Raw genomic sequence first — 44,141 nt, 5'->3', positions numbered from 1 at the left:
CCCGCCCTCCTTGAGCAGCACCCCGAGGTTGTTCATCGCGTCGGTGTCCCCGGCCTCGACCCCCTTCCGCCAGGCCTGCTCGGCGACGTCGTTCCGGTCGGCGGTGTAGGCGGTGATGCCGATGGTGACGTTGTCCTCATGCTCGGCCCAGTCGATGGCCGCCTGCCAGGCGGCCTCGGGGAGCGGTTCCTCGGCGGTGAGGTAGTCGAAAGCCCTCCAGCACCGGCCTGCGTGGTCGGTGGGGACCAGGAGTCCGGCGACTCCGCTGCGCACCTCGGTGGCCCATTCCCAGGCCGCATCGGCGCCCTCGGGGGCGGGCGGGGGCGCGGGCAGGTAGTGCTCGGCGGCCTGCTCGATCCGCTCCCTCGGCTGAGGGGCCGACAGTCCGGTGTCGGCCAGGTCCACCGCCGCGGCCACCAGCGCGAACCCGCGCGGGTGGCCGGCGTCCGGGGCGTGGCGCCAGGCCCGCTGCAGATCGGGGCCTGCGGCCAGGTACTCGGCCACCCCGAACGCCTCCTGGTCGGCCGCCTCTGCCAGGCGCTCGTCCCCGGCCGCGGCGGCGCGCTCCCGCTCCCCGGGCTTCCATATGCGCTCGAGCTCCAGAGCCGGGGCCTTGAGGACCTGGTAGCCCACGGCCTTGGCCCCGTCGGCAGTGGTGGCTGCGGGTTTGTACTTCTCCAGCTCGCCGAGGCGGATGGTGGCGGCCACGATCGCCCCGGCCGCCCCCAGCTCGTCGAGCAGCGGCAACTCCAGGCCGGCATAGGGAAGGCGGCGGTCCACGTCGTCCAGCCACACCACCCACCCGTCCGGCGCGGCTCCGGCGCGCTCGGCCAGCCAGGCGGGCAGGGGCCGCAGGTCGGCGTCCTCGGGCGGGGCCAGGAGCATCCGGTCGGGCAGGGTGCGCGCCACGGCTGCGGCCAGAGCACGGGTCTTCCCGGCGGTCGGGGGGCCGGCCACCAGCACCATGCCCCCGCGGGGAGCGGCGACCGCGGCCTGCAAGCGCCGGTCGAGGTCGGCGTCGGCGTCGCGGGGAACATACGGCGGCTGGTGGTCCCCCTGGGCGTCGGGGCGGGCGGCGTGCGCACCCAGCCGCGAGGGGTCGGCCTCCCGCGCGGCCACCGCCGTCTGCACCCACCCGGGCACAGGATCCACGCGCGGCCCGCCGACGGCCTGGTGGATGTTCACGTCGCCGTCGACCCGGCCGACCTGCACCGCGTTATCGGTATCGCTGGCGCGGTTCTCTACCCGTGGTCCCGCCGGCGGTCGGGGTGGGGGAGGAGCGTTCCGGCGCGGCCAAGCCATACCGAGGGCTGCGGCGGCCAGCACGAAGGATCCCGCCCCGGCGGCCCAGGACACCTCCTCCAGCCCGGGCAGCATGACCCCGGTTGCCACCAGCCCCGCGCATGCCAGCCCTGCGGCCACGGCGACCCACATCCACACACGCATGGGGCGATTCTTCCGGCCCGGCCGCCGCTACGCGACGCCCGGCCGCGACCGGCCCCAGCCGCCGGCCCCTCCCGTGGAGCCTCGAAGAGGCATCATCTCTGGGATGACAGGCGGGCGGGGGCACCCCCGCCGCGGCGGTGGTGCCGGGTGTGGGCGACCTGCCGCTTGACCCCCAGCGCCCGGCCCAGGTCGGTGTAGGAGGCTCCGGCCGCGCGGGCGGCGTCCATCGCGGCCCGCTCGCGCTCCTCCATCGCCCGGCGCAGCTCGCCGAGCAGCGCCACGGCCGCCAGGGCGGTGGGCCCGTCGGGCGCCTGTTCGGCCAGGGCGCGCTCGGCGGCGTCGGCCGCGTCCATGGTCGCCAGGCGCTCGCGCCAGGCCTGCGCGGCCTGCCAGCCCAGGTGCGGGGCGTAGCGGTCGGTCAGGTGCTCGATGGGGGTCATGGCCAGCGGGTCGCCGGCGTCGGCCGCGGTGCCGGCGTAGGGGCGCAGCAGCGCCGCCAGGCCGCCGGCCTCGCGCAGGTGCCGCGCGAGCGCGCCCGGCTCGCCGGCGGCGTGCAGCGGGGCCGAGGCGTCCAGGGCGTCGGCCAGGGCGCCGGTGCGCTCGTCGGGGGCGGTGGCCGGGTCGGGCGGCGCGGCCGCGGGGTCGGACCGCTCGTGCCCGGCGCGGCCCAGGGCCTGCAGGACGACGGCCAGGGCCGCCGCTCGGGGCCCCAGCCTCCGCTCCAGGCGGACCTCCCCGGCGGCCGGGCCCAGCTTCTCGGCCACCTGGCCGGGGGCGGGGCCGTCGGTCCACTCCCACCGCCAGCCGTCGCGGCGGTCGTAGCCGGGCTCGGTGTCGATGCCCAGCTTCTGGGCCGCCGCGCGGGCGCGGCGGCGGATCTCCTTCGCGTCCATGCTGTCACCATAAAGCTGACGCTCTCTAAGTGTCACCCTTATGGTGACGAGCTTGGGACAGAAAAGGCCCCCTCCGGTAGCCGTGGTACCGGAGGGGGCCTGGCGCGTTCAGGCTCTGCTGTTGTGCGACCAGCCCTTGCAGTCGCGGCCGTTGCGGTCCTGGTGCTTGAGGGGCCGGAAGGACTTGGAGGTCTTCACCCAGCGGTCGCAGCCGGGGCAGAGCATGGTGCGGCCGCGGGTCCGCGCGATCGCCGCCCCGGACGGCACCGCGCCCCTGGGGTCCGAGCCCCGGCACTCCTTCAGCGTGTAGGAGGCCCAGAAGTAGGTGTCGTTGATGAAGTGGCGCTGGCGGCTGCCGTCCTTGCGCAGGGCGACTCGGCGTTCGCAGTAGGGGCACACGCGGGCTGAGGGGGCCATTGCTCTCCTCCCGGGGGTCAGAGGTTCTCGCAGGCGACGATCAGGAGCAGGACGCCCAAGGCGACGGCGAACTCCCAGGGCCACGAGGAGAACTGTCCGGAGAAGTTGCGGGCCATGGCGGCCTCCAGAGGGGGAGCGGACACGACCTTTCATGGTGCGACGCGCCGGTGACATTCCGTGGGCGGTGGCAGGGTCCGGCCACCCGGACGCCGACCTCTTTCCAAGGGTGTACGAAGCTCCGTACAGTTTCATCTGTATGTAGTTATATACAGCAGAGGGGTTCCCATGGCGTTCTTCATCCAGCAGCTGCTCGACAAGGCCGGCGCCGACCTTCCGGCTCGCGACGAGGAGGCCCTGCGGCAGGACGGCGCCTCGCTGGAGCGCGACGCGCACATGCTCGCCTGGGCGCTGGCCGAGATCCGCCAGGGCCGCTGGGACGGGCGCCGCCGCGACCCGGACGACCCCGGCGGCGACCCCGGCGGCGACCCCGGCGCGGCCCAGCGCCAGCACATGGAGGAGGCGCTGCACGCGGCCGACCGCCTCGTCCCGCGCGCCGAGGCGCTTCGGGCCTGGGCGCTGCACGGGCTGCGCACCCACCACCACCGCTCCCATGCCGACATCGCCGACATGCTCGGCGTCCCGCGCTCGACCGCGGCGGCGCGCTGGCGCGCCCTGGAGCGCACGCCCCCGGAGCTGTGGGACTGGGCGCGGGGCACCCGGCCGGAGCCGCCCGCGTGCGACCTGGCCTCGGCGGGGGCCGTGGTCGTCGACAGCGGCGGGGCCATCCTGGCCGCCGAGCGGGCGCGGCCCCCGGTCGGGCTGGTGCCCGGGGCGGCCGGCCACGTCGACGAACACGGCGACGCCGAGCAGGCCGCGCGCGCCGAGCTGGCCGAGGAGGTGGGCGTGGGCCCCGACGGCCCCGGTCCGCGCCTGATCAGCCTGGACAACCCCGTCGGCGGGTGGCGGGCCAACCGGTGCCGCCGCCCGGTGCCCGCGGGCCGGACGCCCGGCCACCAGTGGACCGTCTACCGGGCCCTGGTCGAGCGGGCCGACGCGGTGGCCGCCGCCGAGGAGGTGGTCTCCTGGCGGTGGGTGGACGCCGAGGAGGCCCAGCGCCTGGCCGACCGGACCGTGGCCTGGGCCAAGGGCGCCGTCACCGACGCCGAGTTCAAGACCCGCCCCGGGTGGGAGCCGGTGTGGCTGCGGTGGCTGGCCGAGTACGGCCTGGTCGAGGCCGGCGGCGGCGACCTGGCGCGCGTGGAGGCCCTGGCCGAGCAGGCGCCCGCGGGGGCGGCATGACCGAGGTGGACGTGGTGGTCGCCGCCCTGGCTGTGGACGGCGGCCGCCCGGTCGTGCTGGTCGGCGGCGGTCGGCGCCTGCCGCGCGTGCCCCTGGGGCCCAAGACCCCGGGGGCGGCGGCCGCGGGCCTGGCCGAGCGGGTGCTGCCCGGCGCCCCGCCGCGCCGGGTGCGCCAGCTCGGCGCCTACGGCACCGGCCGCGCCCTCGACCTGGTCCACGTCGTCCTGGTGCCCGGCGGCGCCCCGACGGCGGATGGCCACGCCTGGTCGGCGCCCGACAGGGTGGCGGGTGAGGACCGCGCGGCCGCGGCGGCGGCCCGCGACTGGCTGGCCGAGGCGATCGGCTCCGAGACGCTCGCGCTGGACCTGCTGCCCGACGCGTTCACGGCCGCCGACCTGCGCCGGGTCTACGAAGCGGTCTGGTCCACGACGCTGGATGTGGCGAACTTCCGCCGGTGGGTGCGCGCCCAGGAAGGCGTGATCGCCGCGACCGGCGAGAAGCGAACCGGGGTCGGACGTCCGGCCGCGCTCTACACCCGCGCCCCCGACGCACCGCGGCGGCTCCGCCTCCCGCTGGCCCGGCCGGAGCCGGGGCCAGCGCCGTCCGGACACCGCGCCTAGCCGTCCTTTACGAAGTAGATTCCTTGAGGTCGTCGCAGTCCGGGAGGTCGGGCCGCTCGGCGCCCTTGAGCTTGAACAGCGGGGGGTCGTGGGCGGTGCTGGTCGCCGACAGCTCGCAGACCGTGCGCTCCTTGACCTCGGCGGAGGGCACGTAGGCGATGGTGCGGCTGTCCTCTTCGAGCAGGACGGTCCACTCCCCGCTCACCGAGAGCACGTAGGCGACCTGGGTCTTGCTCTCCTCGCCCTTCTTCTCGGTCGTGATCTCCTCCGGCGGCATCCACGGAAGCCGGACGGTGTGGGACAGGTGGGTGAGGCTGAAGGTCATGGAGTAGGCGTTCTGCACGAACATGAACGCGCCGACCATCAGGAGCAGGGGCACCAGGCGCGGGATCAGCCATGGGAGGAACCCGAAGACGAGGACGTCCAAGGGGCCGATGCTGACCTCTTCCTCCTCTGACTCCTCCTCTGGCTCCTCCTCCTTCTCAGGCTCTTCGGGCTCGATGAAGTAGAAGGCGTACCCGGACGGCGGCCACCTCTTCAGGGCACGAGCGACCCCGATCCACAAGGCGGCGAATCCCCCGATCCACACCAGGTCTGCGCGGGTGAGCAGGTAGTCCGCTCCCTGTGCGTCCAGTCCGGCGAACAGGCTGGTGATCTGCGTCCACACGCCCTCGGCCGCCTCGCGGAGGGTCTGCTGTGCCGGGGAGATGAGAAGGGCCGCGCCCCCGGCAAGGAGCGCGGAGCGCCAGCTGCGGATCGCGGCGAAGAACAGGGCCAGGGCCGGAAGATAGGCCGACAGGATCGGGATCATCGTGCCCAGCAGCGTGCTGATCGCCCCGACCGTCGAGGAGATGGTCATCGCCGTGGTGGTGTCGTAGTTGGCCACCAGCAGCAGTCGGCAGGCCGACAGGAACAGCAGGATGACCGGGGACAGCAGCCACCCTTTGAAGGAGCGGGAGAACTGGACTCGGGGACGGCGGCGGGGTTGGCTCACGCGGCTTCCCATCGACGGCTGAATCGCGCTGGGCAGTCAAACACCCCGCCACGACGCGGTTCGCCGCATATGCGGTGAGTGACCGACACCGGTCACCCTGTCCTCAGCGCGTCCAGCGGCGGGTGAGGGGGCGTCGGGCCGGAGTGCCCGGTCGCGCGTGCGGTCCGCCACCACAGACAGGGCCGCATCGCGCGAGCGGGTGCTCCGGGATGCGGGGGTCGATGGGGGCGGGAGCCCCCTCGTACCGCACATCCCTGCGCTGGCCTTGCGCTGCGCGGGCGGTGACACGGCTACGGCCCCGGACACGGTGCGTCCGGGGCCGTAGCGGTCGGGGGTCAGAGTTCGGGGGCCGGGGGTCCGGCCGACCGCTGGGGTGCGGGCGGGGTTGCCGGGGGCGGGGGCGCCGGGGCGGGCGGTTCGGGTGCGGCCGCGCGCTCAGGGGCCGGGGGCTGGGGCGCCGGGGCCGCGGCCTCGGCGGTTCGGGGCCCGGCCTGCGGGGCGTCCTGCCGGACGGGCTGCGCGGCGGGCGGCTCCGGGCCGCGCTCGGGCTCTGCCTCTGCGCTCTTCGCCTCGGGAGCGGCCTGCCGCTGCTGGGGTGCCGGTGCCTGCTGTTCGCGGGCGTCCGGCCTCCCGCGCTCCTGCTCGGTGCGGCGGGGGTCGGCCTCGGCGGCGCGGTCGCCGGCCTGCTTGCCGGTCTTGCCCCCGTCGTCGGCGGGCGCGGCGTCCCGGGCCTCGCGCTGTCCGTGGTCGGCGCGCTCGGCGCTGCGGTCCGGGTTCTCCAAGCGGTCGACCTGCTCTTCGAGGGCTCCGAGCAGCTCTTCCTGGAGCGCCTCGTGCCGGATGAGGCCCTTGTCGTCGTAGACGTCGTCGCGGATGCCGCTCTCGGCCTGGTCGGCGAGGTTCTTCACGGCCTGCTGCTCCAGCCCGGCCTCCAGCTCGTGGGCGGTGTCCGGGGCGGCCGTGTGGAGCCGGTCGTAGAGCCGCTCCATCTTGGTGGGCTCGCGCTTCTCCGGCGCGGGCCCGGCCTCCTCGCCACCCTTGGGGGAGATGACGGGCAGCTCGTCGGGCTCGCTGAAGGGGAAGTCGTACCACACGTGGTAGCTCCCCTGAGCGGGGGATTCGGTCAGGTTGGGCCGGGCGGCGGCCTGCGCGCCGGGGGCGGCGGGCCGCTGCTCGGCGCGGTCGTCGTGGTGCCTGTGCGGGGCGGTCTCGCCCAGGGCGGTGGTCTCCGGGCGGGCGGTGGCGCCCTCGCGTCCGCCGGCCTCGACGGCCTCGGCGGCGATGCCGTCCTGGGCCTCCCAGGCGGCCTGGTCCAGGTCGGCGGCCACGGCCTGGTCGATGGGCGCCTCGGGGGCCTCGCCGCGGTAGTACAGGTCGGCCGCGGTGTCGGCCTGCTCGCGGGCGGCGCCGGTGGTGTCGGGGTCGCCGTCCTGGTAGGCCCGGTCGTACCGGGCCCACTGGTCGCGCTCGTCCGCGGTGCGGGGCTCGTGGCCGCGGGCCCACCGGGTGAGCGGGTCGTCGTCGGCCTGCTTGGCGGCCTGGTGGGCCTGGGCTCCCTGGCGGTGCAGGTCCAGCACGTGGTCGCCGTCGCGGGCCTGGCGGTCGTAGCGGGCCCACTCGTGCCGGTCGGCCTCGTCGCGCGGCTGCTCGCCGCGGGCCCACCTTTCCTTGGGGGCGTCGCTGGCCAGGCGGGCGTCGATCTTCTGGCGGGTGCCGTCGGGGTCCTCGCGCTCGGCGGCGCGGACCTCGTCGCGCGCCATGAGCGCGGCCTCGCGCTGCCCGTTGAGCACGCCGGCCTGCTGCTGGGCGGCCTGGTGCTGTTCTTCGGCCTGGCGGGCGTCCCGCTCGGCGGCCTCGGCCTGGCGGCGGGCGGATCCGCGCCGCCACCACCGGGCACTCTCGGCCGCCTCGCGGGCGGCGTCGGCCTGCTCGCGGGCGGCCTGGGCGGCCTCGGCGCGCTGTCGGGCGGTGCCGGTGGCGGCCTCGCGGCGCTCGTCCAGGTCGGCGACCAGGCGGTGGGTGCCGCGCGCGGTCAGCGCGCTCTCGGGGACGGCCTCGACGATGTGCGCCGGTCGCTTGGGGGCGATGCCCTGCTCGTCGACCTTCCTGTTCATCTCCTGCTCCCAGCGGCGGGCGTCCTCGTCGCCCACGGCGGGCACCGGTCCGGGACGCGCTCCCGCAGTGCGCGCGGGTTCGTCGTCGCCGAACAGCAGCTCCGCCAGGCGGCGGAACAGCCCTTTCTCTTCTGCCATTTCTCCTCCATTCCTATCTAGCTAGCTTCCTAGCTAGTTGACAAGCTAGTAAGCTGGCTTGCTGAGTGCAACGGGGTTCGGGAGGGTGGCCGGTCTCGGCCGGTCAGACGGTGACGGTGGCGGCGACCAGGCCGACCACGGCCTGCTCGGCCGCGGCGGCGCGGTGCACGGCGGCGATGACGTCGGCGCCGAGGTGCAGGTCGATGTGGCCGGCGGCCAGGACGGCGCCGCCGAGGTCGGCCACCGCACGGGCCAGGGCGGGCCATGCGGCCATGTGTCCGTCGTAGAGGACGTGCTCGGCGGGGCCGGTGAGCAGGAGGCGGCCGCCGCCGAGGCGGGCGTGCCAGCCGGGGGCGGGGGTGGGGGCGGCGGGCAGCAGGCTGCGCCCGGGGCGGGCCAGGCCCATGCCCAGCAGCCGCTCGAGGGCCGCGTCGCGCACGTTGTCGGCCAGGCCGTCGGCGCCGACGTCGACCGCGATGAGGGGCAGGGGTGCGGGGGCGCCGGGGGCGGAGAGCAGGGCGGGCTGGGCGGTGGGCTCGATGGGCACACGGCCAACCTACAGAGGACGCCGCCCGGTGCCCTGTTGGACGGGGGCACCGGGCGGCAGGGGGCCGTGCCCGGCCTCATGGGCTGGGGAAGCGGGCGCGGCCGGTCTCGGTGGGCTGGTCGCGCAGGGCGGCCTCGAAGGCGGGCAGGTCCGGCTGGCTGATCGCGTTGTAGCCGACTGTGTCGGGGGTCCATGTGCCGGGGTTCCATCGGCGGGCCCAGAACCAGCGGGGGCGGCCCCGCTGCGGGCGGTGGCACCCGATTTCCCAGGTGTGGCCGTGCTCCTGGCGCAGGCGCTGCAGCTCGCGCTGGTCGGCCAGGGCGGCCTGGAGCACGGTGGGGTGGTAGACCGCCAGGTCGGGCACGCACGGGTGCGGCTCGAGCAGGCGCGCGGTCCAGATGCGGCGGGTCTCGGCGCCGTGGGCGCCGTTCTCGGTCGCGTTGCGCGTGTCGATGTGCCAGTGCCGGCCGTACTCGTCGCGCAGCTGCTGCAGCCGGTCGGCCAGCGGCGGTGTGGGGCTAGTGGGGGTGGGCACCGTCGCCTCGCAGGGCTCGCTGCACGTACAGGCGGCTCTCCAGCAGCTCGACGTGCTCGGCGGTGACCTCGGTGCGCAGCCCGGCGCGCTCCTGGCGGGCGTCGGGTTCCTCGGTGCGGTGCCGGGCCACCAGGCCGGCGCCGGTGCGCTCGATCCGCCAGTCGGGGTAGCGGCCGCGCAGGCGCTCCAGGTAGGCGTTCTCGTCCTCGGTGGTCAGGTGGCCGGAGAGCGTCGCGCGTTCGGCGGCGCGGGGGCGTGGGGGCATCGTCATCACCATCGGTATCTGGGCTGTGGCGATGACGCTACGAGGGGGCAAAACCCCTGGCCAGAGGCGGAGCGCGGCCCAAGTGCCGCGCTCCCGGCGGGGTCCGACAGATTCCTGTCGGGTGGTCAGGCGGCCACGCCCAGGTGCGCCGCCAAGGTGGCGACCTGGGGGCTGATGCGCTTGGGGCGCGCCTCGCACATGTCGGCAACGACCTGGTAGGCCTCGTTCTGGCGGCGCATCCATTCGGGGGAGCGCTGCATGACCTGGGTCATGGTGCGGGTGGCGGCGTCGATGTCGCCGGTGCGGACCTGGGCGTGGGCGACGTCCAGGTGGTGGCGTTCCCAGTTGATGGGGGTGACGTCGCCGACGCGGCGCCGGTCGGGCAGGCGCTCGGCCAGCTCGAGCGTCAGGTCGGGCTCGTCGCGGATGAGCGCGAACTCGGCCTGCTTGAGCGCCATGGTCAGGGGTCCGAAGGTCGCCCAGGAGTCCACCTCCCTGCCCAGGGCGGAGGCGGCGGCGTCGGCCATCTGCATGTGCTCCTTGGCACCGTCGGGGTCGTTGTCGCGGATGGCGGCCGCCGCGGCGCGGAAGTGCAGGTTCCCCCACGCCGCAAGCTCCGACGAACCCGCGGTGGACATGCGTGGTTCGACCTCGTCGGCGGTGGCGGTGCACAGCCGCACGCACTCGGCCAGGCGCCCCTGCCGGGTCAGGGCCCAGCCCTGGCCGTTGATGGCGACGGCGGCCAGGGTGCGGTCGCCGGCGGTGGCGGCGTCGCGGATGCTGGCGCGCAGCGCGGCCAGGGCATCGGAGAGCATGCGCACCTGGGTGAGGTAGCGGCCGGCCATCTGCAGGGCGACCGCCCGGGTGCGGTAGGCCTGGTCGGTCTCCAGCTCGGCGACGGCGCGGTGGGCCTCGGCGATGACGGAGGGCAGCATCTCGGCGACGTCGTCGTAGCGGTCGCCGCGGTAGCTGGTCTCGATGCGCTGAACGGCGGTGGCGATGGCCTCCAGGTCGACGGGTCCCTCGGCGGCGGCCTCTTCCAGCAGCGGGGTGCCGGTAATGCCCACGGGCGGGGTGATCACCGCGCGCAGGCGGGCCAGGGCGTGGTGGTCGGGCTGGGCGTCCAGGCGCGGGGTGATCGCCCGGTCGGAGTAGAGGTCGCTGGTGGAGACCTCCAGGGCGCGGGCGATGGCGTGGAGGGTGGCGGTGGTGACCTGGCCACCGCGTTCGGCTTTGCCGACGGTGGTGGGGGACAGGCCGGCCTGTTCGGCGAGGTGTTCCTGGCTCCACTGGCGGTGGCGCCGCAGGGAGCGGATGTTGGTCGGTACGGCTGTGCTCATCGGCGCACCCATCCTGTCTGCTGGGGGTTCCTGTTCCCCAGGCTAGACAGCGCCGCCGCGCGGCGGGGGAGTACGGGCGCGCCCGCGGGATCGGATCAGCCCGGCGTGGCGAAGGAGGGCAGGCGTGCGGCCGCGGTGCTGCCATCCTTGGTGCAGAAGACCTCGTGAGGAGACGGCGATGAGTGATGCCCCAGCAGATCTGAAGGTGCCGGATTCGGCGCTGGTGAACAGCGGTGAAGTGGTCGCGGTGATCAATCAGAAGGGCGGCAGCGGGAAGACCACCACCGCGGTCACCCTCGCTGCTTACCTGGCCTCGCAGGGCGTGCCGGTCGACCTCGTGGACGCCGACAAGCAAGACGGGTCGGCCACCGAGTGGCTGCCACCGCAGTGGGAAGAGGTGCCCATCCGCCGCCGCTGGGACCTGAGCCACGTGCTGCTTGAGGAGACCGACTACGACTCGGCGCTATGGCCGACGGACGTGGAAGGGCCCCTGAGCATCCTGCCCTCCTTCGAGTCGCTCGAGCAGTTCGAGCTGAAGCAGGCCGGCGGCAAGGACTTCCTTCTGCAGGAGGCGATGGAGAACTCCAAGCGCCGTGTGGGGGTGACCATCATCGACGCCCCGCCGAACCTGGGGCAGGTGACCTTCACCTGTCTGGCCGCCGCCTCCGCGGTGATCATCCCGACCCGGATCGGCGGGCTGGACATGAAGGGGGTGGCCCAGCTGAACAAGACCGTGTCGCGGGTGCGGCGGCTGAACCCCAAGCAGCGCACGGTCGCCCTGCTGGTGGTCGACCGGCAGAAGTCGAACCTCACCGATGATGTGGCCGACCAGCTGGCGGCGGACTACCCCGAGGCGCTCCAGGGCTCGATCAGCCACACGGTGCGGGTGGGGGAGGCCCCCTACGCCCAGGAGCCGCTGACGACCTTCGCGCCCTCGTCCAACGCGATGCAGGACTATAAGGCCGTGGCCGACGCTCTGTTCGCCCCGGTCCTGCAGGAGTGGGCCAGTGAGTAAGAAGAAGCGCCGGTACGCGGTGCCCTCGACCCGTTCCAGCACTTCCGAGCAGGCGGCCGAGCAGGTGGCCGAGGACAGCGAGAGCCTGATGGAGGGGGCGTTCCAGGACCGGCGGCAGGCCTCGGTGGTGCCGCCGGTGAAGCGTCCGCTGGTGGAGCTGGTGGGCAACCCGCTCAACGACCGCGACGACCTGGGCGACATCGACACGCTCGCCGAGAGCATCCGCGACCGGGGGCTGCGCCAGCCGGTGACGGTGATGGTGCGTGAGCACTTCGTCGATCTGTATCCGGACCTGGAGCCCAAGCTCGGGGACGCGTCCCTGGTGGTGGTGCACGGCAACCGCCGCCTGGCCGCGGCCGAGAAGATCGGGCTGAAGGAGATCGAGGTCTTCTTCGCCCGGGGGCCGTCCGACGCTGGTGAACTGCGCGCGGACGTGCTGATCGAGAACCTGCACCGCAAGAACCTGGAGCCGCTGGAGGAGGCGCGCGCAGTCCAGGATCTGGTGCGCATCCTCGGGTCGAACGCTGCAGCGGCCCGGGCACTGAACATGTCGAAGGTGTGGGTGGGCCAGCGGCTGGCGCTGCTGAACCTGGTGCCGGAGCTGCAGGAGGCGCTGCGCGGCGGTGAGCTGAAGATCAAGGAGGCCCGGCGGCTTGGCGCTCTTCCCGAGCAGGAGCAGCTGGCCGAGTGGGAGCGTGGGGTAAACCCGGTTTACCCCACGCCGGGTTCACCCTCCAGACCGTCGTCAGACGGGGGGGTAAACCCGGTTCACTCCGATGGCGCCGAGGGGGCCTCGTCGGCCGGTGAACAGGACGGGGGCGAAAGGACGGGGGCGTCGCCGGCGCCTGCCGCTCCGGCTGCGGGCGGCTCGTCCGGCAGCGCTGCTGTGCGCCCTGTTCAGCTGACGCTGTCGTTCGAGTGGTCGGAGAGCAGCGATGGCCAGAGTGCCGCTGAGGAAGTCGCGGAACGCATCTACCAGGGGCTGGGGCAGCTCGGTTCCGCCGAGCGCGACGCGGTCCTCGACGCTTTGAAGGCGCGGCGCTGACACCGACATGAGGAGGCCCCGGCCGTTCGGCCGGGGCCTCGTGCGCTCAGGAGCAGTTGACGTGCTGCCAGTTGCCCTGCGGGTCCGATGGCGAGTACCACTCGTCGCAGACTTCGCAGTAGCGGAGGCGAAGGGGGCGGGTCAGGGCCTTGAGCAGGTTCTTCATCGCTGGCCCCCTCAGATCCGCACGTGCAGCGGGTTGACGACGCAGTACCAGCCGCGGGCGCCGCCGGCGTCGGTGTAGGCCATCGGCTGGCCGCAGCAGGCGGGGGCCGCGTGCGCGGTGGCCAGGGCGCGCAGCAGGGCTCGGGGGTCGAGATACATTGGGTCCTGCCTCTCTGTAGGCGGCCCCGGAGCGATTCTTGGCGGAAGAGTCCGGGGCCTTCTTCTTTTTCGTGCTTCGAGTGGGTGGTCAGGTGGTGGCGGCCGCGAGGGTGGCCCAGGCCTGGGCCAGGGCGATGCCGCGCTGGCCGTGGCGGTTGGTCGGGTCGGCGTCCAGCTCGTCGAGCAGCCGACGGGCGTGCTCGGCCGGGGTCGGCGGCTCGGCCAGCGGCGGGTCGGGGTTGAGGTGCTCGGCGCCGTCCAGGACGGTGCGCGGGTCGGACACGGCCCGCGCGATCGTGTTCCGGGCCAGCGGCCCGACGTCGTGGACCCACGGGGTGGCTATGCCGTAGCCGGAGGTCTCCACGCGGACCCGGTGCTCGCCGTGGGTGGACACCGCCAGCACGCGCCAGGCACGGGGCCTCCCCCCCTCTCCGGTGCTGATCGTGGCCAGCGGGCAGCCGATCTCGACCACGGGGCGGCCGGCCGCGTAGTCCCACCGGACGGTGGTCAGGTCGTCGGCGGTGGTCTTGACCCCCAGGTCGAGGTCGTCCAGGTGGTCCGCGAGGCGCTGGGCCGCTGGCAGGGCGGCGGCCCTGGCGCGGGCCAGGCCCTCCTCCCGGCGGCGCTCCTCGACGGCGTTGCGGTCGGCTGCCGCCGCGCGGCGCTCCTGGATCAGCTGGTCGATCGCCTCGGCGGGCAGCTCGCAGGGCTGCCTGTGCCGGTCGCTCATCTCGGTCTCCTCAGTGCTCGATCTGGACGGGTTCGGGTGCGGCGGGTGCCGGCTTCGGCTCGGGTCCGGGGGACTCGGCGGCCCGTCGCTGGGCCAGGTGCTCCTGCTCGAGGCGGTCCAGGCGCTGCTCGGGCGCCTCCTCCCGGCGCGGGGCCGGGGCGGTCGGCTGCTCCGGGCCGTCGGCGGGTGCGGTCGGCTCGGTCTCGCGGCCGCGCTCGGGTTCTGCCGGGGCGTCCGCCGTCCGCTCCGCCGACGGCCCCGCGGCGGGCGCGCCTTCGGCCTCCTTCTCGGGGTCGTCGTCCCTCTCGGGCTCGGCCAGCGGCTCCAGGTGCTCGACGAGCTGGGGCGGCTCGGGGCCGAGCCGGTCCAGGGCGGCCTCGGCGGCCGCGATCAGGTCCGGCGCGGCGGCCCCCGAGTCGTCGCCGGCGGCCTGGAGGCCGGCGACCGCCTGGTGCACGCGGTCGGCGGCGGCGTCCCGGGACACCCGTGCGGCCAGGCCTCCCGTGGTGGCGTCCGTCGGGGTGACGGGCTCGGCGGCCACCTCGCCGAGGGGCGGGCCGCCGCGGGCCTGCATGGCCGCGTCGACCACCTGTCCGTCGATGTCGACTCCGCGCTCGCGCAGGTCGCCGACGACCTCCAAGGCGCGGCGGACCTGCGGGTCGCGGACGGTGGCCGGGTCGACGTCGACCTGGTCGAGCTGCTCGGGGGCGGCCATCAGGGATCCGAGGAGGCGCCGCTCCCGGGCGGCCCGCTCCGGGTCCGCCTCGGGCTCGGGTGCGGGTGCCTGTTCGGCGGCGCGGGATCGGCGCAGCCGCGCGTCGTCGCTGCGGTCCTGCTCGGCCTGCTGGCGGTCCTGCTCCTGGCGGTGCTCGGCCCACTGGCCGCCCTGGTCCGGGAGCATCTCGCCCGGCTTCAGAAACGTCCGGCCGTTAGGGGTCTCAGGGCTCCGCGGGGCGTCGATGGAGGCGTTGGCCAGTGCGTCCACGGCCCCGGCCAGGCGGTCGATGATGCCCCAGGCGGGCGAGGTGATCCGCTCGGCCGCGTGCGCCGGGTCGGTGCGCAGGGTCGCCATCAGCTCGCGCGCCTCGTCCAGCTGCTCCTGGGCCTTCACCAGCGGTGTCTTCGGCCGCTCTTTGACGGCCTCGACCGCGGTGCGGGCCCCGGCGGGCAGGCGCTCCCAGGCCTGCCGCATCCGCGCCAGCTTGCCGCGGGCCTTCTCGGCGGCCTCGGCGGTGGCGCCGGGCTCGTCGGTGTGCGCGGCGGTCCTCAGCTCGTCCGCCATGTCGCCGGCGGACCAGTGCATGGCGGCGTCCACCACGAGGACCGCCGACCGGTCGGGGCGGGCGCCCTCGGCGGCGTCCGTCAGGCCCCACAGCCTGGCCGGGTTGGCCAGCTCGGGACGCACCCGGGTGTCGTCGCCGGCCTCTTCGGCGGGGGCGGTGTCGGCGCGCAGCCGCTCGGCCACGGCCGACCGGGTGGCGTGTCCGCTGGATGCGGTGTCTTGGAGGCGTTTCCAGACTTCCTGGTGGTAGCCCTTGCGGAACAGCGAGCTGCTGGTGATGCCCCACTCGCGGACCTGCTCGAGGAGGCGGGGGCCCGCACCCTCGCCGTCGGCGCGGGCCTCCTCGTCCAGCAGGATCTGCCCGAGCAGAGCGGCCTCCGCGCGCTCTACCGGGTCCATCAGCGCCACACCCCCACGGCGGCGGGGCCGAGGACGTCGGCCAGCTCGGCGAGCTGGTGGTGCTCCTCGGGGGTGGGGGCGGGCAGGTCGGGCTGGTCGGGGCCGGTGACCTGCACGGTCCGCAGGCCGTCGGCGTTCTCCAGGGTCGGGACATGGGTAGGCTGAGCCACGGAAACTCCTTGGCAAAGGTCGGTTTCTGAAGCCCCGGCCGGTGGCGGAATCACCGAGCCGGGGCGCTCTTGTCTCTGCAGGCCCGGGGCGGAATCCCAAGCGCCGCACATTGACACTCTGCAGACAGCTTGCTAGCTTTGTCAAGTGGTCACAAGCTAGCAATACTTCAAAACGTGTTCCGGGCACACTGGTATAGCGATCTAGAAAGCCCGCAAGCCAGGAAGGTAGCCAGGTGCCCAGCGACAAGAACGAGGAGGAAGGGCGTGACTCCATGCAGACGGCTCCGGCGCCGACCGCTGAAGAGGAGGACTTGGTCCAGCTCACTGGTCGCGTCCCGAAGTCTTTGCGCCGCCGCGTGAAGATGGCCGCGGCCGCGCTGGACATGAGCGCGCAGGACATCCAGCGACGTGCGATCGAGGAGTACCTCGAACGACACGGTCTTTAAGAGGAACCCCGACCGGCGCCTTTTCCGCCAAGAAACCCGCGCCGACCGGGGTCACCGACCAGAAACAGGAAGGTTCTGATCTTGTCCTCAATGCTACGGGCCCCTGACGGGGCAGCCGATGACCAGGACGGTTACACGCCCCAAGCAGCCGGCACCGTCCGCGACGGCGACGGGACGACACGCCGCTATACGGTGGTGGGCTGGCCGCCCTTCGGCCGCTCGGGCTCGAAGAAGGCGGCCGCCGACAAGCCGGAGAAGCGGGGCGGCTGGTACGTCCTGACCATCACCTCGGCGTTCCTGCTGCTCATCGCCCTGGCTGCGGGCACGATGTACGTGTCCTACGAGGCCCAGGTCGCCTACGTCCACTCCTACAAGGGCCAGGGCCAGGCGGTCGAGCTGGCGGTCCACCTGGAGGCCATCGCCTGGGACGCCGCGGCGCTGATCTTCGGCCTGCTGGGGCTGGCCACCGCGATGCGCGGCCAGTCCGCGCTGCGGGCGCGCATCGGCAACCTGGTGTGCATCGGCGTCAGCGTGGCGATGAACGCCGCACCGGTGTGGGACGGCGCCCAGACCGGCGCCGGAGCGCTGCTGGTCTACGCGGGGCCGCCGCTGCTGTACGCGGCCACCTCCGACACGGTGATCCTGGAGATCCAGAACCGCGCCTGCCGTGACCAGGACAAGAGCCACAGCATCTGGGCGCTGGTCGGCGCCCTCTTCCGCAGCGTCGGCGCGGTCTTCGGGTGGCTGCTGCTGATGGTGCTGGACTTCAAGCGCGCCCCCGGGGCCGCACGGAAGTGGTACGTGGAGCACTGGAACTACGCCCCGGGCCGCTCGGCCGCCGACGACAAGGCCGAGAAGGCCGAGAAGCGGGCCCTGGAGGCCGGCGACATGGCCGAGCGCGTCAAGGCCGCCTCGGCCGAGCAGGTCCAGGCCCTGGAGGCCAAGGCCGAGGAAGAGCGGGCCGCGCTGCGCGAGCAGCACGCCGCCGACCTGCAGGCCGCCCGCGAGGAGGCCGAGCAGCGGCTGCAGGAGCAGAAGGCCGAGTACGAGGCCGCCCTGGAGGCCCTGCGCCAGCGCCTCGCCGGTGTCGAGCAGCGCGCTGAGGAAGGCCTCAAGGCTGCCGAGCAGCGCCGTGAGGCCGACCTGGACGCCCAGGACACCGAGCGCCGCCGCGAGGTCGAGCGGCTGCGCGCGGCCGTGGAGCAGGCCGAGGCCGGCGCCGAGCAGGCGCGCGCCGAGGCCGCCCGGCTGGGCCGGGAGCTGCAGGTGGCGCGCGGCGTGCTCTCCCTGCGCCAGCAGGTGGAGCTGATGTACGACGAGCTGGGTCGGCGCGGGGACGCCCGGTACGGCTCCTACGAGGAGATCGACGCCGTCGCCGAGGAGCTGCTCGCCCGCCTGGAGGAGGGCGCCGAGGCCCGCACGGTCCGCCGGTACCTGCGCGAGATCGTCACCGGCCTGGCCGAGTCCGGCCAGCACACCGGCGCGGCGCCCGCCGAGACTCGCGTGACCAGCGCGTCTGAGGCCATGATCGGGGGTGCGTGATCATGACTGATCACAACGTGACCAACGGGTCGCCCGAAAACCTCGGGGTCACACCCCCCGGAGCGGACGCCCTTCCCCAGGCGATGAACACCGCCGACGCACAGGACGCTGTAATGAACCACCTCCTCCTCCCGCTCGCGGCGCAGGCGCCGCCGGAGCTGCCGATCCCCTGGGACCTGGTGTCGCCGGAGCTGATGGCCGGCGGGGCCGGGCTGCTACTGGTGGCCGGAGCGATCGCCAACGCGGTGCACCGCAACCTGCCCGCCTCCTCACGGCGGCGCCCGGCCCTGCGCCTGGGCTGGCGGGCCAAGCTCCGGCTGCACCCCGGCCCCGGCTGGGCGGGCGACTGGGAGCGCTACCGCAGCCTGGGCCTGCCCGCGGCCCGCAAGGTCGCCAAGTCGGCCCGCCCCTCGCTGTCCTGGTGGGACCGGCACCGCCCCGGCGCCTGGGGCGCCTATGCGACCAAGGTCGGCACCGGGTGGGGCTGGGCCATGCCCCGGCGCGCCTTCATCGACGTGGAGACCATCATCCTGGCCATGGCCGGGCCGCGCCGGGGCAAGTCCTCGGCCGCGATCAACTCGATCCTGGACTGGGTCGGGCCGCTGGTGGCGACCTCCATGCGCGACGACCTGGTGGACGCGACCATCGGCCCCCGCACCGAGCAGGGGGGACGGGTCGACATCCTCAACCCCGAGGGGGTCGGCAACTACGCCACGACGTTCGGGTTCAGCCCGGTCACCGGGTGCGCCGACTCCTTCACCGCGGCCCGCCGGGCGGTGACCATGGTCGAGGCCGAGACCGGAACCGGCCTGTCGGACGCCCAGTTCTGGCACGACCAGACGTCCATGGTCCTGGCCGGCTACCTGCACGCCGCCGACCTGGCGGGCTACACCATGGACGACGTCTACGAATGGGCCAACGGCGCCGACGACACCCCGCTGCGGGTGCTGCAGAAGGCCGCCGGCGCCAACCCCGCGTCGCGGGGGGACGTGGAGAACTTCCTGCGGTTCATGCCCGACCGCACCAAGGGGTCCCTGGTCAGCACGCTGCGGGGCACCCTGAAGTTCATGCAGAACCCCGAGGTGCGCCGAGTGGTCGCAGGCGACCTGCCGCAGCTGGACCTGGGCGAGTTCCTGACCAGCGGCAACAACACCCTGTACCTGGTGAGCAAGGGCGCCGACTCCGCAACGCGGCCGCTGTTCGCCGCGCTGCTGGACGAGATCGCCTTCACCGCCCAGGTCGAGGCGACCCAGGACGGCGCCGTCCACGACCAGGCCCAGGCCGCCGGGCGCGCACTGTCCAAGAAGCGGCGCCTGGACCCGCCGCTGCGCATGGAGCTGGACGAGCTGGCCAACACCGCGCCCGTCCGGGTCGACCGGTGGGTCTCCTGGATGGGCGGAACCGGGGTCCAGATCCGCATGTACGCCCAGTCCTGGGCGCAACTGGAGGAACGCTACGGGCCCATGGCCCAGGCCTTGTGGGCCTGCGCCGGGGCGATCCTGGTCTACGGCGGCAGCACCGAACTCGAGATGCTCCGGCGGGTCTATGAGCTGGCGGGCAAGGTCGAGGTGCGCAGCACCGACACCATCACCTACGACCAGCACGGCAACAAGAACAGGGAGAAGAACTACCGGGAGGTGGACCTGCTCACCGCGGCCGACATGCGCCTACCCCGCCACTGGGCGATCCTGTTCACCGGCGACGCCCAGCCGATGCTGGTGCGCACGCCCAACGGGCACAAGCGCAAGGAGGTGCGCCGCTGGAAGGACAAGCGCCCCGCCGGGTTCCTGGCACCGGTCAAGCTGCAGGCCCCGACCCGCAACGAGGAGCTGCGCGAGCAGATCGAGCGCGAAAAGGCCGGCGACCAGCACACCCCGGCCGAGCCGGCGGCCGAAGAGGCCCCGGCCACCGAGGAGCGCACCCCGGCCCAGGCGCCGCCGCTGCCCGACGAGATCGCCGAGCGGCGCCGGATGCGCCAGGAGGCCCTCGTCGAGCAGGCGCGCCAGCGCCGCCTGGAACAGCAGGGCGAGAAGGAGGCCACCGCCGGTTCCCCGCCGCCGGCCGCCGGTTCCCCCTCGGCCGACACCGAGGGGGAGGGCGAGTGGTCGGGGCCCCCGCCCCGGCTCTCCCCGCCCGCTCTCCAGGACGGGCCCCCGCCCCCGCCTCCGCCCTCGACCGGGTCCGGGCTCCCCGCCCCGCCGCCCGCCCCCCAGGCGGGTCCGCAGGACGGCGGGCCGCCGCCCGCCCCGCCGACGCAGGGCCCGGAGCGGCCGCGGCTGCACCCGGCGCCCTGGCTGCCCCCGGAGGAGGGCGGCCCCGGCCGCAAGAGCCTGCCGGAGCTGGACAACGAGTCGACCGGCGACCCGATGCCCTGGGACGAGCCCTGGGGCCAGGTCGATGACCTGCCCCCGCTCGACGACGACGAGGAGAAGTAGTGGCGGACGCAGACGACGAGCTGCGGCGGCGCCTGACCGGGGCCGGTGCCTCCCACAGCGGGGGCGCCGGCCCCGCCGGTGAGCAGACCATGCTCGCGCTGTCGATGGTCAGCGGGGACGTGCGCGAGCTGCAGCTGCGCCTGGACCGGCTGGCCGAGCAGGTCGAACAGGGGGATGCCCGCACCGCCGAGGGGGCCCGGGAGCGGCTGCAGCAGGAGACCGAGGCCCTGCGGGCCGAGCTGGTGGCCGTCGCCCAGACCGTGACCGAGCTGGGGGAGACCGTCGAGGCCCTGGGCGCCGAGGAGGAGGAGAAGGAGAAGCCGCCCCGCCCCTGGGACTGGGAGGCCATGGACTGGCGGCAAGAGGTCGAGGCCATCCGCACCCTGGCCGAATGGCTCCCGCAGCTGCACGCGGCCTGGCGCCCGGCCCTGAGCACCGTCCCGGACAAGGCGCAGACACCGCTGGTGCCCGAGTGCTGGGCCGAGCACCCGGACATGCGCCGGGCGCTCAGCGCGCTCTACGTCGCCTACCAGCAGGCCTACAAGGTCAAGAAGAGGAGGCCGCACCACGAGACCGACTGGTACCGCGCGCTGCACGAGCGGCTCGGCGACATCACCCAGCTGGCCTCGGCCTACCGGTGCCACAGCGCGAGCGAGGACAAGCCGCACATGCTGCTGCGCGGTGAGCGCCAGGAGGCCGGGGCCGAGAGGGTCGTGCAGCGCATGGTCCTGGCCCAGCTGCACGAGGCCGAGGCCGCCGGCCGCACCGACGATGCCCTCGCCCTGCGCGAGGAGTTCGACCTGGACGACGAGACCGTGAGGGTGTTCATGGCCGAGCGGTTCCGGGCGGTGCTCTCCGCCCCGACCGCCTCCCAGCCCGTCGGGCGGCTGGAGTCGGCCCGGCTCCTGGCCGACTACCAGGTCGTGGGAGCCGACGACCTGCGTTGGGCCCAGTGGCTGAGCACCCTGATGCAGGACCTGGAGGCCATCGGCCACCGCGGAGACGACCTGTCCGGCCTGGCCCGGCAGCGCCTGGAGCCACTGCTAGAGGTCTACGGCCCGCTACTGCGCAAGTACGACGCGATCCGCAAGGTGATCCCGATACTCGTCGAGCAGCGGGCGGCCAGTGAGGCGGGCGACGAACACCAGGTTCGGCACCTGCAGCAGAGGATCGCCGCCGAGATCCAGGGCCACGACATCACCGACGAGGACATCCAGGTCGTGTGGGAGGAGCGCAGGGCCGCCAGGAAGAAACACTGACGGCTGCCACGCAGAAGGGGGAGGGCACCCGATCCGGGCGCCCTCCCCCTTTCTCGTCGTCGGCCGTGTCATGCCTCGTCGATGGGCGCTCCCCACGGCGGCTGGCCTGTTGCGCAACGCAACCAGAGACAGGTGTGCTCCACGCCGACGGAGTAGTCCTGGCTGCGGCGTAGCGGCGACTCGGTGTGCGAAGTCTGGCCGTGAATGTAGCGCACCGCCACGGACTCCTCGTACTCGATATCGCTGCAGGTCGGCGGACTGTTCCGGGGCGCCTCCCCGGACAGCGGGCCGCGGCCGCGGCCGAAGGCGAAGTCCACGGTCGCACACACCGCCCGGTAGAAGTCGCTCCCGGGCTCGGGGGCCTCGGTCAGCTCACGTACCAGCCAATCGATGGCGGCCGGCTCGCGCACCGGTGGCTGGGCGGCGATGAAGTCCTGCTCGTCGGCGTCCAGCACCAGCTTGTGGCCGCCCGGCTGATTCATCCGCCGGATCAGCTCTGCCCCCTCCTCCCTGGACAGCGCCCTGGGGGGCGGCATCGGCGCCTCGCTCGCGATGATCTCCGAGACCGGGGGCGGGATGTAGCGCTCAGAGCTGCTCATGGCGCGACCCTACCCACCTCACAGGGACAGCCCAGGGCCCTTGCGCTGGTGCGGCCCCGGCGGCGGGGGCGCCGCCGCCCGGCCGGGCTGGGCGGGCCCCTTCGGGTTCAGCTGCGGCGCCCGGTTGCCCGAGGACAGGGCCGCCGCGCGCATCGCGCGCTCCCGCGCGGTCTCCTCGCGGGCCGGCTCTTCGCGGTCGGTCGCCTTCTCCTGCTCCTGGGACTCGCGCTCCCGGCGGCGCTCGATCTCCTGCTCCTCCCGGCGCGCCAGGTGGTCGCGGTAGCGCTCGCCGTCCTGGCGGCGCTCCTCGGCCTCGGCCTCCCGACCAGTGGCCCGGTCGGCGGCCCGCCGCAGGATCTCGCGGGCCTGGCGGGCCTGCTCCAGGGCCCGGTCCAGCCAGGAGTCCTGGGTGCGCTCGGCCAGCCCCAGGTCGAGTTCCTCCTGCACGGCCTCGGTCTCGGGACGCTCTGCGCGCTCGGCCTCGTGGGCCCACAGCCGGGCGCGCTCGCTGCGCACCTGCTCCTGGCTGCGCCGCTCCAGCTCGCCCTGCTCGCCCCGGTCCAGGTCGGACTCGCCGCCGACCCCGGCGGCCCCGGCCGCGTCGCCGAACAGCTCCTGCTGCCCCTGGCCCACCTCGGGCGCCTGGGGCTGGGCGGGCTCGTGCTCGGCCCGGCGGTTCCGGCGTTCCGGGGCCGGGGGCAGGCCCAGGGCAAGCTCGCCCTGCTCGGCCTGCGGCCCGGCGCGCTCCGGCTCGGGCTCGGGCTCGTTCTGGTCGAGCAGGCCGTCCTTGGCCCACTGGCGCACCGACCGGCCCAGCAGCTCGACCTGGCCCTTGATCTTCTCGACCACGCCCGGCCGCTCCTCCTCGGCCTCGGTGCGGTCGGGCTCGCCCTCGGGCCGGTGCAGCGGCGGCAGGTCCAGGTCCTCGTGGCGCCGGTGCAGCTCGGCGTCGGCCGCCATGGCGCGGTTGCGCAGGGCCTCGGTGTGCTCGTGCCAGGCCTCGCGCTGGGCCTGGACCTCCTCCAGGCGGTCGCGTCGCTGCTCGGCCTTGCGCACCAGCGCGTCGTTGGCCACCGCGCGCGTGAGCAGGCGCTGGGCCTCGGCGCTATCAGGGTCCTGCCCCTGCAGGTGGCGGGCCCTGGCCTCGTCCAGCACTACCTGGCGGCGCCGGTCGGTGATCTCGCGGTAGACCCGGCCCAGCTCGCCGCCCACGTGCGGGGGCGCCCAGGTCGCGGCGCGCTCGTAGTCCGAGCGCCACACCCACAGCTGCCCGTCGCGGGCGCCGCAGATCTCGCGCTCGGAGGCGGTGCGCCCCAGCGCGGCCGAGGCGGCCATCCACGCCGCCCGCTGCTCAGGGGAGTGGCGCTCGGGCGCCGACGGCAGGGCGGTGGGGGAGTCGGTGTTGCCGTACTGCTCCCGGTAGGCCTGCACCCGGCCGGCGCGCTGGACCCACTCGGTGCGGCCCATGATCTCGGCCGGGGGCTCGCCGAGCCGCTCGACCAGGTAGTCGGGCGGGTCGGCGGCGGCGCGCTCGCCCAGCTCCAGCACCCGGGCGTCCATCTCCCGGGCCAGCTGCCGCACGAACCCGTCGTCGTCGGTGATGCCGGTGGGGGTGATGCGGGTCCAGGACTCCGCGGACGCCTCCCCGGTGCCGATGATCTTCTCGACCCGGGCGCTGAGCACCTGGCCGACCGAGCGGACGTCCTTCCACCCCTCGGCGGAGGCCCGGGTGATGGTCTGGTCAAGGTCGTGGCCGGCCAGCACCGCGCGGCGCACCGCGGTCATCACGGACCCGCGCGCCGGGTCCTTCGACAGCTCCTTGTTGATGTCCTCGGGCAGGATCGCTGCCAGCGCCTGGGTGGTCCGGTCGGCGATGGCCTCCTTCAGCTCCGAGGTCCACATCCCGCCCAGGTGGGCCATGTGGGTGACGCGGTCGGCTTCCAGGGCCATGCGCTCGGTGGCGGTCTCATCCGCCTGGTCGGTCTCCATGATCTGGGCCAGCACGCCCAGCGGGTCGCGCAGATCCGCCTCGTCCCCGGACCGGTCCGCGCCGGAACGCTGCTGATCCGCACCGTCCCGCGCCCCGTCGGCCGCGCTGTCGGCGGGGGCCGCCGCCGCGGTGCCCGGGGCTGCCTCGTCGAGGTCCTGATCCGCTCCGGGCGCCTGCCGGTCCGAGGTGGCACGCTGCCGTTCCGCACCGTCCCCGGCCTTCTCCGCGGTCTCCGGGCGAAGGTCGGCCTGCGGCCGCTCGGTGCACACCCACGCCGTGGAGTTGCCGCGGCCGCGGGAGAGCATGACGTAGAGCTCCTGGCGCGCGATCCCCTCCCGCACGACCGGCTGGCACTCGTCCAGGGTCCGGCCCTGGGCCGCGTGCGTCGTGCCCGCGTAGGCCAGCTCGACGTTCCGCTCGACGTAGTCGCCGGGCAGCAGGACCGAGGCCCCGGGGCGGCCCTGCTCGTCGAGCAGGCGGGCCTGCAGCCGCCCGTCCGCATGGCGCCCCACGACCTGCAGCACGTCGCGGTTGCTCAGCTCGCGCTGTTCCTCGCCGATGCGCAGCTTGCGGTTGTTCTTCCGGGCGGTGATCCGGTCGCCGACGGCCACGGCGTTGCCGTCGTGCAGCCCGGCGATGGGCTCGGCGGCGACCTTGCCCAGCTCGACCAGGCGCTCGCGCACCCGCCCGGCCAGCTCGGCGGCGTCCTCGTTGCTGGAGGCCAGCACGATCGACTGCAGCCCCCGCAGGTGCGCGGCCGCGAACGCGTCCACGGCGCCCTCGGCCATCTGTTCGTGGGTGCCGCCGCGGATCCGGCCGCGCCGGTCGTACTCGGCCAGGACCTCCTGGTCCCCGGCGCGCAACCGCTTGGAGGCCTCGCGCTCCCATTCCTCGTGGAACCTTCTCACCTGGGTGAGCTTGTAGCTGCCGTGCCGCTGCGCGAGCAGGCGCATCAGCCCGCCGGCCCCCGGGGCGCTCAGCTGCTCGGTGTCCCCGGTCAGCAGCACCTTGGCGCCGGCCTCCTCGGCGATCTCGCGGATCCGGGCCATGTGGTCGGTGGTGACCATGCTTCCCTCGTCCACGACCACCAGGTCACCGGCCTGCAGCCGCGTCTTGCGGCCGTCGATCCACCCGAGCCACCGGGTGATGTTGTAGGCCTGGTCCAGCCCCTCCCTCTGCAGCACACCGGCGGCGTTCTGGCCGGTCGTGAGCCCGATCGTCCTGCCGTCGGTGGTGGCCCTCCACAGCTTGGCCAGGCGGGAGACCGTGCGGCTCTTGCCCGAGCCCGCGTATCCCTCCAACACGTCGATGCGGCGGCCGGACGTGGTGATGCCGTAGACCGCGGCCGCCTGCTCCCCACTCAAAGACGCGAGATACTGCCGAGCTTCCTCGTGTTCCGCGTCGGATCGGGCCTGCTCCATCCCGGACCGGCCCCGGCCCACTGCGGATCCGGGGCGCTCCACCTTGTCCCCGGCCGCACCGGGCGCGGGGGCCGCCGAGTCGGCCACGGGGACACCGTGGTCCAGGCCCGGACCCGCTTCGGGCCGCTCCCGGCCCGCCGCGGCACGGCCCTGGTCCACCCCGTTCGCGCGCTCGGCGGCGGGGCCGAACCCGAGCAGCTCGGCCGCCAGGTCGGCCTCGGCCGCCGGCGCACCGGTCTGCACCGCGGCCGTGATGAACTGCTGCTCCTTGTCGAGCTGGTCCGGGGTGGTCCAGCGCTCGGCGGTGGGGTCCCGGTAGACGCTGCGACCGTCCGCCAGGCGCCGGTCGGCGGGGATCTCGACCACGTCGTCCACAGTCAGCCGCAGGGTGCGGCGCTGGCGCACGTCGGCCGGGTGCAGGGCCTGCTCGGTCAGCTCCTCCAGCAGGGCCCCCACCCGCTGGGCCGGAAGCCCGCCCAGCGACGTGGGCAGATGGCGGCTGATCGCCCGCGCCAACTCGTACCGGGTGAAGGACGGCTTCTCCCGCTGCACATCGGCCAGGGCCGCCTCGATCACCCGGCCCATGTCCAGCTGCGCCAGCTCCTCGGCGTCGGCCGCCAGCTGCGCCTCGTCCACCTGGAACAGCGCCCGCCCGGGGATACTCGCCAGCGAGTCGACCTCGGCGCGGGTGGTCTGGGCCTCCCAGGCCTCCAACTCCTCCTCGACGGTCGGGATCTCCGACAAGGCCTTCTTCGCCGACTTGGTGTCCTTCGTGACGAACTGCGCCATCTTCCACACCGCGAGGGCGTTGGGGGCGTAGCCGTGCTTGGCCTCGTAGGCCTGGATCAGCTGCTCCAGCCCGTCGACCACCTCGGCGCGACGCGAGCTGAACTCGATGATCTGCTCGATGTCGACACCGACGACCTCCCAGCCCTGCCCGTCGGCACGGGCCTCCCAGCGCAGCCCCAGCTTGCGCGCCGACAGCTCGACCAGGCCGCGATCGAACACCGCCCCCACCTGCGGGCGGGCCCGCAGCATGGCCTGCCCGTCCAGGCTCCGCCACTTGCCGTCCGGGCACAACTGCCTGTTCAGCACCGGGTTGTGCACATGCAACTGAGGATCGCCGTTGCGACTCGTATGCTGAACAAACGAGGCGGACACCCACCCGCCGGCCTCCATCCACCGGCCCGTCGAGGAGCCGCCGACCTGCTTGCCGTGGTACCCGACCCGGGTCCACCCGGCCAGGCGGGTCCACTCCTGCACCGCGGTCTGGGAGGCCTCCTCCAGCACCTCGATCATCATCCCGGCGGCCCGCTCGAGGGCCTCCGCAGTGACCAGGTCCCCAGCCTCCCGGGCCTCCTTGGCCCTGGCCAGCAGCCCGGCATGCGTCAGGGTGTAGGACTTCGGCGGGGAAGCAGCGCCGTCGAAAAAGGCCAGCGCCTTGCGCTCTTCCTTCCGCGCCTCGATAAGGAGCTGCTCGCGCCGCTCCGCGGTCGCCTCCGGCTCGGCCTTCAGCTTCTCCTGGAAGATCTCATCGGCGCTCTTGTACTGGGCGGGCTTGCGCCCCAGGCGCGGCTTTTCGGCATCCGGCAGTTCCTGGTCGAAGACCCGGGGGTCGCGGATGTCGTAATGCCCCTCGTACAACGCCTGCATGACCTCGGTGGTGACCTCGGACCCCTCGGCCAGCCCGAGCGCCTCGGCGCCCTTCCCGTGCCATTTCCCGGGCGGCTCGCCCTGCTCCCGGACCGCGGACTGGTAGTAGTTCTCCCGGTCGCGCTGGACCGCCTTGTCGAGGTAGCGCCAGTCGTACCCTCGGCCGACGGAGAACACCATCCGGGCGCTACCCCCCTCCCAACGATCGAACTCCCGTTCGAGAGCAGCCGTGACCCAACGCGCCCAGCATACCAAGATCATTAGGGAATGCATGGGTGTGTTGGAGCAGTGGGGTCGATGCATGACTACCTGGTGTGATGGGTGCGTGAGCTAGCAGAGCTGGAGTTGAAGCAAGGTGTCGGGGCTGGAGTCGGCTTGGAAGAGGCTCGATGGAGGGGCCGCTAGGGAGTGAGTTGTAGAACGCCGCTAGGCGGCCTACACTCGGCCCGCACACATCACGCACAGATCACGCCCCGCGAGGCGCCCCCGGCGCCGAGCAATTCCCCGGCTTTCGCCGGGGAATTGGGGACTGCTACCCACGGGGAATGGCGGTGGGGTTCTCCGCCCGGCTTGACCGGCGGTTTCGGCGGCGACCAGAAGACCATCCTGGCGCGTGGCCGGAGACGGTCACCACGGTTTCGGCGGCCAGCCATTCGGCTGGCCGCCACCACTTATCGTGGGATGAAAGGAAAACCGCCCCCCGGCCCCTGGGAGAAACGCGTGACCGCCACCCCCCGCACACCCCGGAAAGCGCACCGCGCCGGAGCATCGGCCTCAGCCAAAGCGCGGAGCATCGCGGCCGCGGAGCGGCCGCGCACCCTCGCCTCCGCCGCGCTCGCCGCGGCCGCCGGCGCCGCCCTCGGCGCCGTCCTCCAGGGCGCCGCCCTGGCCCTCGTCCTGGCCGCGGCGGCCGCCACTGCGGCCGCCGTCTGGCGCTGGCGCCGCTCGGCGGCTGCCACCTGGCGTATGGGCGCGGTCGGAGAGAAGCGCACGGGCCGCCGCCTCGACCCGCTCGCGCGGCGCGGATGGACGGTGCTGCACGACCGGCGGCTCGGCCCGGGGTCCCGGGCCAACGTCGACCACCTCCTGGTCGCGCCCGACGGCACCGTGGTGAACGTCGACTCCAAAGTGCGCAACGGCGCGGTGCGCTATGACCGGCGGAAGCGCTACTTGCGTATCGGCAAGACCAGCGGGTTTCAGCTGGTCAAGAGCACGCTGTACGAGTCAGAGCAGATCGGCCAGACCCTGCAGCGTGAGCTGGGCCGCCCGGTGAAGGTGGAGAGCGTGCTGGCGGTGCACCGCGCCAAGCTCCCGCCCTGGCACAACATCGAGATCAAGGGCGTGAAGGTCATGTCGGCGCGGGACGTGCGGTCGTGGCTGCGGTCCCGGGGCGGCCGGGGCACGATCGGCGGCAAGGAGGTCGCGGCCGCCGCCGAGAAGCTGTTCCACCCCTACCAGTAGCCCGGCGTGCGAAGGGGGCCCCGGCCGGGACGGCCGGGGACCCCTTCGCGTTCGCGTCAGGTGTCGGGGGTGACGTGCAGGGCGTCCACCACCAGCAGCGCGTCGTAGACGGCGCAGACCACCAGGGCGTCGGGGCGGCGCATCAGCCACACGTGCTCCACGGGCTCGCCGGCGGGGGAGAGGTAGGGCTCGGCGACCGTGGCCGGGTCCTCGGCGGCGGCCAGGTCCTCGACGTAGCCGCGGACGCGTTCGCGCAGGCGGGGGCCGAGCGGGGCCAGCTGGCGCAGGAACTGGGGGGTCAGGTTGATCTCGCGGCGACTCACGCGGCCTGGGTGCCTCCGTCGAGCAGTGCGAGCAGCTCGTCCCACTGGGCGCGGCGCTCGTCGGGGTCGGCGGCGGTGATGCGGTACCCGGGGACGTCCCGGCCGGCCTCGCGCTCGTCGGTGTGGCGCCGCACGGCAGCGTCGACGGCGGCGTGCTCCTCGGGACTCATCTCCGGGCTCATCGCGTCACCTCCAGGGCTCCGAGTCTAGCCCGGCCGCCCCCGCCGCGCCCCGGGGCCGGACACGGGCCTCCGCCGGCGGACGCCCCCGCGACTATGTTTGCAAACTTCAAGCCACCGGCTACGGCGCGCCGCCCGGGGCGTCCGCGCAGGTCGGGGGCGGTTTCAAAAACGCGACCCGATCCGAGGGGGTGCTGGCCTGCACGGACGCCCCGCTGCGGTTCAGAACAGGGCGTCGCCAGTCGGGGGGAGTCCGGCGGCGGCCGCGGCGGCGATCGCGGCCTCGACGTCGCCGCCGGCCGCGCGGACGTCCAGGATCGCGTCGCGGATGGCCACGGCCCGGCCGCGGGCGCCGCGGGTGTCGGCCAGCGGACCGGACCCGCGCCGCGCGGTGTACTCGGCGATGTTGTCGAGCCGGTCGACCAGGCGCAGGTGGCCGGGCGCTACACAGCTCGGCTCGTCGCACGCATGGGCGACCACCGCATCCGGGTCGCCCTCGATGACGCCGTGCGCGATCTGGAAGCCGGCCACATGTGCCCCGACGACGTGGCGGGTGCCGTCGGTGTGGGAGCCCACCCGTAGGCGACCGTGGCCGGTCGAGCCGATGCTGCCGAGCCAGTAGGCGCACCGGTCGGGGCCGCGCCAGCACACCAGGGAGCGGAAGCGGCGCAGCAGGGCCGGGTCGTCCAGCCAGGCGCGCCAGAGCTCGGCGGGGACGGCGCCCCGGCGGCCGAGGTCCGCCCGGCGGGCGCCGGCCCCGGGGGCGGGCGGTGCGCCGAACAGGTCGAGCTGCCCCTCACCACCGTCGGGGGTCACTGGTCGCCGCCTGGGCGCAGGCGCTCCTCGGCCGCCTCGGCGCGCGCGGCGGCCGCGTCCGCGCGGTCCTGGGCGGCCTGGGCGCGCTCCTCGGCCCGGTCCGCGCGGGCCAGCGCCCCCTCGATGCGGTCCTCGGCGCGGTCGGCGCGGGCCGCCTCCCGGTCGCGGGCCGCCTCGGCGGTGGCGGCGCGGCGCTGCTCGGCCTCGGCGGTGGTGCGGGCGGCGGCCAGGTCATGGCGCAGCGCCTCGGCCTCGGCGCGCACCTGGGCCAGGGCGTCCTCGGCCTGGGTGCGGGCGGTGTGCTCGGCGTCGCGCTCGCCGGCGGCGGCGTCCCGCGCCGCGGCGGCCTCCTGGGCGGAGCGGCGGGCCGCCTCGGCCTCGGACCGGGCGGTCTCGGCGTCGGCGGCGGCCTGGTCGCGCTCGTGCTCGGCGGTGCGCCGGGCCTCGACGGCCTCCTGGCGCTCGGCGGTGGCGCGGTCGCGCTCGGCCTCGGCGGACTGCTGGGCGGCGCGGGCCGCGGCCGCCTCAGCCTGAGCCTCGGCGGCGGCCTGCTCGGCCCGGCCCCGGGCGTCCTCGGCCTCGGTGCGGCGGGCCTGCTCGGTCTCGGCACGCGCCTCGGCCTGGCGGGCCCGGCTGCGGGCCTCCTCGGCGGCGGCGACGGCGTGGTCGCGCTCGTCGGCGGCCTGCCCGGCCGCCTCGCGGGCCTGGTCGGCCTGGGCCTGGGCCGCTTCGCGGTCGGCCAAGGCGGCGTCGCGCTCGGCCTCGGCTGCGGCGCGGGCCTGTTCGGCCTCGGCGGTCTCGGCGCGCGCGGCCGCGGCGTCGGCCTCGGCACTGGCCTGGGCGCCCTGGGCCTGCTGGGCGGCGGCGGCCGCCTGGGCCAGGTCGGACTGCATCCGGGCGCGCTCCTCGGCCAGGGCGGCCTCGATGCCGGCGGGGGAGGCCAGCTCGGCCAGCTGCGCGCGCAGGGTCTGGGCCTGCTGGTCGAGCCGCTCGGCCAGCTCCTCGGTGCGCACCACCACGCCGACGACGCCGGGGGCGTTGCGGTCGCGCTGCCTCCTGTTCTTCGCCGCGGCCGTGCAGGCGTCCGAGCAGTAGGCCGGCGGGCGGCCGGTGCGGCCCTCGGGCGGGCCCTTGCGGGCGATGGGGCCGCCGCACTCCTCGCAGGACTGGGGCCAGTGGCCGTAGGGCGCCTCACCGTCCTGGGACGCGTCGGTCATGGTTGCCGCCTTTCCGTTCCCGACGGGCCCGTCCCCGCCGACGCACACAGTCTACTACTTTCAGACTTAGTGTTTCCGGAAAGTCGAAAAGTCGCGCAAAGAAGAAGCCGCGCTCCGCGTGGCGGCCCCTGCGGGGGCCGGGCCTCGCGCCGGGCTTGTGGTGCCCGGGGGGCCTGTGCGGGTGCGCGGCGTGGTGGCCGTCGGTGGCGGTACGCGCTCCGTTGGGGCGGCGTTCCGCGGGTGGGGCCTGGTGTCCTCCTGGGTGGGCCGTGCGGCCCGGTGGTCTGTGCGGTGCGTGGTCCAGTCTAGCGCGTGGGGCGCGCGTTGTCCGGGGTGTCGCGCCAGACGGCGACGACGCGTACGCCGTCGCTGGCGACGTGGGCGCCGTGGTGGCCGGTCGCCAGCACGCAGCACGCGCCCCACTGCGGCACGGGCGGGTGTCCGAAGGAGCGGGCGGGGCAGTCGCCCATCTCGGAGATGAGGTCCATCGGCCAGGGGTCGAACAGCTCGGGGTCGCTCATGCCCGGAACGCTACAGCTCGAGGAGCGGCTGTGCTGGGGGTTCGGCGAAGTCAGGCGGCTCGGGCCTGGGCGGAGCGTGCGCGGGCGGCGGTGTGGTCGGGGCGGCCGCGCTCGTCGCGGGGGTAGGCGCCGCTCGGCGCGCGTCGGGTCAGGGCCGCCGGCGCCCGGAGGCGGTCGAGTTCGTCGAGCCAGGCGCGCCATGCGTCCTGTTCGGCGGCGTAGCGGGCGGCGCGCTCGGCGCCGGTGCCGTCGGTGCCCAGGCGCTCGGCGGCCGCGTCGAGGGCGTCGGGCCCGGTCACGGCGCGCGGGGCGCTCGCGGTGGTGGTCAGGCCGTGGCGCTCGAGCAGGTCCAGGTGTCGGGCGGTGGTGGCGGGGGTGTACCCGGTCGCCGCGCTCAACGCCGTCACCAGCTCCTCCCGGGGTGTATCTACGGTGTACAGGCCGCGGGCCTCGAGCTGCACCAGGGCCTCGTGGGTGGTCTGGGCGTGGCGGCCCAGGCCCTGCGGACCCCCGGCCGGGGTGCGGGCCCACACGTCGTGGGCGGCGCGGTCCAGGCGGGCGGTGACCTCGGCCAGCAGGTCGGAGCGGGAGCGGACGGCGCGGGGCTCGGCGGCCTCGGGGGCGCTGTCCCCGGGGTCCCCTGAGGGGTTACGGGGGGTGCCCGTGGGGGGCGGGGTCCCTTGTGTCCCACCCTGGTGTTCGTGCTGGTCGGTGCGGGTGTCGGGCCACTCGGCCGGATCGGCCAGGCGCCAGGTGGAGGCCTCGCGGCCCTCGCCCCGGGAGAGCAGCTCCAGGCGGCCGTCAGAGGCCAGGCGGTACAGCGCGCGCGCCACGGTGCTACGGCCCAGGCCCGTCTCCAGGGCCGCACGGCGCACGTCCAGCGCGACCTCCCGGTGGCCGGAGCGCAGCACCTGGCGCAGCACGCACTGCAGCACCCGCCGGTCCGCCGGCCCGGCCTGCCGCGACCACCACGAACCGTCCAACACCCGCTCCAGCACCGCCTCGGCCAGGGCCGCCAGCTCCGGATCCCCGGCGCCGACGGCCGCCACCGACTCCCTGGAGGGCAGCTGCGCCGCGTACCCCACGGCCTTGCGCCACTGGCGCTCCAGCACCCGGGCCGCGTCCGGCCCGCTGCGCCGACGGCGCCCCCCACCGGCCCGGCGGGTGCGCAGGTGCTCCAGCCCCGGCGCCCCCGCCTCGGCCTCGACCAGGTCCTCGACGTCGGTCAGGCCCCAGCGGGCCAGGGCCAGCCTGGGCAGGATCCGCGCCAGGTGCGCCGAGGCGTCGCCGTCGGCCGGCGGGGTGTCGAGCAGGTGCCGCACCATGTCGGGCATCGGCAGGCGGCGGCCGCGCAGCCGTAGCTCCGCCTCGTCCACCGCCCGGCCGGGGCCGCCGTCGGCGCCGTCCTCCTGGCGCTCGTCGTCGGCGCAGAGCAGGGCGGCCAGCCTCGCGAACGCGGCGGCGTCATTGGCCTCGGTGTCGGCGATCGACAGGGCGTCGGCCGGGTCGGTCGGGTGGATCAGCTCGGCGCGGCTGCCGTCGCGGTGCGGCGCCCCCGGCGGGCGCACCAGCCCGTCGGCGTGCAGGGGAGCGGTATCCAGCGTGGCCAGCAGCCGCCGGGCGGCGCGCCCGATGGAGGCGGCCGCGGCCTCGTCCAGGCCGTCCTCGCCGGAGACCGGGACCCACACGTGCACACCGCCGGCGGGCCCGGACCGGCAGACGTAGTACTCCAGCCCGGCCTCGTCGAGCAGGCCCAGCAGGGTGTCGGCGTCGGCCCACACCCGGCCGCGCGCCTCGGCGGTGCCCTCGTGGGCGTCCAAGTCGAACACGACGGTGCGCATCCGCCCGGCGTCGCCGAGGTAAACGGCGAACGGGACCTGCGGCGGCTCGGCGCCGACCACGGCCTCGTCGCCGCGGGGGTAGGCGTGGCGCCGCCCGGTGTCCAGACGCACCCGGCCGCGCGGAGCGGCCCAGCGGACCAGCTCATCCCACACGTGGGGATCCGGTCCGTCCTCGTCTGCGGTTGTGGTCGCGGTCTCGGGGGGGCTGGCTAGCCGCAGGTCAGCAGCACCGCGACGTGCTGTGACTGCGCCTGTTTTGGAACGTGCTCGGCTAGCCGACCGGCCATCAGTTATGATGACTCCCGTCGGTTTGAATGCAAAACAGGTCGGCGCGCCGAAGGCCCTGCCCGGCAAGGCAGGTTTCGGCAGGTGAGGGACCCGGCGGCAACCGGGGACCTCTGGGCGGAGCCTGGCGGCAACCTGGTTCCGCGGATGAAGTTGTTTGGGGTAGTTCCTCCGCCGTTGGGGTGGTAGCCGTGGCGGGGGTTAGCGGTAGATATGGCCCGGCGTGTGCCGGGCCCTACGCATGTCTAGGCCGGTTTCTTCAGCTCGGCTCCCTCTCCCTCTTCGGGTAGTGGACCGTTCGCCAGCGGATCGACTTCCGCCAACATCTCCAGGTAGAAGGACAGCGACACGTTGTGCCGCTGTGCGGCCGCCTTGAAGTGCGCTTTCACTTCCGGCGGGACCTTGGTGGCGAACATGACGAAGGTCTCCGCGCTCCTGTTGCCACCGCGGCGATTGCGCCGCGTGGGCGTGGAGTCGTCAGAGGTGTCTGTGTTCACGGGGACGATCATTCCACACCCGCTTCGTGTTTGTAACCAAAACGCGGACGCGTGGCCGGATTCTGCCAGGCTTTTTTTCGAGCCGCCCTTTACCTGCCCTATTACCTGCGGGAATGGGCGTTTTGCGGGCGGGAGGCGGCAGGCCGTGGGCGTGTCGGCCCCTTGCTGCGACCCGCCGCCCGGCGGCGGCTCAGTCGTCCTGCTGGGGAGGCTGGAGGATCTGGGCCTGCACGCGGTCGACGTCGGCCTCGATCATCTCCACGATCGTCTCGGCGCGCTCTTCGGCGGTGAGCCCGACCAGTTCGGGGATGTCGTTGAGGAAGGCCTGGCCGCGGCTGCGCACGGGCCCGTCGGGGGTGGGGAAGGCGTAGTCGACGATGACGCTGGCGCCCATGTCGGTGATGCGGGTGATGCGCTCGTCGGCGGACTCCAGGACCTGGCCCTGGTCCTCGCCGGGCGCGCCGTCGGGGTAGCCGGCCAGCATGGCCACGCCCTGGCGGGCGGTCTCCATGTACTGCTGGGCGCGGATCAGGCGCTCGTTCATCTTCTCCCGGACCTCGATGGGCAGCGGCTTGTCCCGGTCCAGGTCGGCGAAGTGCTCGCCGGCCTCGGCTCCGAGCAGGGCGCCCTCGTAGGCGGCGACCAGGCACCCGTTGGCCAGGGTCACGACCCCCTGTCCGCCCACGGGGGTCATGGCCAGGCCGGTGAAGCGGATGCGCTCGGCGAAGCGCTGGTACATCAGGGCCATGTCGGTCTCATCGTCGTTGTTGCCCAGGACGCTGTTGTAGGCCGCGACGGTGCGGGGGCGGTGCTCGTGGTCCTGGGCGCGGATGATGTCGTCGGTGACGGCGGCCAGGACCCCCAGAAGCTCGGCGGTGGGCTGCGGGTCGCCCTCTGCGGGCTCGGGCAGTGACAGGTCGGGTTCCAGGGCGCGGACGGCGGCGTGCAGGCGCCGGGCCAGTTCCTCGGTACTGCGGGGCTTTGCCATGGGTGGCCTCCCGGACCTTCGCGGTTGTTTCCTGTGTGACGTGCGAGCACGGGGCGGGGTTGCGACCAGGGCCTTTGCGCCCGGCCGGGGCGGTGGGCACTCCATTGCACCCGGTGGGCGCCGGGGCTAAGCTGGAGCCCTAGCCGGGCCCCGCGGGGGCACGGAAGTGGAGCCAGGCCGCCTGGGGCAGACCGGGAGCCTGGCTCGGCGCATTTGCGGGGGCCTTTCAGCATCCGGTGTCCACGGCGATCTCGTAGACGACGTGCTCGAGGATGCGGTGGTACTCGGCCTGGCCCTGGCGGCGGGCGCGCACGGCGCCGGCCACCACGTCGGCCGCCCACAGCAGCGGTTCTTCTCCTCCGTCGAGGTGTTCGACCACCAGGCGGCCGTTCTCGGGAAGGGTGCGGCGGGCGGCGATGACGGTCTTCACGTCGCGCTCGTCCAGCGCCGCGCCGCGGGACTCGCAGCACAGCCGCCGCACGCCGTAGCCGTGCAGTTCGCCGACCAGGATGTTCAGGCACTTGGCGCGGGCGCGCTCCTGGCGGGCGCGGCCGACCGGGGTGCCGACGGTGACCAGGTGCAGCCCGCCGAGGTCGGCGACCTCGCCGGCGGCGGCCTTGCGCTGGCGGGCGTCCATCTCGGTCCAGTGGGTCTTGCGGACGCGGCGACCGCCCCGCACGGCCAGCATCGCCTCGCGCGCCGCCTCCAGGCCGCCGGGGTCGAGGACCGCGGCCGCCACGACGTAGAACCCGCCGACGGGGGCCTCGTGGAAGGACTCGTCGGCATAAGCCGTCAAGGGCGGGCTGTCCATGCCCTCGAGCCTGCCAGCTCAGGGCGACATCCGCCTCCTGGCCTGCGAAGTTGTGGACGATGCCGCGCCGGTGGAGGGCGCCGCCGCCGGGGGCGCGCTAATCTATGTTTGCAAACATGAAACCACCGGGTGAGTGGGAGGGCTGATGGGGGAGACGGCGGTGGTGCGGGTGCGCACCGCCCGGGGCGTGGCCGAGCTGGTACAGCGGACCTGGCGCGCCGAGCGGGACCGGCTGGCGTCGATGCTGGAGGAGCTGCCCGACCCGGGGGAGCCGGGGATCGCCCCGTCCCAGGTGCGCGAGCGGCGGCGGGCCCGGCGCCGGTACGCCGCGCAGCTGCGGGCCTCGGGAACGGTGCGGCCGACCGCGAACGAGCTGGTGGCCGACGTGCTGAGCACGGAGCTGGCCGGGCGCGGGTGGCTGGCCGGACAGCTGGTCTCCCCGGATCCGGAGCAGCTGCCGGTCTCGCGGTGGCCGGGGACCGGGACGGGGCGGCTGGGGGCCGGGTACCCGGGAACGGTCTACGCCCGGGTGTCGGCGGAGCTGGTTCGGCGGACGGTGGCCGGGTGCTGGTCGGTGTCGGCCGAGCCGATCCGGGCGCTGCTCGAGTGGCGCGACGCCCACCCGCGGCTGACCTCGCGGCGGGCCGACCGTGAGGCCTGGGCCGAGTACGACCGGCTCGCCGCGAAGGTGCTCACCCCGGGGGACGTGTACCGGGCGGCGCTGGAGCGCCTGCCCGGCGCCGACGGCTAGGCCTGGCGCCGATGATGTTTGCAAACATCAATCCTGTGGCCGGGCCCGTCCGTCGCGTGCGGCCTGCGCAGGGAAGAACCCGCCCTAGGCGGAGAGCTGGCGCTCGTTCTGCAGCCATTCGCCGAGGACCTGGCGGACGAGGTCGGCCCGGGTGGTGGAGCGGCGTTCGGCCGCGGCGTCCAGGCGGTCGATCTCCTCTTGGGGCATGCGGACCTTGACCTCGGGCCCCACGGCGGGGCGGCCCCGGCCGCGGCGGGGGAGGTTCCGCTCGGTGATGTGGGTCTGGGCGGTCCCGTCCTCGTCACGGGCCGTGTCGGTGCCGTGCCAGGCGCGGACCCGCAGCCCGCCGAGCAGGTGCTCGCCGGTGCGGTGCATGTGGTCGGTCCATGCGAGCAGCCGCGCGCCGGCGAACTGGTCGGCGCTGCAGTCCTCCTTCTCGGTGGCGACCTCGTCGGGGGCCGCCTGCTGCCAGGAGTCGTCCGGGCCCTGCCGGGCCTCGAAGCGGTAGGTGATGGTCGGCATGATCGCCTCCGTGAGCCATGTTTTCCGGGCCCGTTTAATCTAAGGCCCCGGGATGCGTGGCGTCAATAAACGGGCCCGGAAAAAAGGGGGGCAGTCGCCCTCGCCCCCGGCGCGCGACTCCGGCTCGTTCGTGTTTGCAAACATAAAAAACAGTGCTCAGCGCGCTATACGCCGGTTGCGGCCGGTACCGTGAGCCGCTAGCGTGCCCGCCATGGAGACCACCTATGAGCACTGGGGCCAGGTCCCCGGCGACCTCTACACGAAGCGGGCGCTGGAGGGCCTGGAGCACCCGCGCCGCCCGGCCGGGCGGCCGTCCGCCTGGGTCGAGTCGCGGGACTGGCGCGACCGGCGCATCGATGTGGAGCTGTACCGCCTGGAGGACACCGAGCCGACGGCGGCCACCGCGGCCCAGCTGCGGGCGGCCGCGGCCCGCTCGTCGCGGGTGCGCACCTGCTCGGACTGCGGTGCGCGCTGCGACCGGGACCTGGCCCCGCACCCCGACCGGGCCGAGCAGGTGCCGCTGTGCCGCACCTGCCTGCGCATCGCCCGGCTGCGCGAGCGCCAGGCCCTGCTGGCCGAGCGGCGCCCCGAGGCCGTGGAGTGGGCGCGCGGCCTGGCGGCCGACGGGGCGGCGGCGCTGTGGCTGGACCGTGTACGCCCGCCCCGGGAGCCGGGCGCGCGCCTTCCGGCGGCGGTGGCCGTGCTGGTGGAGGCGGCCGGGCCCGTGCGCGCCCGGGTGGCGGTGCGCCTGGCCGGGGCGCGCAACCCGCACGTGCCCGAGGGCGCCGTCGCGGTGCAGGAGGCGGCGCAGGCCCTGCGGGGGCTGTCCTCCCGTCCGGTGGTGGTCTGGGACGAGGAGCAGGCCGGCCACCTGCAGGTGCTGGCCACCCGGCTGGCCAAGGCCGGGGTGGGCCCGGGGTGGGGGCGGGTGTGCCAGGCCTCGGGGTTGGTGAGCACCTGGCGCGGCGAACTCGACCCGGACCGGCCGCGCGGCCGGGTTCCGGCGGTGGCGCCGGGGCGGGCCGACCGGCTGGCCGAGCTGCTGGAGCGCATCGCCGCCGACGGCGACCGGCCCTAGCCGGGAGGGGGCGGGGCCCGCCGCGGCCCCGCCCCCCGGCGGGGGTCAGGGGCAGGTCAGGACCAGCTGGCCGTCCCCGGCCGGGGTGTGCCCGTCCAGCGGGTGGAAGCACGTGGTGCAGCGGCCCTCGGCCTCGGCGGCCGCGGTGTCGCCGGTGAGCCGCAGCAGGTCGGCGTCGTCCTCGAGGAGGACCGGGCGCAGGACGCGGACGTCGCCGGTGCGGGTGTCGGTGAGGGTGCCGGGGGAGGGAAGGAGCTGCATCGGTGCCTCCGTGCGCTGTGTGTGCTGCTGATATGCGCAGCACGACCGCGCGCCCCACGGCCCCGTCCGGGATGGCGCGAAGCGCCACCGCGCAGCGGCGCGCAGCGTCCTGGGCGGGGCCGTGGGGTGTGCGGTAGCCCTTCGGGGGTCAGCAGCACCCCGGGGCGCACGCAGGCCCCGCGTGCCCCGTCGCGGCCCCGGAACCCGGCGGGCGCCGAGCGCTAGCATGGGCCCCTTGACCGGGCAGGAGCACGACGGAGCGGGGGCGGTGGCGGTGCGGGCGGCGTGGGGCACCTACCAGCAGATCGCCGACCGGCTCCGCGCGCGGATCGCCTCCGGTGAGCTGGCGCCCGGCGCCGAGGTGCCCTCCGAGGCGGACCTGGGCGCCGAGTTCGGCGTCGCGCGCACCACGGTGCGCCGTGCCCTGGCCGTGCTCGAGCGGGAGGGCCTGGTGGCCGTTGCCCCGGGGCGCGGCCGCACGGTGAGCGGACCCGGGTCGCCTGCGCCGTTCCCAGGGGAGTCGGCTGCAGCGCGGATCGCCCGGGATCTGGCCGGGCAGGTCGCCGGCGGCGACCTGGCGCCCGGCGACCGGCTGCCCTCCGAGCACGCCCTGGCCGCCGAACACGGCGTCTCCCGGGGCACCGCCCGGCAGGCCCTGGCCCGCCTGGAGACCGCCGGCCTCGTGGAGGCGGCCCAGGGCCGCGGCCGCTACGTGCGCGCCGCCGACGCTGCTTCGGCCCGGCGCGAGGCGCGCTGCCAGGACCAGTAGGCCCGGCCCGCCCGCCACCGGGCCGCCCGCTCGGCCCACACCGCCCCGCGGGTCGCCGGGACGCACCAGGACAGGGCCAGGCGGCCGTAGCCGGCGGTGTCGGCGAGCTGCTCGGCCCCGGCCGCCAACGCGGCGACCTCCAGCCGCGCCTGGCGCGGCATCGGCTCGTCGCGCAGCCCCGCGGCCGCCACCGCGCGCAGACGCCGGGCGGCCCGGCGCAGGTCGGCCTCGGTCTCGGCCAGCCGCTTCCCGGCCTGGCGGCGCACGTACTCCCGCCTGCGCCGCTGCTGCTCGTCGGAGCTGATCGGGCGGGGCCCCAGCTCGGGCAGCGGCGGCAGGTCCCGGCCGACGGGGCGCAGGGGCTCCCACAAGGCCACGGCTTCCTCGGCGGCCTCCAGGCGCGCGAACAGGGTACGGATGCGCTCGGTCAGGGCGTGGCCGTAGTACTGGCCGGGCTCGTCGAACATGTCGCCGGCGGCGGTCTCGGTCAGCCCCGCCGCGCGGATGAGGCTCCACTTGGCCCGGGACAGCTCGGTCGCGGCGCCGAAGAACAACTCAGCGGGCGGCACGGTCATGCGCCCCATTGTCCCCGGGCGCATAGGCGGTGGCGGCCACGGTCCGCACGACGTCCAGGGCGGCCTGGGCGTCGCCGCGGGCGCGGTGGGCTCCGCCGAGGGGGCCGGGCCGGGTGGTGTGCGCGGCCGCGCCGCGCCAGTCCATCGCGCACGCCCAGGCCCAGCGGGGCCGGGGGATGCCGTAGCGGCGGCAGGCCTCGATGACCATGCGCCGGTCGAAGTCGGCGCTGTAGGCGATCACGGCCCGCCCGGCGACGGCGGTGGCCAGGCGCGGCCACACCTGCGGCCAGGCCGGGGCGGCGGCCAGCTCGGCGTCGGCGATGCCGTGCTTGGCGCGCGCCCCCGCCTCGACCGGAACCCCGTCGGGGTGCACCAGGGTGTCGAGAAGGACCTGGCCGGTGGCGGCGTCGACCACGGCGGCTTCCACGATCGCCGCCCCCGGCCCCAGGCCGGTGGTCTCGGTGTCCAGGACCACGGCGGCGCCGGGGGCCAGGGCGCGGCGGGCGGCGGCCACGGCCCGGTGGGCGGGCGGGGCCAGGTCCACCAGGCGGCGGAAGGCGCCGGCGGGGTGGGCGGCCAGTTCGGCGCGCAGCCGGGCCGGGTCGGGGTGCCCGTCGGGGCGGGGCGGCCAGTCGAGCAGCCACCGCCCCGAGGAGGGCCGGTAGCAGGCGGCCACCCGCAGGCCGTAGGCCTCGGCGAGGTGGTCGGCGAAGGCGGCGATCGCGAGTCCCGGCGGGCTGTTGAGGCGCCGGTGGGCGGCCAGGTCGGCCAGCACCTGCTCGGGAACGGCCGCCGCGGCGGCGCGGTCGTAGAGCGCTCGGCCCTCCCAGCGGCCGACTACAGCCAGGTGGCCGGCCTCGGCCAGGCGGGCGATGTCGCGGGTGCGCACCGGCCAGCCGGTGCGCCGGGTCAGGGCGGTGGCGGTGCGGGCCGCCCCGACCGGGCGCTGCGCGGCGGGTTCGTCGGGCACGGCGTGCTCCCTCAGGTGAGCTGGGCCAGTGCCCACACGACTACCACCGCAAGGGGGATCGCGGGTGCGAAACGCAGCAGCGGTCCCGCGGTCGGAGGGACAGGCGCCGTTCACCGCGAAAGTGAACAGAAGCTGAACTTACGATCTCGCTTATTGTTATCTGATTCGCGACGGAACCTATCGCGAACAGCGCAGATAGCTGGATACACTCGACGCACCATCTCCGGGCATACTTTTGCCCACGACTAATCACACAATGTTTTCCCAGGTCAGAACTATGCCTGCTGACCTGATCCGCCCCAGGCCCTGAGTCCGCCCTCAGGGCCTTTGCTGTACCCGAGGAGGCGCCCACCCCCCACCCCCACCGCCGTCGAGACAGAACGAACGCGCCCGTGCGAAGGGGCCGGCCATTGCGGCCGGCCCCTTCGCGTTGCCGGAAGGAGCCGCATGCCCGCTTCCCGACCGACCCGCCCTCCCGTCTTGCTGCGCGCCGCCCGTGTCCTGTTCCTCGTGTCCGGCCTTGCCACCGTCGCCTACCGATACGGAGGTACCGCCCTGTCCGAGCTGTCCACCACCGCCCTGGTCGTCCTCGTCACCGTCGGGCTGGTCCTGGGCGCGTTCGTCTGCCTGGCGTTCATCGTGTGGCCGAGCGAGTCGACGCACCGCAAGGAGGTGATCGAGCTGCTGCTCACCCGCAACAAGGGCTCTTCGTGATCCCAGGGGGCCGCCCGCGGGAGGGCGGCCCCCTGCCCAGGCGGTTCAGGCCAGCAGGGCGGCCACGGTCGCGACGACGAGCAGGGCGCCGACCCCGACCAGCAGGGCGACGGCCCAGCGCTGCAGGCGGTGGCGGCGGTAGGTGATCGCGCCGGCCACGCAGGCGTGCTCGGCGTACCACTCCTTGGGATCGGCCTCGGCCAGTTCGGCCGCCAGGCTCGTGGGGGTGTGCTGAGCGTAGACGGGGGTCCCGCCGGTGCCGGTGTGGCGGGGCCACCAGGATGAGCCCAGCACGGCGATCACCGCGGCCAGCAGCACGGCGGCCAGGCTGATGGCGACCTCGGCGGCGGCGGGGAAACCGCCGCCGTCCCCGGCGCTGAGCCCGGCCGCGGCGGCGATGATGGCCAGCAGGCCGCTCGCGAGCTGGAGCAGGCCGGAGGTGCGGGTGCCGCTGCGCTCCAGGTCGGCCTCGGCCCGCTCGGCGGCGGCCGCGGCCAGTTCGACGGTGCGCCGCTCCTTCTCCGCCGCGTCCTCGTCGTCGGTCGGGGCCGGCGTCTCGTTCTCCCCGCCGTCCCGGCCGTGGCGGTCGCGGCCGTCGCGGCCGCGTTCACAGACGGTGCACTCGTCCTGGTCGTCGGCCACGTAGGTGGCGCACGCCGTGCAGCGCCACGTCGTGCCCAGCTCCTCGGCCACGGCCAGACGGCCACCAGGGGAGGGGCTGGCGGGCGCCTGCTCGGGCTCCTCGTCGGGGCCGAGGATCTCGACCTCGGCGTTCGGCCAGTTCCACCGGGCCCGCTCCAGGGCGTCCTGGCGGTCCTCGCCTCGGATCGCGTCCTCGTGGCTCGTGCCGCCGGGCCAGGACAGGCGCACGCGCCACCCGGGACGCGGGTCGTCGGCGTAGGCCTGCGTGGTCTCTGACATGCTGTTCTTCTCCTTTGGGTTCGCGCTCAGGGGAGTGGGCGGGGCCGCCGGACTTTGCGGGTTGGGCGGCCCTGCTCCTGTCGGTGCTAGTGCTTGTCGGGGTCGGTGAGCTCGCCGATGGCGGCCTGGGTCCCGGCGCTGCGGACCCGCAGCGTCTCAACGACGTTGTCGGGGGACAGGTCGGCCAGCGCCTCGGCCACGGTGTGGCCGTAGCCGACGGCGACCTCGCGATCCTGGAAGTCGACGGCGCGGGCCACGGTGTAGAACCCGCCCTCCCCTTCATCTCTCTGGCCCAGCTCCTCCATGGCGACGGTGATGGCGCCGGCCTTGGCGAGCAGCACGTCCGGGTCCACCTCTGGCGGCCGGGCGTCGTCGTCCAGGAGGTGCCAGCGCTCGTGGGCGGCCTGGCGGGTGGTGCCGGCGGCCCGGCCGATCGCGGTCCAGGACGCCCCGGCGGCGCGGGCGGCGCGCACCGCCCGGTCGACCGGGCCGCGCCCCGCCTTCTCGTCGGCCAGCGCGTCGTGCACCGCCAGCTCGGGCAGCACCCGGCGCAGGTGGGCGTCCCAGGCCGCGTAGCAGGAGCGGCCGTGCAGCGGCGGCGCGGCGCCGGGCTCCACCCCCTCGACCCGGACAGGCGCGGCCCCCGTGGCGCCGGGGTAGTCCTCGGCGCGGTGGAGATCCTCACCGCGCCAGCCGCACGAGCAGGCCGCGCGCCAACCGGTGACGCGTTCGCCGCGCAGGCCGGTGGTCTCGGCTGACCATGTTCCGGTGTCGGTGCCGTCGTCCAGGACGGCCGCGGCATAACCCTCGTGGTCGTAGGCGGGTTCGTATCCGGTGGCGTGCACCCATCCCATCGGGAGCCCTCCTTTCAGGCGCTGGTCAGGCGGTTGGCGGCCGGGGCCTCGGAGCGCAGTTCCTCCAGGGCGGCGATGCGGGCGTCGATCTCCTGCACGGTCGCGGTGCCGGGCGAGGGCACCCACCCGGTGACCGCCACGCTGTCGAAGTCGACGAACTCGGCGGCGTAGCCCAAGGCGCCCAGCGGCGCCAAGGCCTCCCGGGCGTTCAGGCTGCGCAGCAGGACCTGCCCCCGCACGCGTCGCACGGTCAGCGAGCAGCCGCGCGCCGCGTCGCGGGCGACCTGCTCGACGGTGTCCATGTCCGCCTCGGTCAGCGGGACCGGGGTCGGTGCGGGGGTGCGGCGGCGGAACATGCGCCCTCCATTCGTCAAGGTTTCCTTGACAATCAGACTGTCAAGGAAACCTTGACACTGCAAGCGGTTCGACCGGATCCGGTCACGGGGTGAAGTGCTCATGCGGCCGCCCGCGCACGTGCGGACGTCGCCCAGGCGCAGCCCCAGGCCGGGGATCTGCTCGTTGCTCAGTGGGACGGTGGCCGGCGCGACCATGTCGGGCTCGTCGCTTCCCGGACACGCGGGCGGGGCGAGTCGGTCTGACAGACCCGGCTGCCCATACGGGGCGGTGCGGGCAGAATCGGGGCATGCTCCGCATGCTCTTCTGGACAGCGGCCACTGCCACGGCGGTCCTGGGCCTTCTCTGGGCCGCCCACCACTTCGTGCCCGCCGTCAGCGGGCTGGGCGACCTGAACGACGTCATGGGGATCACCGCCGGGGTGTGCGCGGTGATCACGCTGGTGCTCTTCTTCGTCCCGCGCCGCGGTGCCCGTGGAGAGGAGTCCCGCACCGGCGGCACCACCAACCGGATCG

46 protein-coding genes are annotated in these 44,141 nt (G+C 74.8%); 14 read left to right on the top strand and 32 right to left on the bottom strand.

Annotated features, from left to right (window positions below; all coding sequences use genetic code 11):
• From C892_RS29800 to C892_RS32705, 4 genes are all read right to left on the bottom strand, one after another.
• Positions 1-1,446, bottom strand: a 1,446-nt coding sequence (locus C892_RS29800) for a sel1 repeat family protein (RefSeq protein WP_152513495.1), incomplete at its 3' end; no start/stop codon positions are given.
• Between the two features lie 92 nt (positions 1,447-1,538).
• Positions 1,539-2,339, bottom strand: a complete 801-nt coding sequence (locus C892_RS29795; RefSeq protein WP_017559886.1) for a hypothetical protein — start codon at positions 2,337-2,339, stop codon at positions 1,539-1,541.
• 108 nt (positions 2,340-2,447) lie between these two features.
• A complete protein-coding gene (locus tag C892_RS0127780) occupies positions 2,448-2,756 on the bottom strand; it encodes a hypothetical protein (RefSeq protein ID WP_017559885.1) in 309 nt (102 codons plus the stop codon).
• Positions 2,757-2,773: 17 nt separating this feature from the next.
• Positions 2,774-2,899, bottom strand: a complete 126-nt coding sequence (locus C892_RS32705; RefSeq protein ID WP_017559884.1) for a hypothetical protein — start codon at positions 2,897-2,899, stop codon at positions 2,774-2,776.
• A gap of 142 nt (positions 2,900-3,041) precedes the next feature.
• On the opposite strand from C892_RS32705, the gene C892_RS30220 reads away from it, so the two are divergent.
• Both C892_RS30220 and C892_RS30215 read left to right on the top strand, forming a co-directional pair.
• Complete coding sequence (locus tag C892_RS30220) at positions 3,042-4,055, top strand: NUDIX hydrolase (RefSeq protein ID WP_017559883.1); 1,014 nt, start codon at positions 3,042-3,044, stop codon at positions 4,053-4,055.
• The gene (locus C892_RS30215; protein WP_017559882.1) at positions 4,052-4,675 is read left to right on the top strand and encodes an NrtR DNA-binding winged helix domain-containing protein; all 624 of its coding nucleotides are present in this window, start codon (positions 4,052-4,054) and stop codon (positions 4,673-4,675) included. Before C892_RS30220 ends, C892_RS30215 begins: the two co-directional genes overlap by 4 nt.
• Positions 4,676-4,682: 7 nt before the next feature.
• Here C892_RS30215 and C892_RS0127760 read toward each other — a convergent pair whose 3' ends face one another.
• The 6 genes from C892_RS0127760 to C892_RS0127735 all read right to left on the bottom strand — a co-directional run bounded on the left by C892_RS0127760 (position 4,683) and on the right by C892_RS0127735 (position 10,608).
• Complete coding sequence (locus C892_RS0127760) at positions 4,683-5,669, bottom strand: hypothetical protein (RefSeq protein ID WP_017559881.1); 987 nt, start codon at positions 5,667-5,669, stop codon at positions 4,683-4,685.
• A 335-nt stretch (positions 5,670-6,004) separates the two neighbouring features.
• Positions 6,005-7,921, bottom strand: coding sequence for a hypothetical protein (locus tag C892_RS0127755; RefSeq protein WP_017559880.1), 1,917 nt, complete (start codon positions 7,919-7,921; stop codon positions 6,005-6,007).
• Positions 7,922-8,024: 103 nt separating this feature from the next.
• Entirely contained in the window at positions 8,025-8,468 is a 444-nt protein-coding gene (locus C892_RS0127750) for a hypothetical protein (RefSeq protein ID WP_017559879.1), read from the bottom strand.
• Between the two features lie 76 nt (positions 8,469-8,544).
• Complete coding sequence (locus C892_RS0127745; RefSeq protein WP_017559878.1) at positions 8,545-9,003, bottom strand: hypothetical protein; 459 nt, start codon at positions 9,001-9,003, stop codon at positions 8,545-8,547.
• On the bottom strand, positions 8,987-9,268 hold the full coding sequence (locus C892_RS0127740) for a hypothetical protein (RefSeq protein WP_152513494.1): 282 nt from the start codon (positions 9,266-9,268) through the stop codon (positions 8,987-8,989). Before C892_RS0127740 ends, C892_RS0127745 begins: the two co-directional genes overlap by 17 nt.
• A gap of 125 nt (positions 9,269-9,393) precedes the next feature.
• The gene (locus C892_RS0127735; RefSeq protein ID WP_017559876.1) at positions 9,394-10,608 is read right to left on the bottom strand and encodes a helix-turn-helix domain-containing protein; all 1,215 of its coding nucleotides are present in this window, start codon (positions 10,606-10,608) and stop codon (positions 9,394-9,396) included.
• Between the two features lie 178 nt (positions 10,609-10,786).
• Between C892_RS0127735 and C892_RS0127730 the strand changes: the two genes are divergently transcribed.
• Complete coding sequence (locus C892_RS0127730) at positions 10,787-11,623, top strand: ParA family protein (RefSeq protein WP_083934492.1); 837 nt, start codon at positions 10,787-10,789, stop codon at positions 11,621-11,623.
• Positions 11,616-12,668, top strand: coding sequence for a ParB/RepB/Spo0J family partition protein (locus C892_RS30210; protein ID WP_017559874.1), 1,053 nt, complete (start codon positions 11,616-11,618; stop codon positions 12,666-12,668). The genes C892_RS0127730 and C892_RS30210 overlap by 8 nt, the downstream gene beginning before the upstream one ends.
• A 177-nt stretch (positions 12,669-12,845) precedes the next feature.
• Here C892_RS30210 and C892_RS31675 read toward each other — a convergent pair whose 3' ends face one another.
• The 4 genes from C892_RS31675 to C892_RS31670 form a co-directional block, all read right to left on the bottom strand.
• Positions 12,846-12,992, bottom strand: a complete 147-nt coding sequence (locus C892_RS31675; protein ID WP_017559872.1) for a hypothetical protein — start codon at positions 12,990-12,992, stop codon at positions 12,846-12,848.
• Between the two features lie 88 nt (positions 12,993-13,080).
• Positions 13,081-13,722, bottom strand: a complete 642-nt coding sequence (locus C892_RS0127710) for a hypothetical protein (RefSeq protein WP_017559871.1) — start codon at positions 13,720-13,722, stop codon at positions 13,081-13,083.
• A gap of 10 nt (positions 13,723-13,732) precedes the next feature.
• Complete coding sequence (locus C892_RS0127705) at positions 13,733-15,403, bottom strand: prolipoprotein diacylglyceryl transferase (RefSeq protein WP_152513493.1); 1,671 nt, start codon at positions 15,401-15,403, stop codon at positions 13,733-13,735.
• The gene (locus tag C892_RS31670) at positions 15,403-15,573 is read right to left on the bottom strand and encodes a hypothetical protein (RefSeq protein WP_017559870.1); all 171 of its coding nucleotides are present in this window, start codon (positions 15,571-15,573) and stop codon (positions 15,403-15,405) included. The genes C892_RS0127705 and C892_RS31670 overlap by 1 nt, the downstream gene beginning before the upstream one ends.
• A gap of 233 nt (positions 15,574-15,806) precedes the next feature.
• Here C892_RS31670 and C892_RS31965 point away from each other — a divergent pair, with 233 nt between their 5' ends.
• The 4 genes from C892_RS31965 to C892_RS0127680 all read left to right on the top strand — a co-directional run bounded on the left by C892_RS31965 (position 15,807) and on the right by C892_RS0127680 (position 21,255).
• Positions 15,807-16,019 carry a hypothetical protein gene (locus tag C892_RS31965; protein WP_017559869.1) on the top strand — a complete coding sequence of 71 codons (213 nt, stop codon included), beginning with the start codon at positions 15,807-15,809 and terminating at the stop codon, positions 16,017-16,019.
• Between the two features lie 90 nt (positions 16,020-16,109).
• Positions 16,110-17,561, top strand: coding sequence for a coiled-coil domain-containing protein (locus C892_RS0127690; protein ID WP_152513492.1), 1,452 nt, complete (start codon positions 16,110-16,112; stop codon positions 17,559-17,561).
• Between the two features lie 2 nt (positions 17,562-17,563).
• Positions 17,564-19,996: a type IV secretory system conjugative DNA transfer family protein gene (locus C892_RS0127685; RefSeq protein WP_152513491.1), complete on the top strand. Its 2,433-nt coding sequence runs from the start codon at positions 17,564-17,566 to the stop codon at positions 19,994-19,996.
• Entirely contained in the window at positions 19,996-21,255 is a 1,260-nt protein-coding gene (locus C892_RS0127680; protein ID WP_017559868.1) for a hypothetical protein, read from the top strand. Before C892_RS0127685 ends, C892_RS0127680 begins: the two co-directional genes overlap by 1 nt.
• A 68-nt stretch (positions 21,256-21,323) precedes the next feature.
• Here C892_RS0127680 and C892_RS0127675 read toward each other — a convergent pair whose 3' ends face one another.
• Positions 21,324-21,854 carry a hypothetical protein gene (locus tag C892_RS0127675; RefSeq protein ID WP_017559867.1) on the bottom strand — a complete coding sequence of 177 codons (531 nt, stop codon included), beginning with the start codon at positions 21,852-21,854 and terminating at the stop codon, positions 21,324-21,326.
• An 18-nt stretch (positions 21,855-21,872) separates the two neighbouring features.
• On the bottom strand, positions 21,873-27,098 hold the full coding sequence (gene mobF, locus C892_RS32700; RefSeq protein ID WP_017559866.1) for a MobF family relaxase: 5,226 nt from the start codon (positions 27,096-27,098) through the stop codon (positions 21,873-21,875).
• Positions 27,099-27,638: 540 nt separating this feature from the next.
• Here mobF and C892_RS30205 point away from each other — a divergent pair.
• The gene (locus tag C892_RS30205; RefSeq protein WP_017559865.1) at positions 27,639-28,379 is read left to right on the top strand and encodes a nuclease-related domain-containing protein; all 741 of its coding nucleotides are present in this window, start codon (positions 27,639-27,641) and stop codon (positions 28,377-28,379) included.
• A gap of 56 nt (positions 28,380-28,435) precedes the next feature.
• On the opposite strand, the gene C892_RS0127660 is transcribed toward C892_RS30205, so the two are convergent.
• From C892_RS0127660 to C892_RS0127620, 9 genes are all read right to left on the bottom strand, one after another.
• The gene (locus C892_RS0127660; protein WP_017559864.1) at positions 28,436-28,702 is read right to left on the bottom strand and encodes a type II toxin-antitoxin system RelE family toxin; all 267 of its coding nucleotides are present in this window, start codon (positions 28,700-28,702) and stop codon (positions 28,436-28,438) included.
• A complete protein-coding gene (locus tag C892_RS0127655; RefSeq protein WP_017559863.1) occupies positions 28,699-28,884 on the bottom strand; it encodes a hypothetical protein in 186 nt (61 codons plus the stop codon). The genes C892_RS0127660 and C892_RS0127655 overlap by 4 nt, the downstream gene beginning before the upstream one ends.
• 219 nt (positions 28,885-29,103) lie before the next feature.
• Complete coding sequence (locus tag C892_RS31665; RefSeq protein ID WP_017559862.1) at positions 29,104-29,697, bottom strand: HNH endonuclease family protein; 594 nt, start codon at positions 29,695-29,697, stop codon at positions 29,104-29,106.
• On the bottom strand, positions 29,694-30,914 hold the full coding sequence (locus C892_RS30200; RefSeq protein WP_017559861.1) for a coiled-coil domain-containing protein: 1,221 nt from the start codon (positions 30,912-30,914) through the stop codon (positions 29,694-29,696). The genes C892_RS31665 and C892_RS30200 overlap by 4 nt, the downstream gene beginning before the upstream one ends.
• A 305-nt stretch (positions 30,915-31,219) precedes the next feature.
• Positions 31,220-31,435: a hypothetical protein gene (locus C892_RS0127640; protein WP_017559860.1), complete on the bottom strand. Its 216-nt coding sequence runs from the start codon at positions 31,433-31,435 to the stop codon at positions 31,220-31,222.
• A 50-nt stretch (positions 31,436-31,485) separates the two neighbouring features.
• The gene (locus C892_RS0127635; protein ID WP_017559859.1) at positions 31,486-33,429 is read right to left on the bottom strand and encodes a bifunctional DNA primase/polymerase; all 1,944 of its coding nucleotides are present in this window, start codon (positions 33,427-33,429) and stop codon (positions 31,486-31,488) included.
• A 377-nt stretch (positions 33,430-33,806) separates the two neighbouring features.
• Entirely contained in the window at positions 33,807-34,058 is a 252-nt protein-coding gene (locus tag C892_RS0127630; protein ID WP_152513490.1) for a hypothetical protein, read from the bottom strand.
• 190 nt (positions 34,059-34,248) lie between these two features.
• Entirely contained in the window at positions 34,249-35,046 is a 798-nt protein-coding gene (locus C892_RS0127625) for a hypothetical protein (protein WP_017559857.1), read from the bottom strand.
• 226 nt (positions 35,047-35,272) lie between these two features.
• A complete protein-coding gene (locus tag C892_RS0127620) occupies positions 35,273-35,857 on the bottom strand; it encodes a hypothetical protein (protein ID WP_017559856.1) in 585 nt (194 codons plus the stop codon).
• A gap of 145 nt (positions 35,858-36,002) precedes the next feature.
• Here C892_RS0127620 and C892_RS31085 point away from each other — a divergent pair, with 145 nt between their 5' ends.
• The gene (locus tag C892_RS31085; RefSeq protein WP_152513489.1) at positions 36,003-36,608 is read left to right on the top strand and encodes a hypothetical protein; all 606 of its coding nucleotides are present in this window, start codon (positions 36,003-36,005) and stop codon (positions 36,606-36,608) included.
• Between the two features lie 84 nt (positions 36,609-36,692).
• Here the strand turns inward: C892_RS31085 and C892_RS29760 are convergent, their stop codons facing one another.
• A complete protein-coding gene (locus tag C892_RS29760) occupies positions 36,693-37,130 on the bottom strand; it encodes a ribbon-helix-helix protein, CopG family (RefSeq protein ID WP_017559853.1) in 438 nt (145 codons plus the stop codon).
• Positions 37,131-37,341: 211 nt separating this feature from the next.
• Between C892_RS29760 and C892_RS0127600 the strand changes: the two genes are divergently transcribed.
• Positions 37,342-38,208, top strand: a complete 867-nt coding sequence (locus C892_RS0127600; RefSeq protein WP_152513488.1) for a hypothetical protein — start codon at positions 37,342-37,344, stop codon at positions 38,206-38,208.
• Positions 38,209-38,253: 45 nt separating this feature from the next.
• Here the strand turns inward: C892_RS0127600 and C892_RS0127595 are convergent, their stop codons facing one another.
• Positions 38,254-38,469, bottom strand: a complete 216-nt coding sequence (locus tag C892_RS0127595) for a hypothetical protein (protein WP_017559851.1) — start codon at positions 38,467-38,469, stop codon at positions 38,254-38,256.
• A gap of 226 nt (positions 38,470-38,695) precedes the next feature.
• Here C892_RS0127595 and C892_RS0127590 point away from each other — a divergent pair, with 226 nt between their 5' ends.
• A complete protein-coding gene (locus C892_RS0127590; RefSeq protein ID WP_017559850.1) occupies positions 38,696-39,238 on the top strand; it encodes a winged helix-turn-helix domain-containing protein in 543 nt (180 codons plus the stop codon).
• Here the strand turns inward: C892_RS0127590 and C892_RS0127585 are convergent.
• Both C892_RS0127585 and C892_RS30195 read right to left on the bottom strand, forming a co-directional pair.
• Positions 39,178-39,813, bottom strand: coding sequence for a hypothetical protein (locus C892_RS0127585; protein ID WP_017559849.1), 636 nt, complete (start codon positions 39,811-39,813; stop codon positions 39,178-39,180). The two genes, C892_RS0127590 and C892_RS0127585, sit on opposite strands and share 61 nt — an antisense overlap.
• The gene (locus tag C892_RS30195; RefSeq protein WP_017559848.1) at positions 39,794-40,783 is read right to left on the bottom strand and encodes a 3'-5' exonuclease; all 990 of its coding nucleotides are present in this window, start codon (positions 40,781-40,783) and stop codon (positions 39,794-39,796) included. The genes C892_RS0127585 and C892_RS30195 overlap by 20 nt, the downstream gene beginning before the upstream one ends.
• A 447-nt stretch (positions 40,784-41,230) precedes the next feature.
• Between C892_RS30195 and C892_RS0127575 the strand changes: the two genes are divergently transcribed.
• The gene (locus C892_RS0127575) at positions 41,231-41,497 is read left to right on the top strand and encodes a hypothetical protein (protein ID WP_017559847.1); all 267 of its coding nucleotides are present in this window, start codon (positions 41,231-41,233) and stop codon (positions 41,495-41,497) included.
• Between the two features lie 45 nt (positions 41,498-41,542).
• On the opposite strand, the gene C892_RS0127570 is transcribed toward C892_RS0127575, so the two are convergent.
• From C892_RS0127570 to C892_RS0127560, 3 genes are all read right to left on the bottom strand, one after another.
• The gene (locus tag C892_RS0127570) at positions 41,543-42,418 is read right to left on the bottom strand and encodes a Pycsar system effector family protein (protein WP_017559846.1); all 876 of its coding nucleotides are present in this window, start codon (positions 42,416-42,418) and stop codon (positions 41,543-41,545) included.
• 86 nt (positions 42,419-42,504) lie between these two features.
• Positions 42,505-43,272, bottom strand: a complete 768-nt coding sequence (locus tag C892_RS31960; RefSeq protein ID WP_017559845.1) for a hypothetical protein — start codon at positions 43,270-43,272, stop codon at positions 42,505-42,507.
• 14 nt (positions 43,273-43,286) lie between these two features.
• Entirely contained in the window at positions 43,287-43,628 is a 342-nt protein-coding gene (locus C892_RS0127560; protein WP_017559844.1) for a hypothetical protein, read from the bottom strand.
• Between the two features lie 287 nt (positions 43,629-43,915).
• On the opposite strand from C892_RS0127560, the gene C892_RS29745 reads away from it, so the two are divergent.
• The coding region (locus C892_RS29745; RefSeq protein WP_040685633.1) for a hypothetical protein at positions 43,916-44,141 on the top strand (226 nt) is incomplete at its 3' end.

It is taken from the genome of Nocardiopsis baichengensis YIM 90130 (assembly GCF_000341205.1).
Lineage (GTDB): Bacteria > Actinomycetota > Actinomycetes > Streptosporangiales > Streptosporangiaceae > Nocardiopsis_A > Nocardiopsis_A halophila.
Note: the sequence above shows the minus strand (reverse complement) of the source record. Positions and strands in the feature narration are given on the sequence as shown.

What these genes read in the sequence shown, in the direction of transcription:
- C892_RS29795 (WP_017559886.1), bottom strand. Translation starts at nt 2,339, where the DNA reads ATGGACGCGAAGGAGATCCGCCGCCGCGCCCGCGCGGCGGCCCAGAAG.
- C892_RS0127780 (WP_017559885.1), bottom strand. Translation starts at nt 2,756, where the DNA reads ATGGCCCCCTCAGCCCGCGTGTGCCCCTACTGCGAACGCCGAGTCGCC.
- C892_RS30220 (WP_017559883.1), top strand. Translation starts at nt 3,042, where the DNA reads ATGGCGTTCTTCATCCAGCAGCTGCTCGACAAGGCCGGCGCCGACCTT.
- C892_RS30215 (WP_017559882.1), top strand. Translation starts at nt 4,052, where the DNA reads ATGACCGAGGTGGACGTGGTGGTCGCCGCCCTGGCTGTGGACGGCGGC.
- C892_RS0127755 (WP_017559880.1), bottom strand. Translation starts at nt 7,921, where the DNA reads ATGGCAGAAGAGAAAGGGCTGTTCCGCCGCCTGGCGGAGCTGCTGTTC.
- C892_RS0127740 (WP_152513494.1), bottom strand. Translation starts at nt 9,268, where the DNA reads ATGCCCCCACGCCCCCGCGCCGCCGAACGCGCGACGCTCTCCGGCCAC.
- C892_RS0127735 (WP_017559876.1), bottom strand. Translation starts at nt 10,608, where the DNA reads ATGAGCACAGCCGTACCGACCAACATCCGCTCCCTGCGGCGCCACCGC.
- C892_RS0127730 (WP_083934492.1), top strand. Translation starts at nt 10,787, where the DNA reads ATGAGTGATGCCCCAGCAGATCTGAAGGTGCCGGATTCGGCGCTGGTG.
- C892_RS31675 (WP_017559872.1), bottom strand. Translation starts at nt 12,992, where the DNA reads ATGTATCTCGACCCCCGAGCCCTGCTGCGCGCCCTGGCCACCGCGCAC.
- C892_RS0127710 (WP_017559871.1), bottom strand. Translation starts at nt 13,722, where the DNA reads ATGAGCGACCGGCACAGGCAGCCCTGCGAGCTGCCCGCCGAGGCGATC.
- C892_RS0127705 (WP_152513493.1), bottom strand. Translation starts at nt 15,403, where the DNA reads ATGGACCCGGTAGAGCGCGCGGAGGCCGCTCTGCTCGGGCAGATCCTG.
- C892_RS0127690 (WP_152513492.1), top strand. Translation starts at nt 16,110, where the DNA reads ATGCTACGGGCCCCTGACGGGGCAGCCGATGACCAGGACGGTTACACG.
- C892_RS0127685 (WP_152513491.1), top strand. Translation starts at nt 17,564, where the DNA reads ATGACTGATCACAACGTGACCAACGGGTCGCCCGAAAACCTCGGGGTC.
- C892_RS0127675 (WP_017559867.1), bottom strand. Translation starts at nt 21,854, where the DNA reads ATGAGCAGCTCTGAGCGCTACATCCCGCCCCCGGTCTCGGAGATCATC.
- mobF (WP_017559866.1), bottom strand. Translation starts at nt 27,098, where the DNA reads ATGGTGTTCTCCGTCGGCCGAGGGTACGACTGGCGCTACCTCGACAAG.
- C892_RS0127655 (WP_017559863.1), bottom strand. Translation starts at nt 28,884, where the DNA reads ATGAGCCCGGAGATGAGTCCCGAGGAGCACGCCGCCGTCGACGCTGCC.
- C892_RS30200 (WP_017559861.1), bottom strand. Translation starts at nt 30,914, where the DNA reads ATGACCGACGCGTCCCAGGACGGTGAGGCGCCCTACGGCCACTGGCCC.
- C892_RS0127640 (WP_017559860.1), bottom strand. Translation starts at nt 31,435, where the DNA reads ATGAGCGACCCCGAGCTGTTCGACCCCTGGCCGATGGACCTCATCTCC.
- C892_RS0127625 (WP_017559857.1), bottom strand. Translation starts at nt 35,046, where the DNA reads ATGGCAAAGCCCCGCAGTACCGAGGAACTGGCCCGGCGCCTGCACGCC.
- C892_RS0127620 (WP_017559856.1), bottom strand. Translation starts at nt 35,857, where the DNA reads ATGGACAGCCCGCCCTTGACGGCTTATGCCGACGAGTCCTTCCACGAG.
- C892_RS31085 (WP_152513489.1), top strand. Translation starts at nt 36,003, where the DNA reads ATGGGGGAGACGGCGGTGGTGCGGGTGCGCACCGCCCGGGGCGTGGCC.
- C892_RS29760 (WP_017559853.1), bottom strand. Translation starts at nt 37,130, where the DNA reads ATGCCGACCATCACCTACCGCTTCGAGGCCCGGCAGGGCCCGGACGAC.
- C892_RS0127600 (WP_152513488.1), top strand. Translation starts at nt 37,342, where the DNA reads ATGGAGACCACCTATGAGCACTGGGGCCAGGTCCCCGGCGACCTCTAC.
- C892_RS0127595 (WP_017559851.1), bottom strand. Translation starts at nt 38,469, where the DNA reads ATGCAGCTCCTTCCCTCCCCCGGCACCCTCACCGACACCCGCACCGGC.
- C892_RS0127590 (WP_017559850.1), top strand. Translation starts at nt 38,696, where the DNA reads ATGGGCCCCTTGACCGGGCAGGAGCACGACGGAGCGGGGGCGGTGGCG.
- C892_RS0127585 (WP_017559849.1), bottom strand. Translation starts at nt 39,813, where the DNA reads ATGACCGTGCCGCCCGCTGAGTTGTTCTTCGGCGCCGCGACCGAGCTG.
- C892_RS0127575 (WP_017559847.1), top strand. Translation starts at nt 41,231, where the DNA reads ATGCCCGCTTCCCGACCGACCCGCCCTCCCGTCTTGCTGCGCGCCGCC.
- C892_RS0127570 (WP_017559846.1), bottom strand. Translation starts at nt 42,418, where the DNA reads ATGTCAGAGACCACGCAGGCCTACGCCGACGACCCGCGTCCCGGGTGG.
- C892_RS31960 (WP_017559845.1), bottom strand. Translation starts at nt 43,272, where the DNA reads ATGGGATGGGTGCACGCCACCGGATACGAACCCGCCTACGACCACGAG.
- C892_RS0127560 (WP_017559844.1), bottom strand. Translation starts at nt 43,628, where the DNA reads ATGTTCCGCCGCCGCACCCCCGCACCGACCCCGGTCCCGCTGACCGAG.